Raw genomic sequence first — 57,671 nt, forward strand, 5'->3', positions numbered from 1 at the left:
AAGCATCCACAAGCTTGTTCATTTCTTGTTTTTGTGACACAAGCGATGCTTTTAAGCCTTCAAGCTTCGCTTTATCTTCTTGCTGTTCCGCTAGTTTCTTTTCAACAAGCGCTTTTTCTTTTTCTAATTGCTCTTTGTCATCGGCTTGCTGTTGCAAGATTTTCCGATCCGCATCCATCAGCGTATTTACTGCGGAAAACCGATCGATGAAATCCGCAAAACTATTTGCGCCAAGCAAGACATCTAGATAATTGACTTGTCCACCCTTTACTTGCATGGCAAGAACACGATCACGCAATACTTCATCGCGTTCTTCAATTTTCTTTTCCAAGTCTTCGATAGATGCTCTCAAGTCTTTGATTTCTTTTGTCGTTTGATTGATCTTTGCAGTCACTTGATCAATATTTTGATTCGTCTCACTGATTTTTCCATTAAGCGTCTTAATCTTATCTAGAATACGATCAATCGAAGATTTATTTGTTTTGATTTCAGATTTTTTCTTATTGATGCTCGTATTGAGTTCGTTCAATTTTTGTTCATTCAATCTTTTTTCTTTTTGCAAGTCTTTCAATGGACTCGCAAACACGATCGGCTGCGCCACCGCAGATATCAATAGTAGAAAAGCGATTGCACAGGAAAGTATCCACTTGTACATTTTCAACTTCTCAGTTCCCCTTTCAGATTGTCTCTCTCAGACTCGTAAAAATTTGCGCACAGACATGAAACTACCCCACGCTCCGATAAATACGCCCATAAACAGCAGGAGCCCATTTAGTTGGAAAATGAATGGTGTAGTATCTAGCAACTGGAATAACTCTCCTTGCAATCTAGGTGCCCAGTATACATGCAAATTATAGTAGGCAACGGAAATGACAATCATCGGTATGATCGCTCCGAGTACACCAAGCCAAATACCTTCCAATAAAAACGGTATCCGGACAAAACTATTCGTTGCGCCAACCAGTTTCATAATCTCGATCTCTCTTTTTCTCGCTACAATCGTAATACGAATTGTATTCGAAATGAGGAACATCGCAGTAAACAACAGCGCTAAAATAAGCACAACCCCGACGTTTCGGCTTGTGTTCAATACGTTGAATAGCTTTTCGACTTTTCCTTCCCCATAAACGACTTCATACGTATAATCATATGTATCGATTTTTTTGGCGATGGCGGCTGTCTTTTGCGGTTCTTTCGCTTTTACGTATAATGCATCCCCAAGCGGATTGCTTTGTTTATAGAGGCTTAGTTCATCTCCGAATGACTGGATCATCTTGTTCAATTCATCGTCACGCGACGAATAGACCACTTCGAGAACACCAGCTGTTGAACGGACCTTTTCCTCCAGTTCCTTCACGGCTGCCTCATCTGCTGCCGGATCTGCCACGACTTTAATTTCCACATCGTTTTCAATGTTATCTGCCAGCTGATTTAAATTCATCATAATGACGATGAAAGCACCAACGAGTAGAAGGGTGACGGTTACAGCACTTGTCGATGCAAATGTCATCCAACTGTTGCGACCTAGACTCTTCAAGCTTTCCCGGGCATGCCGGCCAAATGTTCTAGCTTTCATAACTGTATTCACCTTCGTACTCATCCCGTGTGATAAGTCCGCCTTCCACTACAATGACACGGTGTCTTCTCGTGTTTACAATTTCCCTGTTATGGGTGGCCATGACAATCGTCGTGCCACGTGCATTGATTTGTTCGAAAATCCTCATGATCTCCCATGATGTATCAGGGTCCAAGTTTCCTGTCGGCTCATCTGCAATCACCACTTTTGGTGAGTTGACGATTGACCTCGCGATTGAAACGCGCTGCTGTTCACCGCCGGATAACTCATCCGGGAACATCCGCGATTTTTGTGCCAGTCCGACAAGCGCCAACACATCATTTACTTTTTTCCGTATCGTCTTCGGTGATTCCTCGATTACTTCGAGCGCAAACGCCACATTCTCGTAAACATTCAATTTCGGTAATAGTTTAAAGTCTTGAAATACGACACCAATCTGTCTCCGAAGAAAAGGGACTTGACTATTACGCAAATTAGCAAGATTCACGCCGTTAATAACAATTTCCCCACTTGTCGACGTTTCCTCGCGATACATCATTTTGATAAAAGTCGACTTTCCAGCACCGCTCGGTCCAACTACATAGACGAATTCGCCGGGATCGATTTCAATATTGATGCCGTTCGCAGCTACAACGCCGTTCGGGTATTTTTTATAGACATTTTTCATCACAATCATTTTAAAACCACCTGAAAATTTATATTCCTTTTTTTCTCTTTTTCTCTTTTTTATTCAACATGCCCATTATAACATGATTCGCCAATATGCGTATTACAGTTATGTTTCAATTGAAGATTGTCTGGTACCTTAAGGGATTTTTTATCACAAAACGGACAATTTCGTCTAGAAACAGGCCCGTTTAAACTATCTTCCTTAGTCCTTTTCGACTTGGTTAGGTAAAATCCTTCATTTCGGAAAACATTCGATAAAATCGGGCAAACGTCGTCGAAGAAAAGCATTCACCATAAGATTTAGTAGAAAGTCGCAACCTATCCGAGATGCTGCAGCATGAAAAAACCGCTCCGGATCGATTATCCGTTAGCGGTTTTTGTCATTCGCTTATTTTTTTTCAGCAAGCCATTTAGCAACTGCTTCTGCTTCTTCGCCTTTGATCAGACCACCTGGCATACCCGGACGTCCGTTAATGATGACGTCATGGATTTCCTCTTCGGATAGACGTGCCCCAACATCGGCAAGTGCCGGTGCATTCCCCGCACCTTCCAAGTTTTGACCGTGACATGTGATACAGCTTGTATTCACGACTTGTTCTGCATCAACTGATGCAGTACTGCCACCCGTGTCTGTGTTCGCGTTATTGTTGTTTTCGTTTGTTTTGTTGCCGCCGCCACATGCCCCAAGGACAAGCACCGCTCCGAACATGATGGCAAAAAGTTTGTTTTTCATGTTGAACCCTCCTGTTGAATGTTATCCTACAGTACTTAGTATACCAAATCCGCACTTTTTGAACCCTCCGCCAGCGCTTCAATATTCATCAAATCAATGACAAATCTAGCCAATTATTGTTTTCCAATATGGCAATAAGACGCCAAGTAGAGAAATCCGACAAATGTGCTCATATGAATTACTATACACCTAAAACAAACATCCAAAACATGTTACGACAGCAAAAAGAAAAAGCACACCGAAGTGTACTTTTTTTCCGCCTTCCATCACGAAATGCGTGAACGTAAATAGGCATTGATGAATAAATCGATTTCGCCATCCATGACAGCGCCGACGTTTCCTGTTTCCGCATTTGTCCGATGATCTTTCACCATGGAGTACGGATGGAAAACATACGAACGGATCTGGCTTCCCCAACCGATTTCTTTTTGCTCGCCCCGGATTTCAAGAAGACGTGCTTCCTCTTCTTCCACCCGAATCTGATAAATTTTCGCTTTCAATAAATTCAATGCACGCTCACGGTTTTTGATCTGTGAACGTTCCGTCTGACAAGTGACGATGGCGCCTGTCGGAATATGCGTCATCCGTACAGCGGAATCTGTCGTATTGACGTGCTGACCGCCCGCACCGCTTGAGCGGTACGTATCGATTTTGACGTCTTCCATCTTGATTTCCACATCGACATCGCCTTCGAACTCAGGCATGACTTCAATGGATGAGAAAGATGTATGACGGCGACCAGACGAATCGAATGGCGAAATCCGTACAAGACGATGAACGCCTTTTTCCGCTTTCAAATAGCCGTAAGCATTATGACCCTTAATGGAGAGCGTCACTGATTTTACGCCGGCTTCATCGCCCGCTTGGTAATCGAGTGTTTCCACTTTGAATCCATGATGCTCCGCCCAGCGTGTATACATGCGCAATAGCATGGACGCCCAGTCTTGGGATTCCGTACCACCCGCACCGGAATGCAATTCAAGAATGGCATTATTTTTATCGAACTCATCGCTTAACAGCATTTGCAATTCAAATGCTTCCATCTTCGTTTTGAATTCTTTTAATTCATTGCCAAGGTCTTCCTGCATTTCCGCATCGAATTCTTCACGTAACAATTCAAGCGTCATTTCCAGGTTTTCCTGCTCGTCGGTCAATTCCGTATAATCGCCGACCACATCTTTCAGTGCATTCGATTCCGAGATCACTTTTTGCGCATTCTCCTGGTTATCCCAAAATCCCGGCTCCAGCATCACTTCATCGAGCTCTTGAATACGTGCCTCTTTGTTTTCTAAGTCAAAGAGACCCCCTGAAGTCCGCTAATTTCTTAGCTGATTTGTCTAACTCATTACGTACATCGGATAATTCCATCATTGTTAATTCCTCCTGAATTTGGGTTGCCTGGCAGTTTATGCTTTACCATGGCAGTTTTTATATTTCTTCCCACTACCGCAAGGGCATGGATCGTTACGTCCGATGTTGACAGCCCGACGCACTGGTTTCTTCCTCACTTGCTCGCCGTCCTCTTTCGGGTTGACGGCTTGCCCTTTTACAACTTCCTCACGTTCCAGGTTATTACGGATTTCCGCCTTCATCACATATTTCGATGCATCGGCTTCGATGGCCGCAACCATTTCCTCGAACATCGCGAATCCTTCCGATTGGTATTCACGCAATGGATCGGTTTGGCCATATGCACGCAAATGGATACCGCCACGCAGCTGGTCCATCGCATCGATATGATCCGTCCATTTTGAATCAATCGCACGAAGTAAGACGACTTTTTCGAACTCGCGCATGCGCTCTTCGGACATTTCCGCTTCTTTTTCATCGTAACGCGCGATAACAGCGTCTTGGATCATGGCTGTCAGCTCTTCAGCTGTTTTTCCTTCCATATCCGCAACTGTCAAGCGGCCTTCCGGAAGAAGGTTCGCACCTAGATAGTCCTCTAGCCCTTTCAGTTTCCAATCGGCTGGATTCTCTTCTGTCGTATGGATGGCTACAGCATTTTCAATTACATTACGTAGCATATTCTCCAACACTTCACGAATATTATCCGATTCCAGCACTTCGTTCCGCTCTTTGTAGATGATTTCACGCTGTTGACGCAGGACATCATCATATTGCAGCAAACGTTTCCGGGCATCGAAGTTATTCCCCTCTACCCGTTTTTGCGCCGATTCAACCGAACGCGACACCATTTTCGATTGGATCGGTGTTGTATCATCCATGCCAAGTTTGGTCATCATTGACTTCATCTGATCCGACCCGAAACGGCGCATCAATTCATCCTCAAGCGACAAGTAAAATTGCGTCACACCCGGATCTCCTTGACGGCCCGAACGCCCACGGAGCTGATTATCAATCCGGCGCGATTCATGACGTTCCGTACCAAGAACCGCCAGACCGCCGAGTTCTTTAACGCCTTCGCCAAGCTTGATGTCCGTACCACGTCCCGCCATATTCGTCGCGATCGTTACGGCGCCTTGTTGTCCGGCTTCCAAGATGATTTCCGCTTCACGGCCGTGATTTTTAGCGTTCAAGACGTTATGTTTGACGCCATATTTCTTCAAGTAGTTGGAAATGATCTCCGATGTCTCGATGGCAACTGTACCGACAAGGACAGGTTGCCCTTTTGCGTTACGTTCCTTAATATCTTCCGCCACCGCTTTGAACTTGCCTTCCATCGTCGCATAGATCAAATCCGCACGGTCATCCCGCGCAATCGGACGGTTCGTCGGAATCGCAATGACATTCATATTATAAATGTTGCGGAATTCCTCTTCCTCCGTTTTCGCCGTTCCTGTCATACCGGAAAGCTTCTCATACATCCGGAAGAAGTTTTGGAACGTAATCGTCGCAAGCGTCATCGATTCATTCTGGACTTCCAAACCTTCTTTCGCCTCGATCGCCTGATGCAGCCCGTCACTATAGCGACGACCTTTCATCAAACGTCCCGTGAACGAATCGACGATAACGACTTCGCCTTCTTGCACGACATAGTCCACATCGATATGCATACTCGCATGCGCCTTCAACGATTGGTTAATCGCATGATTGAGCGTGACATGCTGAAGGTCGAACAAGTTGTCGATGCCGAACGCCTTTTCCGCCTTCTCGATCCCGGCTTCCGTCAACACGACCCCTTTCGTCGATTCATCATACGAATAATCCTCTTCTTTTTTCAGCGTGATGACAAATCGGTTCGCCAAGCGGTATAATTCCGCCGCTTTTGCAGCTTGACCTGAAATGATGAGCGGTGTTCGCGCCTCATCGATCAAAATGGAGTCCACCTCGTCAATAACCGCATAGAATAGCGGTCTTTGCACTTTATGGTCATCGTAGAGCACCATATTATCACGCAAATAGTCGAAACCGAGTTCGTTATTCGTACTATACGTAATATCCGCATGATACGCTTCCCGCTTCTCTTCTTTCGACATACTGTTCAAGTTCAAACCGACCGTCAAACCGAGAAACTCATGGAGTACTCCCATCTCTGTCGCATCACGGCTCGCCAAATATTCGTTCACCGTCACGACATGCACACCTTTGCCAGCAAGCGCGTTCAAATAAACCGCAAGCGCCGACGTCAACGTCTTCCCTTCACCGGTTTTCATCTCCGCAATATTGCCTTCATGCAACGCCGCCGCACCGATCAGCTGCACGCGAAACGGGTACATTCCTAACACCCGACGTGACGCCTCACGAACAACCGCAAACGCTTCAACTTGAATATCTTCCAACGTTTCACCAGACGCAATACGCCCTTTGAATTCCTCCGTCTTCGCAGTCAACTGTTCATCCGAAAGCTGTTCAATCTCCGTAGCGAGTGCCTCGACTTTATCCGCAATCTTTTCAAGACGCTTCAAATCTCGTTTATTCATATCAAACATTTTATTCAATACGCCAAGCATTCAGGTCACATCCTCGTTAAGTTCACTCCTCATTTTAACACTGTGAAATGCACGGTGCAAATGGTCTAACTGAAAGGCGTGGGGTTAGGGGGTGTGGTGGTATGGGAGATGGGTGGTGTAGTTGGAGTATGAGCGGGTTTGGAGGAGGTATGATCGCTTAGGGTGGCGCTTGAGCGCGTTTGGAGGATGTATGATCACTTGGAATGGAGTATGAGCGCGTTGGAGGGAGTATGATCACTTGGAATGGAGTTTGAGCGCGTTGGAGGGAGTATGATCACTTGATTTGAAGTTTGAGCGTGTTTGAATGATTTATGAGCTCGCGAAACAAAGGATGAGCACTTGGAACCTGGTTTGAGCGCAATGATCGAAATATGAGCGTCTGAAATCGAGTTTGAGCGCGATGTGCGAAATATGAGCGCCTGTAAATGAGTATGAGCATTCTTCATTTAGTTTGATTATCAATCTCCGGATTATGATCATTCATTATTTATTTCTCACGAAACTTTCGCACTGCACGAAAAAAAGCCCCTCAAGTTCAACACTTGAGGAAGCTTTTCAAATTATGATTTAGTTTGTTTCAATCAAGCCGTATCTGCCGTCTTTTCGTTTGTAGACGATATGTGTGCCGTCGGATTCGGCATCAGTGAAAATGAAGAAATTGTGCCCAAGCATATTCATCTGAAGAATGGCTTCGTCTTGGTCCATCGGTTTCAGATCGAATTGCTTTGTACGGACAACGGAGAATTCATGATCTTCATCCAAAGCCGCGTCGTTGTTTTTCTCTTCAGCTCTGTTCACCGAGGCGAAAAACGAAGCGACACCTTCGCGCTCACGGAATTTACGGTTCACTTTTGTTTTATATTTACGGATTTGACGTTCCAATTTATCGACGATTAAATCAATTGCGGCATAAAGATCGTCATGGCGTTCCTCTGCGCGAAGCGTCAAATTTTTCATCGGAATAGTTACTTCCACTTTACTCTGTTTATCGTTATACACTTTCATGTTGACATTGACAGTTGCTGTTTCAAGCGTTTCTTCAGTGAAGTACTTAACGAGCTTCTGAACTTTCTTCTCGACATGTTCGCGAATCGCCGGAGTCACCTCAAGGTTCTCACCGCGTATATTGAAGTTTAGCATATGAACTCCTCCTTTATTTAACCGTTACTTTACACTTCTACATCTTCCCCTGAAAGTCCTTCTAAAAACATTGAAAAAAGTGAAATAATTCGTCGAATTGTGACAAACAATGACGCGAGTGGATTTTGCTCGTCCTTTCTTCACATATTTCAGTTCCAGATGGAGATTTTACCAAAAGACACACCCTCCAATATATGGTTCATGTGGCTTCATTACGCCTCGGATTGCATCGAATGGAATAATATCTTTTCACAGTCAAATGTCCTTCATACACATCTAAAGAAAAACCCGATTGGGAAAATTCTCCAATCGAGTCATTGTTTCGTATCATAGAATGTCCCATCTCTGGCAACATTACTGTAAGGGTTAACGTAGTTTTTCATATGGTCTTTTTTGGATTGGGATTGGGAGATGTCCAAACGAATTCTTTTGGACAATGAGGCAAGCTTTTTTTGGACATCCGCTTCCATCGCAACGAGTTCTTTGCCGAATGCCTCTTCCTCCGGGGTGAAAGGAGCTGCAATATCCACTTGTACTTTTTCCCGTATATCCAAACATTCTTCTATACGCGCAATCGTTTCATCGCGCTTTTCTTCTTCCGTGTATGTCAGTGCCAATAAAGTCTCAGTTGCTTCACGCCAAGCTAATAACGCAGGACGAATCATACTTCATCCACATTGGCATACTGTTTTTGACGATTGATCTGGATCACTTGCTTCCACGTATCACGGAACTCCGTAATAATCGCAGCCGCTTCATCAAACAATGCGCTGTCATTTTTAATGTTCCCATCAACGAGACGGCTATTGGCAAATTCGTAAAGCACTAGCATATTTTCTGAAACTGGAAATGATTTATCCAACGTTAACATTAATTCCGAAATAATCGCTTGCGCTTTTTGGATCGATTTGTTTTTTTCTTCTATATTATCCTCTTCCATTGCCCGCTTCGCCTGCTGAATGAATTTCAAGCAACCGTTGTACAGCATTAGCGTCAACTCACCGGGTGTCGAAGTATTGATAGAGTTATTCTGATACGTCGCATAGGGATTGTTAATAGCCATTTTAAATCTCCTTTTGTAAAGCCTTGTTATCAATCACGCCTTGGCGTGATTGCTTCCAGATTTTGAATTGAGCATAGCTCAATTAACTCCTTTCAAAATCTGTGACATCCGCCGGAGGCATAACTTGATTCCGCCAGGGCTTGAGCCACCCACTAATTAAAATGCATCCTGGTATTCATCCCACAATTTATAGTTGGGGGGCTTCCGCTGAATCGAGTTACATGCCGCCAAATGCATTCATCAAGCTGGCAGATTGTGCGTTTGCACGTTGGATTGCTCTTTCCATAGCCGTGAACTGTCTCCAATAACGATCTTCCATCATTTTCAAGCGATCTTCGAAACGTTCGATTTGTTTGTTCATATCATTTAGGTTGCGTCCCAGTGTAAATGTGTCATTGACAGAACCGACTTTACCGGCCTTGTCCGCAATGATTGTCTGACTGTCATCAACAATCGTACGAAGTCGTCTTGCAAAGCCTTGGTTCTCAGCTTTTTCTCCATCCTTTGCAAAAAGTTCATGCACTTTATTTGGATCGGCACTGATTGCTGCTCTTAACTCATCTTCGTCAATAACCAGTTTACCATGCGCCAAATAGTCTTTTGATGTAGTGATTCCAATAGACTTTAATGTATTGGAGTCACCTTCGATGCCCTCAACCGCCCCCATTAGTGCTGTCCTCATTTGGGTCAATAAACTGGAAATCGTTGAATCATTACGCAGCGTCCCGCTCATCGCCTTTTCTTCCCATAGTTCAATTTCCTTTTCTTTCATTTCCGATTTTTGTTCTGATGAAAGCGGATGGAAATCACGGTATTTCGGCTCGCGGATTTGTTTATTCAAGTCTTCGATCAATTTGTTATACTCATCGACATATTTAACGATGTTGTCGAAGATTTTATCGGTATCGGCGGAAGAATTGAATGTAATCTCTTTCCCTCCATCAATAACTTTTCCTTCTCCATCTATTGGTGCTGTTTCCTCTTTTAATGTAACTTCAAAACCATTGATTTCGAATGTGTTGGAGGGTCGTTGGGTTCTGAGACCATTGAAAGTGAAATCTGCATTTTGACCGTTATCGCTTGATCCATTTATTTTAAGAGAATTTGCAAGAGTCCCATCAACATCTTCAATGAGAATATCCTTAGCACCATTGTCAACTCTACCGCTATGTTTTGCCGTAATTGCAATTTTTCCCGTATGTTCATCGTAAAAAGCTGTCACGCCTGTTTCTTTGTTAATTTTATCAAGTGCGGATTGAAGTGTATGTGTTGCCGTATCAATTTCAACTTCTTTTGATTCTGCAACACCTTTTGCATTAATAGCTGTTACTTTAATTTTTTGTACACCTGTAACTCCAAGTCCTAGGTCTGATAGTTTTTGCGTTAAATCTGTTTCTTTTTCTAAAACCCGTACAGTCTCATCCCCACTACTTTGCAAAGTAGCATTCTTCGCCAATTGATGAATCTGAATAGATCCCGAAAAATCACTAGTAGAACTAACGTTTTTAATCGACACCGCATCCGGCACCGAAACATTCACCGTTTTATGCGAAAACGATTTTGACAAAATCATATTGTCAAACGTATTTTGACTGAAATCAAACAGTTGGCGATTGACAGCGCGGTAGTCATCCAACTGCCATTCCAAGTATTGTTTTTTCTGTGTAATTTTATCGAGTGGTATCCGGTTGGCCTTCATGAGGTCCCGGATGATGGATTCGGTATCCATTCCGGTTGCTAGTCCACTAATTCGCATATGCTTTCACACCTTTTTTAGATTTTCCGGTCGACGAGAAGACCGAGGAATTCCCGCATGGCCGCGTGGATGTCCATCAGTTTTTTGGATGGAATTTCGCGGACGACTTCGTCTGTTTTCATGTCGATGATTGTGACATAATACTCGTTCAGTTTGTCGTGCAATTTGAATCGCAGTTGCGTATTTGCGCTTTCCAGAAATGTATTCATGCTTTCTGTCAATTGCTGTGCCTTCTCCAACGGTAGCTGTTGTTCGGATTTGGTTTGCCGCGCTTTGTTTGCCAATGCTTGTCCTTCCATCACCGTAATGTCCGTATTGGAAGTTACATTGTCCATTGCAATGCTCTTTTGCTGTATAGATCCCCCACCATCCATACGACTGACCATCACCATACCTCCTCAATTTCAGAACGTCTCTTATTCTTTACTATCGGCACGCTAGAACGGAAGTTAAGGAAATGGAAGAGGAAAAATTCATTTGTACTAGCAGGAAAGTTTACAATCTCTTTACCTCATTTCATCTAATTACCATTTAATAATATGCCGATGCAACCGATATTCTATATTTGTAGTATTATTCACAGAAAGTAGGGTTTTACATGTTTGCGTCAATCAGGACCAGGATCATTGTTACAGTCATCATTCTATTCCTCATCGGAATTGCGGCCATGACGGCGATTAGTAGCATACAAGTGAAAAAGAAAACCGAGGAGGGTTTGATCGATCAAAGCATTGTGTTCATCGACGAGCTAGGCTTTACGATTACGAACTTCCTTGGGCAATATGAAAAGGGGATTCATCAACTGATCAATTCCCGTACTTTAACGGAGTTTATTGCTGGAAGAAATGTAGATGAAGCAGCAGCACAAGCTGTGTTAGATAGTGATTTAAATGCATTTTTAGATGTCTATGAAGATGTTTCTTCCGTCTATTTCGCATTGCCTGATAAACATCTGACCATCCTTCCATCTGTAGATTTAGGCGCCGACTTTGACGCGACAAGTCGGGATTGGTATAAACAGGCGATCGAAAATCCGGACGCCATCCAATGGACCAGTCCTTATATTGACGGTGCGACTGGTGAGTTTGTCATCACAGCGACACAAGCCGTTCAAGTGGACGGACAACTTGTCGGGGTCGTCGGATTGGACATTCAACTGGAGGCCTTGACGAATCAAATTGCAGGCAATGAACTGAGCCATGATGGCTACCCGGTCATCCTTGATGCGGAAGGGACCGCGATTGTCCATCCAACGTTACGCGGTGAAAACTTGATGGATCTGGCGTTCATCAAGCAGATGTATACGTCTGGAAATTCGAAAGGCTCCATTCAGTATCAGTATGAAGGGTTGGATAAAGTCATCGTCTTCGCGACACTTCCAGGGGTGGATTGGAAAGTAGGCGCTGTTTACGATCAAAAAAAGATCGATCAACTGGCGGTTGACTTGCGCCAAGCGATGATCATTATCGCACTCGCTACGCTCATCCTCTTTTCCATCGTACTCTTTGTCATGATCAATCGAATGATCAAACCGCTCGGACAATTGAAATCCCTTATGGATTCAGTTTCCAAAGGTGATTTGACGGTTCGTTCCGACATCCAAACGAAGGACGAAATCGGAGAATTGGGCAATCATTTCAATACGATGATTGACAATATGGGCAACATCCTTTCCGTCGTCAACAACTCTGCTTCAAACGTCCGGACAAGTTCCGAAAGTTTGAGCGCGGTCGCAGAAGAAACAAATGCCTCGAGTGCAGAAGTCGCACATGCGGTGAATGAAATTGCACACGGCGCTTCCAGATCGGCAGAAGACGCCGAACTCGTCACAGAGCGTGCAGAACTGCTCGGGCAACAAATCAATGAAATCACAACAAAAGCAAGTGCCATGTCCGCTATCGCAACGAAAGCCGGCGAGATGAACGCAAACGGACAACAACAAATGCAAGCATTGACACATTCCTTCAATGACTGGGAACTCAACTTGCAATCGATGTCCGAAGCGTTCGATACACTGGGCAATAAAGTGACGGCGATCGGCGGCGTCATGGAAACGATCACCGAAATTTCAGCACAGACGAACCTCCTTGCACTGAATGCCAGCATCGAAGCAGCCCGTGCCGGCGAACATGGCAAAGGATTTGCCGTCGTTGCGGAAGAAGTACGCAAGCTCGCGGAACAATCCGCACGTGCAACAGAAGAAGTGAAAGTGACCGTCCAAGAACTGCAAGCAGAATCGAGACTCGTCACAGAACAGATGAATGGCACGCGTGATAACTTCCAACAGCAAGGTATTGTCGTCCATGATACAGAAATGACTTTCAGTGAAATTTCTTCCTTGATGACCGACATGCAAAATTCCATCGCCTCGGTATATGAAGGCATTCAAAAAGTCGCGGCCCATAAAGATGAAGTCACGGAAACGATTCAAACGATGGCCGCAACTTCACAAGAAACCGCCGCCGCTTGCGAAGAAGTGAGCGCTTCAACAGACGAACAGCTTCGCGCCATCCAATCAGTGACCGATGCTGCAGAAACGTTGACAGAGTTAAGTGAGGAATTAAATGAAGTCGTCAATCGATTTTCTGTGTGACCCACTGAACCCATCCCGGCTATCCAATCCGGGGTGGGTTTATTTTTGCATCAATCGAAATGCATTCCCTAGTCACTACCTTGAATATTCTAAATACTACTACTTTATACACAAGTCTAAAGTATTCAATGAAATAGCCGAAAATGATTAGGTATACTACTTTTTTAGAAAGAGAGAGGGTAATGGATTTGTTCAAATCGATCAAAACAAAACTGATCTTCACAGTGATGATACTCTTTCTAATTGGCGTTATCACAATGAACGCCGTTAGCATCATCCAAGTGAAAAATAAAACCGAAGAAACCGTCATCGACCAAAGCACGGTCTTTGTCGAAGAAATGTCCAATTCGATTGAGAACTACCTCGGTCAATTTGACAAAGGGCTTCACCAACTATCAAACTCCCCTACCATTCAAGACTTTATGGAGGCAGGAGGGACGGAAAACACAGAGAACGCCTTTCTTCCAACAGTTGAAAGCGAATTCAACCAGTTCTTAGGCGTCTACGAGGATGCCGTTTTCGTCTACTATGCATTGACAAATAAAGATATGATTCATATCCCTTATGTGGAGTTGGATGCTGATTTTGATCCGACCAGCCGTGAATGGTATCAAGAAGCGGCCAAAAACCCGGAGAAAGTATATTGGACAAATCCTTACGTCGATATCGCCACCGGGGATCACGCAGTAACAGCTGCGAAAGCGGTTCAATCCAACGGCCAAGTTGTAGGTGTCATCGGTTTGAGTATCGAGCTATCTGCACTCACCGAAACCATTTCAGAAATGAAGCTAAGCTTTGATGGTTACTCTACGATTTTAGATTCGGAAGGAGTTGTCATTGCCCACCCGACATTGAGCGGAGACAATGCGATGGAATTACCTTTCATCGCGGAGATGTATGCTTCCGGAAAGGAAAGCGGTGACATCCAATACCACTACGAGGGCGAAGATAAGGCGCTCATGTTCACAACAATCCCTGAACTGGATTGGAAAGTCGCAGCCGTTTTCGATCAAAAGAGCATTAACGAAACGGCGACCAGCTTACAGACGACCATGATACTTGCCGCATTGGCAACACTCGTCCTATTCTTCATTGTCCTCTATGGCATGATCAGCCGGATGATCAAACCGCTTGGACAATTGAATTTGCTGATGGACTCCATTTCACAAGGCGATTTGACGGTACGCTCAGATATCAAATCCAATGATGAAATTGGAGAACTTGGAAAACATTTCAACATCATGATTGAAAATATGAGCAACATCATTTCCGTCGTCCATGACTCGGCTTCGAACGTTCGGACAAACTCTGAAAGTTTAAGCGCGGTCGCGGAAGAAACAAGCGCATCGAGCGCGGAAGTTGCACACGCGGTTGGGGAAATTGCACAGGGTGCATCCCGATCAGCCGAAGACGCGGAACTCGTTACAGAACGTGCCGATCTACTCGGACAACAAATTAACGAAATCACAGTGAAAGCAGATGTTATGTCCGACATCGCGACAAAAGCCGGTGACATGAACACAAACGGACAACGACAAATGCAAACATTGACCCACTCTTTCAATGATTGGGAACGCAACTTGCAGTCAATGGCTGATGCGATTGGAACATTGGAAGGAAAAGTGATAGCCATCGGTGGCGTCATGGAAACCATTACAGAAATCTCGGCGCAGACAAACCTTCTTGCGCTGAACGCAAGCATCGAAGCGGCCCGTGCCGGTGAACATGGCAAAGGCTTCGCCGTCGTCGCCGATGAAGTGCGCAAGCTTGCGGAACAATCTGCACGCGCTACGGAAGAAGTAAAAGTGACCGTCCAAGAATTGCAATCCGAATCAAGACTTGTCACCGAGCAGATGAACGATACGCGTGAAAACTTCCATACCCAAGGCGTCGCCGTCCATGATACAGGAAAGACCTTTAGTGAAATTTCAGCATTAATGACTGCTATGCAAGATTCCATTGATGCGGTGTACGAAGGCATTCAAAAAGTCGCCGCCCATAAAGCGGACGTCTCGGAAACGATCCAAACGATGGCCGCAACCTCACAAGAAACCGCCGCCGCTTGCGAAGAAGTGAGTGCTTCAACAGACGAACAGCTCCGTGCCATCCATTCCGTAACGGATGCTGCAGAGACGTTGACCGAGTTGAGCGAGGAACTGAGTGAGGCCGTGAATCGGTTTAAAGTGTAAAGAATAAAGTTCAACTTTAGAAAGCGTTCAGGACAATTGTCTTGAACGTTTTTCTAATTCTACATTAGATTTCTCAACACTCCCAAAAATCAAAATACGTCAATACTCCTATAAAAAGTTGTGGATTGCTAGTTTAATAGGTATACTTAACTATCGAAAGAAGAGAATGAAACAGTCTTATTTATCATGACTTTACACCTATCCGATAATAATAAACAGTGCAATTTAATGACTTACTGATAGGAAAAAAGTTTATGATGAACAGTTCGCTAACCGGTTATAGCGCCCTCTATTTGACTTATTCATTCAACGATAGATGTCATTTCGGTCATCCTGATAACAGGTTGTCCATTTTCCATTTTTAGGAGGAGGAGCATGAAAAGAATAAAAGTGCGGAACATGTCGCTCAGTATGAAGTTGACAGCCATTATGATTAGTATTTTATTAGTCTTCGGATTAGTCACGACAGGCATTTCCTATTACATTGTAAAAAATAGTAATTTAACAGATATGGATCAATCCCTCCATGATAAAGGGTTGATTTTATCACAGACGATCAATCGCAATACATTGCAATCTGCCTTAGAGTGGCCGAGCGCCGAAAATCCGGATTCCATTCAACTGACGAAAGAAATGGATGCCATTAACGATGAATCAGATATTATTACGAATTTATTCATCATTACAACAGATGGGAAGAATATCAATGCACCGGTTCTTTCCTCAAGTATTTTGGATTTTGGTGCAGTCTATAACCAAGACATGATCGAAATGGGGCTCTCGACAGACTTCCTTGCAAGGATTCAGGAAGTTTTTGAAACGAAGAAAGCGACAGCTACCGAAATTTATAGTGATGAATATGGTAGCTATAAAACGGGGCTTACACCAATTTTTGCGGATGACGGCACCATGCTGGCCGCCTATGCAATCGACTATGATGTGTCGATGGTAACTGCAAAAGCGATGTCGGAATCATTGTGGACTATCTTTGTGACGCTCCTATTCCTCATCGTTTCGTCCATCGTTGTGTATTCGCTTTTGAAACGAAAGCTGACACCTATTCAGCAACTATCCAAACTGTCTAAGAAAGTGGCGGACGGAAATTTGGAACTGGAGCCTCTGCCCGTTAAATTTAACGATGAGATCGGTGTGCTGACAGCTAACTTTAACCGGATGATCGAATCGCTTCGAACTGTCATTCAAAGCGCGACAGCTGTTTCCGAGCGCGTTTCAAATTCTGCGCAAGTCCTGTCATCCAATATGCTCCATGCAACAGATTCTTATAACAGCGTCACTGCATCGATGCAGGAAGTGGCGAGTGGTTCGGAGTTACAAGTGCAAAAAGCCCAACAAACTTCAGCGACAATCGAGGAGATGAGCATCGGTATCCAGCGGATTGCGATGACCTCTAACCAGATTACAGAATCCTCCATCACCGCATCGGAAGAAGCTGAAAAAGGTAATGATTCGACTAACAAATCTGTGTCGCAAATGAATGCCATCAGCAAAGCGGTCAATGATTCAGCTACATCCGTCAAATTATTAGGTGAGCATTCCAATAAAATCGAAGAGATTGTCGGAATCATTACAGGCATCGCTTCCCAGACGAACTTACTCGCCTTGAATGCTGCCATCGAAGCAGCCCGCGCAGGTGAGGCAGGAAAAGGTTTTGCTGTTGTCGCGGACGAGGTGCGAAAACTTGCGGAACAATCCGAGGCATCTGCAAGGGAAATTTCTACACTGATTTCCCATATCCAACGCGATACGAATGAGTCCGTCAAAATGATGACGCATGCTGTAGAGGAAGTGGATCACGGCTTGCTGATGATCAATGAATCCGATAAATCATTCAGTCACATTTTAATGTCCATACAACAGGTTTCTAGTCAAATTCAGGAGTTATCAGCTACCATTGAAGAAATGGCTGCAGGTACGGAAGAAGTGACTGCATCTGTGCAGAACATGGAAGAATTCTCGATCCACTCAAGGGATAATACGAAAACTGTAGCCGAAGTATCCGCTTCCCAGTTACAGTCGGTTCAACAAGTTTCAGAGGAAGCACAGGTCTTGACGGAGCTATCTGATGACTTATTGAAAGTCGTTCATACTTTCATAGTGAAACAATAACAATTGGGTATTCAATGGAATTGATTTTCCATTGAATACTTTTTTTGAGAAAATAGGAGTTGTTAGCATTGAATTCAACAGTACAACAGCAGTCATTCCTTATAGATCGCATGCGATTGTTAACGGATGAGGAAAAGCGTCTGTACCAAACGTTAAACGAGACGAACGCCTTTTATGAGCAAGACAAAACGATACCGGAAATCTTTTATCGCTCGGCAGCAGCATTCGCGGATCGCATCGCTTTATCTTTTGATGAAGGTGAGATGACATATCGCCAGCTCAACGAACAATCCAATCAAATCGCCCATATGCTAAAAGCGAATGGCATGCAGAAAGGTGATTTTGTCGCCATTGTGATGGAGCGCAGCAAGGAAACCGTCGTCAGCCTGCTCGGTATTCTGAAAGCGGGCGGTGTCTATGTGCCGATCGATCCGAGTTATCCGGAAGAACGTTGTCATTACTTATTAAACGACACCGGTGCGCCATTCATCTTGACGAAAGAAGAGCATATGGCATTGTTGGCTGGTTTTCAAAATGGTTCCCGCACCATCCTCACGTTGACTGGAATGGAAGACGCGTTTTCAAGGGAGAATCTGTCGATTGATCTGGTCCCAACCGATCTCGCTTACATCATTTATACGTCCGGCTCCACCGGTAAACCAAAAGGAACGATGATCCAGCACCATTCCGTCATCAATTTAATCGCAGATCACCAACGAATCTATCAAGCATCGGAACAGGACGTCTATTCGCAATTCATTTCCTATAGCTTTGACCCATCCATCACGGAAACATTCACCGCTTTCTTCTCCGGTGCGCGATTACATATGCTGACAAGCATCGAACGGGTATCGATTGAAGCATTCGCCGATCGCATTGGACTGGAAAAAGTGACAGCCGCTACCGTACCGAACGCTTTCTTTACACAACTTGCCACCCACCTTCCTGCCGAGCGCCAGGACGCATTGGCATCGCTCCGGTATTTATCGGTCGGTGGTGAAGCGTTGCTGCCTGCCGTAGTTCAAAAATGGCAGGAGAAGTTTGGAACCGCTACGGAAATCATCAATGTGTATGGACCGACAGAATGTACCGTCGTAGCGTCCTATTATAAAGTGAAAGACGAAGTGAAGGAATGTCAATCAAGTATCCCGATCGGAAAACCGATTGCCAACTATGAAATGTATGTGGTCAATCCGGACGGTCAGCTTTGTCCGGTCAATGAACCGGGCGAATTATGTATTGCCGGCGTTGGATTAGCCGCCGGTTATCTTCATCAACCCGAACAGACGGCGAAAGCCTTTGTTCCCCATCTATTTTCAGACGAGCCCGGAAAAAGAATGTATCGTACAGGTGATATCGTCCGCCTATTGCCAAGCGGTAATATCGAATTTGTCGGCCGTAAAGATTCACAAATCAAAGTGCGAGGTTTCCGAATCGAACTCGGGGAAATTGAAGCCGTATTAGGAAACGAACCAAACATTCAAGAAGCAGTCATTATTGCGAAGAAAATGACGGACGGCAATAATAGCTTATTTGCATACTATACGGTAGCCGAAGGAGTCCAAGTGACCGAAGCAGAAATCAGGGATTATTTAGCAAGCAACCTACCCGACTATATGGTGCCGGAACGCTTCATCGAAGTCGAAGAAATGCCTTTATCCCCTACCGGTAAAATCGATCGGAAACAATTGTCGGAGATGGAAGTTGCACTAACCCAGACAAGCAGTTATACCGCACCGGAAAATGAGGTGCAACAACGATTGGCCGATGCCTGGACATATGTGCTCGGCTTGGAGCGCGTCGGGATTCATGACAATTTCTTCCACATTGGCGGCCATTCATTAAAAGTCTTAGAGATTCTCGTACAAGTGAAAAAGCATCTACCGGCATTAACGATCCAAGATTTCTTCCAATACCCGACCATCGCGGAACTGGACAACTATTTGCAGAACGTGCAAGTGACAGACGAAGACATTACCGAAAGAACTACAGACTTCGAACTGAAGGAATTGAAAGAGCCTGCCCCATTCGCAACAATTCAAACTGCAAAACCTTTGCCGATGCAAGCGGTTCTGTTGACCGGTGCAACCGGCTATTTAGGGAGCCATGTCTTGTATGAACTATTGGTTGAAACGGATGCACACGTCTACTGTCTTATCCGCCCAAGTGCAAATGCGACCCCGGAAGAAAAATTGCTTGATCAGATGCAGTTTTATTTCGGCAAAGCGGTATCAGCCATGATGGAAGACCGGGTTACCGTCATCGAGGGCGATCTAGGAAAACCGGCACTTGGCTTATCTGTGGAAGATGAGCGCGCCTTGGCGCAAAAGATCGATGCCATCATCCATTGCGGTGCGGATGTACGCCACTTCGGTGCAGCCGCCCATTTCCAAGATGTCAATATTGAAGGAACGAGATACTTGTTGGAGCTTGCGAAACGCAAACCGGGGATTCATTTCCATCATGTATCAACCATCGGCATTCCAGAAGAACTTGCCGCGAGTCAATGGTCACACTATGAAACGCATGGCGACTTCGATTATGAAGTGTCATTGGAAAATGTCTATAACAACAGTAAACTGGAAGCGGAAAACCTTGTCCGGAACGCTGGAAAAGAGCAGATCCCCGTCTCCATTTACCGGGTCGGGAATTTATCGTGTCATTCCAAAACAGGAAAATTCCAGCGCAACATCGATGACAATGCATTTTACCGCATGATGAAGTCAATGCTTTGTCTAGGCAAAGCACCGGAAGCGAACTGGCATATCGATTTCACGCCGATTGATTACGCAAGCCAGGCACTTGTCGCACTCGCTCGCCAGTCTGAATCGAAAAACCATATCTTCCATTTATGTAACCCTGCCCCACTGGCCTATGCTGACTTTATTGAGATGATAAAGGAATTTGGCTATCAACTAGAAATAATGGAACCAAATGCATACGAGGATTGGCTCGTAAACGGGGATCATTCACAAGACATGCAGGAGTACTTGGCATTGGCCATCGCCCAACTGGATGGCGACGGTGCTGGCGATTCACCATTCATTTTCAATAGTGATCGAACGCAAGCATTACTGAAACAGACAGCAGTCAAATGTTCAGAACCCGATCCAATTTTTGTCCGAACGATGATTGAATATGGAATGGAAATAGGCTATTTCCCAGAACCGTTACTTGTCGGCGTAAAGTGATGGCAGCTTGCCAATTATTCGTCCTTCCCCTTGGCCCAAAGTGTACGCAATCCGAAATCGCAACGCTCCTCTCCTCCCTCCCAAATGAGGAACAGGAGCGAATTTCGAATTATAAACATTGGCAAGATCGCCAACGGACCTTGCTTGGGAGCGTATTGGTACGATGGATGCTCCATAAATTTACGGACATGCAGCACCTATTCATGAAACGCAACGACAACGGCCGCCCATATATAGCTGACAATATATGTTGGAATGGCGATTTCAATCTTTCCCATTCAGGCAATTGGATTGTTGCTGCACTTACCCATCATGGCCATATCGGGGTCGATGTGGAAAAAATCGGTCCGTTGAATGAAGAACTCCTGACTTATGCCTTGTCAGAAACTGAACTGGAAATGATTCATCAACAATCTCCTGTTAATCAAGTCAAAACATTTTTCGAGCTTTGGACCACGAAAGAAGCAATCTATAAAACAGGATTGGTTCCGGATGCTACACCACAGCCGTTGGACACGATGGAATGGATGGACAAACTCTATACACAGTCGTTGTATATAGATCCGGATCATCCCGTGACAGTTTGCTTGGATCAAAAGCCACCGTCTATGGAACTGACAATTTTAGATAGGAGTCAACTCATTGAATGCAAGCCCATCCGCTAAAATGGATGGGCTTGTTTTTATTTAGTTACGATAATCGGAATTCTTATAAGAAAAAAATCAACTATGAAAAGTAAAAGTTTAGCGTTCATTTAATAGTATATGTAGTAATATTAGAAAAACAGCATCTTTGGAGGTTGTAAATTGAAAGTCCAAAATTATGAATTAGTAAAAAAACTACGGCACGAATTGCATCAGCATCCCGAACTGTCGAACGAAGAAGTTTGGACAAAACAGTATTTAATGGCTTTTTTGCAAGCGAATACAAGTCTGGAAATTGTAGATAAAGGAAATTGGTTCTATGCGATTTACCGGGCTGGGAAGGATCAGTCCAATATTGCTTTCCGTGCGGAGATGGATGCACTCCCGATGGATGAAGTCCTCGAATTGCCATGGGCTTCTACATTCCCTGGAAAAGCCCATAAATGTGGTCATGATGGCCACTCCGCAACGCTGGCAGGTTTGGCACTTGAAATCGATCAAGAAGGTGCAAACAAAAACGTCTTTTTCCTTTTCCAACCTGCCGAAGAAACAGGCGATGGGGCGATTCAATGCGTCGAATTCATCCAGGAGCACAACATTGATGAAATTTATGCCTACCATAATATGAGTGGTTTGCCTTTTAAAGCTGTCGGCATTATCGATGAAACGATTATGTGTGCATCAAAAGGGATGACCATCCACTTGGAAGGCGCACCAGCCCATGCCAGTCAACCAGAAACGGGCATCAACCCTTCGTTCGCCATCGGAAATATTCTTGGCGCGATTCCTGAATTCACCGATCAAGGGAACAATAAAGGGCTTGTCCTCTGCACAGTTGTCCAAATTGATGTAGGTGAAAAAGCGTTTGGCATCGCCGCTTCAAAAGGAGATCTTCGGATGACAATCCGTGCATTTTACGAGGAAGAATTAGATAGACTCCAAGAAAACCTAGAAAACTTTGCAAAAGCCCAAGCGGAAGAATTCGGATTGAAAGTAAGCTTCCAATACAACGATGAATTCCCGGAAACGTTCAACCACAAAGAAAGTGCAGATAAAATCCGCTTAGTGGCCGAAACAAATGGAATAGAGCTAGTGGAATTGAAAGAAGCAATCCGTAGTTCAGAAGACTTCGGACATTTTACTAAATCAACAAAAGGCGCCCTTTGCTTTATTGGAAACGGAGAGGATTATCCACATATTCATACGAATACATATGACTTCCGGGATGAACTTATTGAATCAGGCGTTGAACTATTTAAGGGGCTTATAAAGGGGTAAAGTAATTCTCAACAATATAACTTATCAAAACGCAGCCAGAATCTTTGACTGCGTTTTGTTGTTTTAGCTAATGTAGGTGTTATGTTTTTTTGCTAATTATAGGATATAGAATTACTGCTCAATCGAGTTAATAATCTCATTGATTTTCTCTAAAGGAACCCCTGTAACTTGGACAATATCTTCCATTGAAAAATTTTTCCCATACATTCTTAAGACGATTTCTCTTTTTTCCAACTCGATTCCTTGTTCCAATCCCAGCTCTATTCCTTGTTCTATTCCTTGCTCTATCCCATCTTCTCTTGCATCAAGCTCCCGTTGACGGATATCTTTTAGTTCACGTGCTCTGTATTCTGCAAGTCTTCTCGTCTCTGGATTTTGACTTAACCGTTCAATTTCTTCGTATGCTTCTTTCATGATTGGACTTTCCAATGTCAACTCCTCCTTTGTTTGTTGATCGCCTTTAGATTTCAATCCACGCACTCACAAGGAGTGCGACTATTTTTCGTTCCTGTCATGACATAGGTAGAGTAATTTCAATCCACGCACTCACAAGGAGTGCGACTGCGAAGAGATACTGAATAATCATCCTGAACGGTGTATTTCAGCATTATTCTCTCTTTTCATTCTATCAAATTTGAATGGTTCCGCAAAATACGCCTCTTGTTTTAATAAAAAAGCCGTTTTTTTGGTGCGAATCCCCCGGGATTTTCATGTGTGCTTCGGGTTCGCACCAATCCATAAGAAGATGAGACGTTCAACATATTATCCGTCATTGAATAGCCTCGACGTAAGCCCCAAATATAAAGAAAGCTTACCTTTTCGGTATGCACGACAAATAGCCGTCTTGGACATTTTTTGATGGTATAATGTCTGAAAGAAGGATGGGAATAGGAGTGAAGAATCCATGACAGATGCAAACCGCAAATTAAGACAAAGCTTTGAAAATCTGAAGAAAGCTTTAAACCGTTTGGAAGAAGCGCTCAACGAGGACCAAGGGAATAGTCTAATCGTGGATGGAACGATTCAACGCTTTGAATTTACAATTGAAATCTATTGGAAAATGTTAAAAAGATTATTGCTTAGTGAAGGAATTGAAGCGAAAACTCCTCGTGAAACTTTGAAAGAAGCCTATCAGGTGGGATGGCTTCAAAATGAACAAGCATGGTTGCAAATGCTGAAAGATCGAAACGAGACTTCGCATGCTTATGATGAAGAAATGGCTCGAAAAATCCTACAAAACATCATCCAGTATTATCCGGAAATGAAAAGTACTTTTCATAAGCTCGAAAGAAAATACATGTCGGGAAATGATCAAAATGAATGATGCGCTTATCAACCAAATAATAGGAATAGCTAACAGTTACCCTGAAATCCAATCCGTTCTCTTATTTGGTTCGCGAGCACATGGCGATTTCACAGAACGGTCCGATATTGACCTAGCTGTAAAGGCTCCAGAATTATCCGAAATGAAATGGCTCTTGTTAACAGAACAAGTAGAAAATGAAATCGATACTCTCCTCAAAATAGATGTCGTTTTATATGATCATGCTTCAGAAGCATTACGAGAACAAATCGATGAATGTCATAAAGTGATCTATCAAACGTCGAATTCGAGAAGCTAATAAATTCCGTTAGATTTTTTAAACAAAACGCGACCTGTAATTTTAGGTCGCGTTTTGTTACCATATTAACGCAGATGTTATAGCATGCTTTGTAATGGTTGGTTATCTTAAAGGTAACAAATTTCTCCATCTCACTTGAAGTCCAATGGCTATTAAAATTTTATCGATTCACTAATAACTCCGCTCGCCTACGGTTCGTTGCAATGATATAAATCGCTATACAAGCAATGAGCGCCGCAATGAACGTACCAAGATTGAAGAGCCCTTTATCGGCGTACCACACGATTGAATAGCCAATCGAGCCTGTCAATAACGCGTAGTAGGCAAACGGGAATAAGGTTTTTCGGATAATGGCTCCTTCTTTTCCGACCAATCCTACGACGGCAGAAGCGGCGACAACGTTATGCACACAAATCATATTTCCTGCCGCCCCACCAACTGCTTGAAGCGCCACGATCCATGTCGCGTCAATGCCGATCTGCATACCTACATCATATTGGAACAATGCGAACATCATATTACTGACCGTATTACTCCCCGCAATAAAGGCACCGATTCCCCCAATAAATGTAGCGAAGAATGGCCAAAAATCGCCTGCTAGCGCTGCGGCTCCCTTTGCCAATTCAATAGGCATTTGCTCATATCCTGCTGCCCCACCACCTGAATTCAAGAAAACTTGGACCATTGGAACGGTGAACACAAGGGCTGTAGAGGCGGCGATCATCGTTTTACCCGATTGAGCCCACGCACGCTTGTATGCTTGTTTATTCATTCCATGTAGGAAAAAGGTGATGACGGAAACAACAATAAAGATTGTGCCCGGCGAATACAATGGCTGAAAGCTTGCCGTAATGCCCGAACCGAAAATATCTTTAAGACTTAACGTCCATGATTGCGCCCACTCCATCAATGGCAGCGCTTTCAATCTAGTTAAAACTAAAAGAATTCCGATGATGATATACGGTGCCCACGCACGAACCATGCTCATGCTTCCACTTTTATGGGCAATATCTTTGATTTCCAGCTTGCCGCTCCATTCCGGATCCCACTTCGACTTTTCTTCAAAGTCCCATACTTCATCTTTAGGAGGCATGAGAAACCCTTTTTTGGCTGCAGAGACGACGATAGCTAAACCGACTAATCCACCGATCATGGACGGAAACTCGGGACCTAGAACATTCGCTACGATGACATAGGGAATCGTCATAGCAAAGGCTGCAAACAAAGCGAACTTCCACACTTTAATGCCTTCAGTGAACGATTTATTCTTCCCGAAAAACCGGGTCATGAGCGCCACTACAAAGAGGGGGATCAGTGTCCCTGCGATCATATGCAGGATGGCCACTTGTCCGCCGATCGCGGTGACAAATGCCAGCATATTGTCCGTAATACTTGCATTGGCAGATAAGCCTGTCTGAACCCCGACGAGCATGGGCGTTCCCACCGCACCAAAGGAAACCGGCGTGCTTTGAATGACCATCCCGGCAACAACAGCCGCCATTGCCGGAAACCCTAACCCCACCATTAGCGGTACTGCGACGGCAGCAGGTGTTCCGAATCCGGCAGATCCTTCAATAAAAGAACCAAAGAGCCACGCAACAATAATGACCTGAACGCGTCGGTCCTCTGAAATATCTGTGAAACCCTGCCGTATCGTCCGGATCCCGCCGCTTTCTTGCAGCGTGTTCAACAGCAAAATCGCACCGAAAATAATGAACAACAACGTCCCGGCTACAACAAGTCCATTAATGGACGCTGCTGCAACATTTGCTCCCGGCACCTTCCAAACAAATAGAGCAAGTACAATTGCCACCAAATAAGAAATTGGCATCGCTTTACTTGCAGACCACCTGAGACCGACTAAAAAAATCGCGACCGCTAAAATAGGTAAAAGTGATAAGAATGCTAGCATCCCCGTACTCATATTCATTTCCCTCCCCTATTCAACTTTGATAGTACAGCTTACTCTAGTGATTTTAACAATATGCCGAAAACCCGATTTAATGAAGAACATTAGATGAGAAGTGGGTACCTGCTGAAAAGATCATCGTTGTTATAAAACAACTCGGACGCATGTACTGTTGGATAATCAAAAAACCTGAAAACCTCTTGAAGGTATTCAGGCATAGCGAAAGACTTTCATCACGCGATGTTAATAAGTCAACGTAAATATATAATTTGTTAGCGGATTTCCGATACCACTTTTGCTGTTACAAACGTATTTCGAAGCGTTCCGATCTCGTTAATGGTACACGCAATGACATCTCCATCCCCAACAAACTCCGCACCTACAGGACTTCCTGTTAAGACGACATCGCCTGGCTTCAGGGTCATCACTTCTGTCAAATAAGCAAGCATTTTGCGCATCGGAATAATCATTAACGCCGTTTCGCTGTGTTGTTTTTCGACATCATTCAGTTTCGCTTCGACTCTCACTTGGAAAGGATCAAGTTCCGTTTCAATAACAGGGCCTAGCGGCGTGAACGTGTCAAACGATTTGCCGATTGTCCAATGGCCATCTTGATGGAAAAACTGAGGAGCTGTAACGTCGTTGCCAACGGTATAACCAAATACATAATCCAAAACTTCTGCCTCAGGGACATTTTTTGCTTCTTTTCCAATCACAATTGCCAATTCCGATTCAAATTTCACTTGATCGATGCCGGCTGGGATAACAATGTCTTCTTCCGGACCAATGACGGATGAAGTTGGCTTCAAGAAAAAGACCGGGATTTCCGGTAGCTCACTTGGAAGGTCTGCTTTTTGAGAAACATAGTTTGCACCGATACCAATGATTTGGTTTGGCTCCAATGGCGCTAAAAGTGTCACCTCACTCACTGAAAACGTTTCACCCGTATACGCCCAATCACCAAATAGATCACCTTTTATCACTTTCAACGTATCCTCAGTTCGTACGCCTTGATAAACAGCAGAACCCTTCACCTTAAATCTAGCAAATTTCATTGTAGCGCTCCTCTCACGTTCCGTTTCGTCCCGATTTTTTGCCATTGCAAATATTAGGTGAAAACAAGGCACCTAATCGAATAGAATGCCTTGTCATCTCCTTCATTTTCCACTTGCTGTTAATTATTTCACCGCTATTTCAGCTTTCGCTTCCAGACGTCGGCGATGCAGGATCGGCTCCGTGTATCCGCTCGGCTGATCGTAGCCTTTGAAAACAAGGTCACAGGCTGCCTGGAACGCTACCGAATTGGCATAGTCCTTCGCCATCGGCACATAATTGGCGTCTCTGGCGTTTTGCTCATCCACCACTTTTGCCATACGCTGTAAAGTCTCTAGGACCTGGTCTTTTGTACAAATGCCATGATGGAGCCAGTTAGCCATATGCTGACTCGAAATCCGCAATGTCGCACGGTCTTCCATCAGCCCTACATTGTTAATGTCCGGCACTTTGGAGCAACCGATTCCTTGGTCGATCCAGCGAACGACATAGCCAAGAATCCCCTGTGCATTGTTATCCAATTCTTGCTGAATTTCTTCGGCACTCCACTGTGGATTCTCTTCAACTGGAATTTGCAAAATCGTATCCCGCAAATCTTGCGCTTTTTTCGCAAGCTCATTTTGTACTTGTATCACATCCACTTGATGGTAATGCAGGGCATGTAATGTCGCTGCCGTAGGAGACGGCACCCATGCCGTATTGCCACCAGCCTGTACGTGGCCGATCTTTTGCTCCAACATAGCTGCCATCAAGTCTGGCATTGCCCACATGCCTTTACCAATTTGGGCGCGGCCTTGGAAACCGCTAGCAAGCCCGACGTTCACGTTCGATTTTTCATAACCTTGTAGCCACTGGGAGGATTTCATGTCGCTTTTGCGAATCATCGGCCCTGCTTCCATTGACGTATGCATTTCATCGCCCGTACGATCTAAGAATCCGGTGTTAATGAACACAACCCGGTCCTTTACCGTGCCGATGCAATTTTTCAAGTTCAACGAAGTCCGGCGTTCTTCATCCATGACACCGATTTTAAGTGTATTCCTTTCCAGTCCGAGTAAGTCTTCCACTCGGTCAAATAGCTCGTTGGCAAAAGCCACTTCTTCTGACCCATGCATTTTCGGTTTCACGATATAGATGGAACCTTTAGTAGAATTTTGGATTGTTCCATTTCCTAACAGCGAATGTTTCGCACATAGGCTCGTAACCACGCAATCCAAAATACCTTCTTGGATTTCTTCGCCGTTGTGATCTAAAATCGCGTTATTGGTCATCAAATGTCCGACATTGCGGTTAAACATCATAGACCGTCCTGGTAGTGTCAACTTTTCTCCACTTGGGGAAGTGTAGCTGCGATCCGGATTGAGCTTCCGCGTGAATGATTTACCATTTTTCGTTAATTTGGCAGTCAAATCGCCTCTCATCAGACCGAGCCAGTTGCTGTACACGAGCACCTTATCTTCCGCATCCACCGCCGCTACCGAGTCTTCACAATCCATGATCGTTGACAGGGCCGCCTCCATCAGAATGTCTTTCACACCCGCTTGATCCGTCTTCCCAATTGCATGATTGCGGTCGATCTGTATTTCAAAATGCAGCCCATTGTTTTTCAGCAACACAGCTGTCGGGTTTTCTTGCGGCCCCTGATAGCCAGCTAGTTTTTCCTCGTTTTCCAGTGCGGCTTTATTTCCATTGGAAAGTGTGACGGACAATTTGCCATCGGTGATGCCATACTGCACAGCGTCTTTATGAGAGGCACCTGTTAATGGTGCGGCTTGATCCAGGAAGTTCTTCGCAAATTGAATCACCTTGTCGCCGCGAACCGGATTATAGCCGCCTCCTAAATGAGCGCCTCCTGCTTCACTAATAGCATCCGTTCCATACAGTGCATCATAGAGGCTATTCCAGCGAGCATTGGCTGCATTGATCGCATAACGCGCATTATCTACCGGAACGACTAACTGAGGTCCCGCTTGAACTGCAATTTCATCGTCGACGCCTTCAGACTGGACCTGAAAATCTTCCGTTTCCTGTTCAAGATAGCCGATTTCCTCTAGAAACGCTTTATACTTTCCAAAGTCCAAGTTTTTATTGTCACGATGCCAGGCATTGATTTTATCTTGGTATTCATCGCGTTTCGCTAATAATTCCTTGTTCCTTGGCGTCAGGTCACGGACAAGCTGTGAAAAATCGGACCAGAACTTTTCTTGATCCACACCACTTCCCGGAAGAGCCTCTTTGTTAATAAATTCATAAAGCTCAGATGCCACTTGCAGATTATTCGTTTGAACGTAGTTTGTCATGTTATCATTTCCCCCTTTGAGTTTTTTCGCTTAAGACAGGACCGCTTCTTTCATTTCTTGTTTCACTTCCGCACAACGTCCCGGCGTCGGGAACAATTTTCCGGCATTTAATAGATTGTCAGGGTTGAACACTTCACGGATATTTGTCTGGGCAATGATTTCTTCATCTTTAAAGACAAAACGCATTTCTTCCTTTTTCTCAATCCCTACGCCATGCTCGCCCGTAATCGTGCCACCCGCATCGGCACAGGCTTGCAAACAAGCACTCCCGGCTTCAATGGCCTTTTCGGTTTCACCTGGAATGCGGGCATCGAATAGGACTAGCGGGTGTAGATTACCGTCTCCCGCGTGAAAAATATTAGCAATGCGCAAACCTGATTCCTGACTGATTTCTTCGATCCTGCTTAACACTTCCGGCAGCTTACTTCGTGGAATCACCCCGTCTTGCACTAAGTAATCTGGTGAGATCGCCCCCATCGCGCCAAATCCGGTTTTACGATTTGCCCACCATCTCTCCCTTTCTGCCTCGTCCTTCGCCGCTCTCACTTCTCGCACATTTCTTTTCTTACAAACTTCCAAGATGAGATTGATCTGTTCATCAATCCCCGCGGAAATTCCATCCACTTCGATCAATAAAAACGCAGCAATGTCTTTCGGATGTCCTACAGGAAAGGCGGCTGCTTCTACGCCTTCGATGGCTACTTTATCCATCATTTCCAGCGCTGCCGGTACAATGCCAGCTGATATAATATCCGAAACTGCCTGACTTCCATCTTCAACGCTATCAAAATAAGCAAGCACGGTTTTCTTGCTTTCAGGATTTTTCAAAATACGGACGGTGATTTTCGTCACAATCCCCAATGTCCCTTCCGATCCCGTTAACAAACCGAGCAAATCGTAACCAGGCATATCGGGAATGCCGTCTCCTCCTACTTCAATAATGTCTCCATTTGGCAACACAACCTCGAGGCCAAGGATATGGTTGGTCGTCACTCCATACTTCAGGCAGTGCGCGCCTCCTGCATTCTCGGCCACATTCCCGCCAATCGTGCAACAATATTGGCTTGACGGATCAGGTGCATAGTAATACCCTTTGTCGGAAATGGAGTTTGTCAGCTTCAGATTGATAAAGCCAGGCTCCACAACGGCACGCCTATTTTCCAGATCGACACTGACAAGCTTCTTCATTCTGACTAAACTAATGATCACTTCATTATTGATGGGAATCGCACCACCACTTAGGCCAGTGCCTGCACCGCGGGCAAGGAAAGGTAACTGATGATCAGAACAGTATTTGACAAGCTGGGAAACTTCCTGCGTATTTTTTGGAAAGACAACGGTTCTTGGCAAATGCTTATGCACCGTAAATGCATCGCAATCATACGCCAGCAAATCTTCCTTATGGTAAAGAATGGAACGTGCTCCACCGACAATCTTGGCAAGATTGATAATATGTTTATCCTTTGTGTCAATTCCCTTTACTGTCATTTCTCCCCCTCCTCTTTTTGATAGGCCCAATCTAACAGCTGTACGGTATGCACGATTTTTTGATTTCTCCCATATTTTTGGACGCCGACCGCCATCTGAAGCATACAGCCCGGGTTCCCCATTGAAATCATCTCGACATCGTCCGGGACATTCTCCATTTTGCTTTCAAGAACAGCTCCTGCCATTTCCGGATTGGTAATATTATAAATACCGGCACTTCCACAACAGCGATCCGCGTTGGGCATATGGACCATTTCAACACCTGGTATATCTAGCAAAATATCGCGCGGCTCCTGTCGTACACCTTGCCCATGCGCTAAATGGCAAGCATCATGATACGTAATGCGCTTGTTGAGTTCCGCTTTCGGTTTTTCGTACCCTGTGTCATGCAGGTATTTTGAAATATCCTCTACTTTTGCGGAAAACGCCTCTGCTTTTTCGCGCCATTCCGGTTCGACTTCCCGGAACAATTCCCCGTATTCTTGCAACATACAGCCACACCCGGCAGCGTTCACAATCACTTTTTCCGCATCCTGGAACGCTTCGATATTCTGCTTGGCAAGCTTTCTGCCCGTGTCACGGTCGCCGGCGTGTACATGAAGTGCGCCACAGCAAGTCTGGTTTTTCGGGATACTGACATCATTACCATTCCGTGTTAGAACGTTGATGGTCGATTCATTGATATCGCTGAACATCACATCCATGACACAGCCCGTTAAAAATGCAACCTCGTTCTTGGTTTCTCCCTTTGCTTTGATCACTGTTTCATTGTTAAATTTTTTCCGGACAGGTTGTTGCACTTCCGGCATAACCGCTTCCATCTCCACTAAATGCTGAGGCATGACATTGATCAGCTTCGTTTTTTGGACAACTTTCTGCATGCCGCTTTTTTGGTAAAATCTCAAAAAATTGCCGAACATATTCAATCGATTCTGATGCGGAAACACGCCCTGTAGAAAGAATTTATTGACTGATCTTTTCCAACCCGTCAGAGGAATCGCCTGACGAATTTGACCGCGCGCCTCTTCGATTAAACCACCGACATCCACATCCGCTGGACAAGCTGTCGTACAGGCACGGCAGTCCAAACAAGCAAAAACGGGATCCATGAACTGCTTATTGACTTCCATTCTTCCTTCTGCCACTGACTGTATGAGATAGACACGTCCACGAGGCGAATGTTGCTCCTGTCCAGTCAGCTCATAGGTCGGACAAGATTCCAAACACATGCCGCAATGGACACAATCCGCCCATTTGTTCTCATCCGGATGGTCTCTCAGAAGATAATTGCTGAGGCTTCTCTGCGTTGTACAGGGCGGGACTTTTTTCAACTCCGATTCTTTCACAGTCATGTTTAAATCCCTCCCACAAATCGATTCGGATTCAATATTCTGTTCGGGTCAACCTTTGCTTTAATCCCTTCCAACAGGAAGAAATACGAAGGCTTCTCCCCCCAAACATCCACTTGCTGACGAAGGAATAAAGGCAAATGCTTCACAACGACATAACCGCCAAGCCTCGTAATGCGATTCCGCAAATGTTGAATTGCCGCGACAACATCCTCACTTTTGCCTGTCAGATTGACTTGGCATAATCCATGCCCCAATCCTCCATGCGCTTCAACTTGTAAATGAAAAGCGTTCTTTAACGCTTCACTTGCTTGTATCACAGTAAGCACATCGAGATTCACGACTCCAATTTTCAAGGATGCCTCTATTTCCTGCCCTGTATAGGCCGCTGAACCATTCGGACAACTGGTGTAAAACTGCTGCCAGAAGTTTTGGGCTTCCTCTTGCGACAAAATGTCCATGCTTGTACCCGAAGGCTGGATGCTTTGGATATATTTCTCTTGATAACGAACAGAGCTTTCCACATCCTCAAAAGAAATGGCTAACGTATATGTCAATTGACCACTCAACTGTTGGGATAAAGAAGGATTCAATAATTCAAGTGTGACAGGCTCCAGCATCGAATCCAACAGCGTTTTGGAAAACGTTCGAATCGCATCCAAATTACCTTCCGGGAAACCTACAAGAATCAGACTTTCACATTTTGCGAGCGGACGAAGCTTCACCGTCACCTCTGAAACCACTCCAAGTGTTCCCATCGCACCGATAAACAGCTTGTTCATATCGTACCCCGCCACATTCTTCACCACTTTCCCGCCGGAACGAATGACCGTTCCATCGGGATAAACGTTACGCAGTCCGATCACCACATCACGTGAAGAGCCATACCCGAGACGCTTGGGACCACTTTCATTTGCGACAACAATCCCCCCGATTGTTGCCAATTCAGGCCATGCAGGATCCAATGAAACCCGCTGCTTATATTTCGCCAAGTAGTCTTGCAACTCTTGAAAGGTTGTGCCAGCCTTAACCGTCAGCGTCATATCCCCCACGGTATGCTCGACAATCCCTTTATAATTGGCCAACGACAGCAGGATATCCGCGGACTCGGTCAAACCGCCAAATCCCCTTTTCGTTCCGCCCCCCATCACCGTTATTGTTTTCCCATGATCATTAGCATACTTTAAGACAGCGGCGATTTCCTCTTCCGAAGTCGGAAAAACACTCACCTGTCCGCCATTCCCAAGCGGATGGTGTGAATTTTCTCCTTCTAGGATGCGTTCCTTTGGAATCAATAATTGCAAGTCCCCTACAAGCTTTGTCGCGATCAAATGCATACACCCCCATTGTTTTGTTAAAAGAAATACGGTAATTTTCACAATGACTGTTGTAATATATGGCTTTGCAACAATTCCTCTTCAACAAAATTCAAATGATCGCGCATCATGCTGTGTGCTTTCGTTGAGTCCCTTTTTTTAATAGCCTCGTAAATTTCAAGATGCTGGTTTTCAATTTTTTTAACCGTGTCCGGATATTTCTTGATGTATTGATGAAAATCAATCATCGACTTCTTCGTCGTCTCCGAAATAAACAACATAAACTGGATCAACATTTCATTGCCCGTCGACTCTGCCATGGCCAGATGAAAATGGTAATCAGACTCCCATTCGATGACAGATGGATTGAAAATGCACTCCCCCATCTTCCGTAAGTCTTTTTCCGATCGATGAATGGCAGAGGCTTCAGCAATGCCAGTCTCTAAAATTTTCCTTACTTGAAACAGCTCGATAATATCCTTCGAACTCGGCAGTAACAAATGTTGGTTAAACAACTTAGACGAATCAAACTCACAAATATACGTCCCTTCCCCTTGCTTCACATAAACGATCCCTTTGCCACTCAACGTCGTAAGGGCATCCCGAACCGCAGACCGTCCAACCCCAAACAACTCACACAACTCGCGGACAGACGGCAACTTCTCCCCCGCCTGAAACGTGCCCTTTTCTATCAGGTTTTCAATCTCTTCCGCAACCGTTTCAGACACTTTCTTTGTAGATATTTTTTCAACAAGCACGCCTCTCCAACCTCCCTTATCAGACATCACATATCCGACAAGTCATTTCGTAGTTCCAATTAAAACACCAAAATTCAGAATATTCAATAGTATTTTGGAATCAAATGAATAGTCTGGTTATTATATGAACTATTCTCCTTTTTATGATCAAGCACCTTAGCGATGAGTGATTTTATAAACAAAACGCGACCTGAAATTTTAGGTCGCGTTTTGTTAACTATATTGAATTTCACTTTTTTGCTTGCTGGTTGGTAGCAGGGATTTTCGAATCATTAACCTTGCCTGAAGTTCTTCATTGTTACAGCTTATTCGTCGGCATCACATTAGACCTATTTTGATTCAGTCTAAAACAGAAAAGACCCGTACTAGGCAGGTGATCTATCCAGAGTGCGACAATAAATGCCGAAATCATAAAAACAGATAATAATGATTTCAATCCACGTACTCATATAAAATGCGACTTCGAAAAGTAGAGCAAATTATTATTAAAATGACCTATTCCAGTATAAATTTCTTTTTCACCGTAGATAGAGTCCTATTAAGTGGAATATATCCATTTTTCGTCAGAAAAACACCTTTTTTCAAATGAGAATCCTTCAGAGTTTTCATGTTTGCTTTTTGTTCATGCCAAATCGCAAATAAATTAGTAACACCATTTTCATTCCAAATCTAAAAATAGTCTGGGCATTTATAATTTTCAAGTCGGGTGAAGCCCTCAACTAGCTCATCTCAACAATCGCAAGAATACCTCTGGTTTTGAGTTTGCTCAGACAAGCACTGCCGGTGCCGCTTGGACTAAAATATTCTGTTTTATAAACACCGCCATTTCTATAGCCATATCCTCATCATGGATTAACGCTTCCACTTTTTGCGAACTTTCGGTTGTATTCGCTTCATAGGCATGCTCCAAGCGATTTTACAAAGCACCTAAACCTGAGCGTTGTCCGGAGACTTTTTTAATTGCATTATCGAAAAATGTTACGGACGCTGATGAACTCGCAATTAAATCCACCATGGCAATCCCTAAGGTTGCTGTGTTTATAGAAAGTAATTTCATCTGTATTACCTGGCTGCTATTCCCCCCAATTTGGAACGTTAGGGCATTCATAACCGCAGAACTTTCGGCATATTCCGTTGAAGCTTATCATATAAAATTGAAAAAGCTTGTTTTATCAACAAGGTTAGGTAAATCAGGGACGGTATCCCTATCATTTGCTCCTGGATTTAAAATACTTCCTGTCCCAATTAAAAATTAAGGTATTTGAATAAATGCTTGGCCGTCAGTTTTAAAGTCATTGATAAAAGCTGCCTCATCATAACCCGCAGAGTAAAATTCAGATGTATTTGAAGGTCCATCAATCGCCTCTACTAAGGTATCCATTCCACTGGTTAAAACGTTTGCGGTAATCGAATTTATTTCCTTTTTTTATTTAAGTTAATTCAATCTAGATTTGCAGTTTATCAGACGTAGTATTAATCATTGCCCAACTGAGCCGCTAGCTCCCGATCTCTTTACGATAGCGTATGAAGCTCATTCTCGCGCCTTCTCAATTACCATTTTGTCTCAAATAATTCACTCGGCACTGTTTGCCCCACTCTGGAACCTCATACTTCTAATCATACGCTCGTACATTTCCAATAAATCAATTTTAGAACGCCAGCCTAAACTTTCCAATTTGGCTGTATCTAAATTAATTTTAACCACAGGATTATAACCCAGCTTAGCTGAATCTTCACCAAGATCAAATACAACTTTTATTCCAGTATCAGAATAAGTATTTGTTAATAATTCTGCCATCTCTTTTATTGATATAGCGGTATCCTTATTGGCAACATTGTATGCTTGTCCATTTTCCCCCTTAATAAGAATAAATATTAGGGCCCTTATCGCATCAGCCGTATAACAGTAGCTTCGAACAGTATCTCCTGGAGTATGTAAGACAATATCCTTTTTTTCAATAACACTCCGAGCGAATTGCGCGAAAACTCTGTCGTCATCGTATTTTACCCCTGCTCCAAAAGTTTGTGTCAACCTTGCAACTTTGATAGGAATTCCAAATTGATAAAAATAAGCACTACATAAACATTCAACCATTCTTTTACTTTCCGAATAACTACTCCTGACCTTCAACGGGTCAATAACACCAAAATCCGTTTCCGAAATCAAATTATTAGGGAAATCCATTGCTCCATATACTTCCAATGAGGATAAATAAACCAATCCCTTTACACATTTATCTTTCGCTAAATTAAGTATATTTTCAGTGCCTCTCAATGCGACTTGAATCGTTTCTACGGGATTTGAAATAAAAATTTTAGAACTTGTAACACTTGCTCCATGAACGATATAATCTACAGGCCCTTCTAAATTCAATGGTTGTGTAATATCTTGATATACCATGTTCAAACGCGAGTCTTTCAACAGATGCCTGAAAACTCGTTCAGCTTTATTCACATCCCTTGCAAGAGCAATAACTTTTATATTTGTTTTACAAAGTTTATTAAAACTTATAAGGGACTTGACTAGTTGAGACCCCAATAATCCCGTTGCTCCTGTAACGAAAACGGTTTTGTTTTGAAGTTCACTTAATGGGATATTACTATTTGCTATGCTTTTCAAATCTTCCAAAAGAATTTCGTCGTTTGAAATGTTCGAAAAGGTCATACTTCTATTCATTGTTTTACCTCGAATCCAAATATTTGAGAGTTCTCTCGAGCCTCATAAATTGCTCTAAATATATAATAGTCCGTAGGAGTTGTAATTTTGATATTTTCGGTACCACATTCAACTATGTGTAAGGAAGAGCCATAGTATTTCATTAAAGTTGCTGAATCAGTCATCTCCTTTATCCCATCTCTTATAGCATTTTTGTGCACTTTATAAATGTCTTTCAAATAAAAACTTTGTGGAGCCTTTGCGATTCTTGCGACCGCTCTATCCGCAATCTCATTGATCGTACTTCTTGAATCAACCGAAACAACAGTTTCTTTTACTCTTCCTACCGTGATAGCAGAACCAAATTTTCGCACTGCTTCTATATTATCAGTTATTAACTGTTCAGAAATAAGTGGTCTTACTCCGTCATGTATTAAGACAATCTTATCCTCGGCTTTTTCACAATCATTATAAATAGCTTGCAGGCCGTTGTATATTGATTCTTGTCCTGACTTCCCTCCTTCAACAATCCACCTTACTTTTTTTAAATTAAATTTCTTAATAGACTCTTTTAATTCTTCTATCCAGGATGAGAGGCACACTACTGCGATATCCTGTACTTCTTGATGTCGTTCAAAATACTCTAAAGTATGGATAATAATAGGTTTTCCGTATAATTCCAGAAATTGTTTAGGTTTAGATTTGCTATTCATTCGCGTTCCCGTTCCACCAGCAAATATCAGTGCTGTTGCCATATTTAGTGTTTCCCTTCAGTAAAAATTGGTTCAGTAAGCTTAAAACTAGAACATGGGATATGACTCGTTCTTTCATTTTCAGGTGGCGGAGTCATATAATCTCCATAAATCGATTTCAGATACCAATCAAATTCAGCAAATGCAAAAAAATTATGACCTTCAAATTCATATTCAACAAGCTCAGCAAAGAGTTTCCTTGGAAATCCGTAAACATTCCCTTTAGGATGGGGTGAGCACATATGCCGTATTAAGTCCGATTGTTGATTTAGATTACATTGGTTTGCTAACATATTTCTATATTTGAATACTTTGTTTTTTGGTAATTTAGATATAAGCAAATACCATATTCGTTTTAAATAATTAGGATGTACTTTTTTTCCGACTTCTGACCATAAAGTGCGTCTGATGCAAAAACATAGAAAACGATGAATACGCCGTAGCACATAATTATCTGGAACAGAATCCATCGTGAAAACGTCAATAAAAACCCCGTTTTTTGACTTCATATGCTCGTGACCAGCACGCACATATGAAGTCCCCTTTCGTAATAAACGTGCATATCCCCAGCGATAATGTTCATCTGTCTTATAATCCTGCAAAAAAAATCGATCATGATCCAGTTCCATCTTACATGCTTCAAAAAAGCGGTTGTAATCTTCCCTCATAATGACAATATCGGCATCCGGATCCCAAGGTATAAAACCTTTATGTCTTACCGCTCCTAAAAAAGTACCTCCATCAAGTGAATATGGAATATCATACTTCCTGCAAATTCTATCGAATTCCACCAACATTTCCAGCATAATCTTCTGCATTTTTCTTATTTCTTCAACAGTCGGTTCTATGTTTTTTATACATGCCCTCATTTTATATCGCATAGTATTCCTCTTTTTTTAAAAACTCATTTTATCAAATTAATAAAGCCATTCAAATATTTATCGGTTTCTCTCATTAGCTTTAGTCTTTTAGCATGATCATAATTGGATTTCAGCTCTTTTTGTAATAAATCTACAATATATTTAGCATTAATTTGCTCCACGCTAACATAGTTAGCATTTTTTCCAATTAACTCGCCAAACATTCTTACTTTTTCATTCCATATTAAACCAATTGCTGGGATATCCAATGAGTAGGCAGTAATACATGCATGTAAACGAGCACCGATAATACCATTAAACTGTGCAACTGAATTAACAAATTCAACAGTATTTTCTGGTCTAGCCAAAAGCTTAGATTTATCGATGTTCATTCTCTCCAATAATTCCTCAGCAAACTGATAATCAGACGTAAAACCATTTGAAAATATTTTCCAGCGAATACCTCTATGATCTAGTTCTTCAATAATTTTCTGATATAGATCAAACATTTGTTCTTCGGTAAAATAAATGCCATATCTCAAAAAAATGTCCTTTCTTATAACTCCTATTCCTATAAAACAACTTTCCTTCTTCGTAATATTATAACATTCCGGAATATAGAAAGCCGGATCGCCTGCTAAAGCCGTCACGATTGATTTATTGCTAAGATATTTCTCATTTAATAAATATAAATTATCTCGAGTCGTTATAACCTTCACACAAGATCTATTGATAGCTTTTTTCAGCTTTTGACACCTTGGATCTTCCGAATCATATCCCTCTACACCAACAGCATTTAGCATTACTGGAATACCTTTTTTCTTTGCTATTTTAGTAATCATATCTACTAAATAATTCAATTCTTGTGTTTTAAACTTGATAAAACCTCCCCCAGAAAAAATAATAGCATCAGCATGCTCAAGTTGTTCTTTATAATATTGATATAATTTTATCCACCATGCGAAGTACTGAACATAATAGAATACGGTCTTAGATTTCTTAATGAATTTTAGTGATTCTAGTGTCTTCAGTAAGTTAAAGCATTTTAATCTAGTCGGTAAATGAATTTTACAAAAAGAATCATACGGGGCAATATCCACAAAGAATGTTTCAACAAAACCATCTCCGTTTTTTCGAACTAGATATTGTGTCGTTTCTGCAATGACTTGATCACCCATGTTATTAAAATTATTCAATCCGACCAAAGCAATTTTCTTTTTCATAAAAAAACCTTTCTATAAAAAATCATAATAACGAGAATATATATTCACGCAACAATTAGTTGATAGTGCAAGATAATCCCTTTATGTAAGAATAGATCTTATAACCACAGTCCCCATTAGAATTGACTATCGAATTCTTATAATCTTTTATTCTTTGTTTCTGCATTGGATCTTGTTCATTATTTACCATTTCAATGAATTTACTAATAGATATCCCATCATTAGAGAAGTAGCAAGAGTAAACATCGGAACTCAGTAAAACTTCTTCCTTAACATATTTGGAACTTTCTAAGGAAAGGATTGGCTTCCCAGTCACAATATACGTACGAATTAATGAGCTTCCATCTGATATCATCGCATCTGAAGCTTGTATAGCAGAAGCCGCCTTCTCACTTTCATCCAAGATTGCATTTTCACTATTCAAGATGAAATTTTTCAGAATTTCGAACTCTTCCTCTAACTCTGGTCGCATAGATGAGATTGTTGCATGCATTAACGGGTGAGGACGCCAAATAAGAACATTTTCCCCACCTTCAAGAATTACTTCTATTGTACTTTTTAACTCTTTCATATAATCACGTGTATTTAAGAGCCTTGCTAAGCTACTATTTAACAAAATAATCTTTTTTCCTCTTATTATCTCCTCCCATTCTTTAGGAATTTGATTAATATGCAGCAGATTTAAAATTGCATCTATTTTAGGTGAACCCAAAGCTACTACTTTATCAGGTTTAATTCCATTTTCAATATAAATTTCTTTTAAAACCTCTGATTGAACAATAACTTTAGTTGCATTTAATACTCCATTTGTTACACATTTGGATGCAGCATCCTCAGCCTTTCTATAAGCACCCGCTATAAAATACGGAACATAAACTAACATATCCGTATATTGTTTTAATCTATCTGAGTAAAATTCGGGCGAAACCGAAGTAATGAGATTGTTTCCATCGTACGGATTATGAAAATAGATTACGTCTGGTCTTCGTTTTGCAATATCATACTCCTTATAAGAAACTATGGGTACATTATTGGTTAGAAAATGCTCTCCCTCATAATTAAATTGCTTGAGTAATCCTTGTGAATCACGTTCATAGTAGGGTATAGGCATTACATAACTATTACATTTCGGATCGTCCTCTGCTGACAGCCATATACTTTCCAAGGAGTCCCACATGGAATATTTATAAGGAATGAATAGTACCTCCAATTTAACTTCCGATTCATCTTTCAGCTCTTTTATCAGTGTTTTTAAAGCTTTACAAAACTCTCGAATATCTTTTGAAGGACTTTTTTCATACTTTTTATTCTCAACTGCTGATGTCAACGCATTTTGTGCAGTTATAATGATTGTTTTATAATTTAAGTAGCTTGTCTCTGTCAAACCTTCCTCTAAATTTCGTTTTATAGATTCAAGGGCAGTATGACAATCTTCAGAGACTAGGATAGCATTTGAAGTTTCTGCTTTTTTTATATATTGCCCTCCTTCCTTAATTGTTAAAGCTAACTCTATCATTTGATTACGAATATGATGCCTCATTCAATGACTCCTTTTTCAAATCTATTATCTTCTATATTATATTTTATTAAGTTTATTTCTAGTTTCTTTACTAAGAAATGATTTTCTTCCATTCATTACCGACAGTACTTCTTTTGAATCCAAGACTACAGCCTGCTTAAATACTGAAACAAAAAAATTCTCTTCCAAAATTGTAAGCTTTTTATTTTTTTTCTTAAAAAGCATATTGTATAAGTTTTCTAACGGCTGATCATACTTTATCTTGTAAAGAAACTCTTCAAATACACTATTTTTAGTATTCAAAGTCAAAAGAATAAAATCAACAATACTAAAAATGCCGGTCGCAAGTAGCGAAACGATTTCTTGAGGATTTTTCTTTATAAGCGTATCAATAACTTCTTCACTACATTCATCCAACTGTAAATTTTTCATCAAAAGAGCTTCATTTTCACTAGTTGTAAGCGCTGGATTATCTAAAAAGGAACGACTTAACTTTTGAACATTTATGATTGGAACAGAGAGCAAGATTTTTGATATTCTCACCGGGTTCATAGTTGTTTTATTCACCATATTATTATTCAGAAAGTCAGATAAATCCTTTAGTGAAGAATATTTCCCAAGCAAGGTAATCAATTTTATCCATAGTTTATCATCTGACTCATTTAAGGACAGCGCTTTTGAATAACTTTGAACTGCCTTGTGGAGTTCATTTTCTTTTTCATATATTTCTCCAAGATATCTAAGTGGTGATAATTCTAAAAAGTCAATACTAGTGTCTGAAACCAGATTACCTTTCTGTAATAAAATATCTTCAAATATTTTCTTAGAACGTTTATATTGCTTTTTATCAAAATAGATAGCCCCTTTATAAAACTTAAAATCTACAAGGTTAGGATATATTTTCTCGCAAGATTCTAGTATTTCTAAAGCTTCCTCATCTCTCTTGCTTCTATGTAATGTTTCTGCCAGATATAAAAGAAGCTTTTTTACCCAATCTAAATACATATCCGGTTTTAAAGTATATGCTTTTTGATAGTAAGTAATAGCCTTATCTAATTCTTCCAAGTTTCTATATTCATTTCCAATAAAAAAGTAGTCCATTGGTTCTTTTTCTTTTTTATTTAGCAATAAATTCAAATTTCTTTCAAATTTATTTTTTTCATTCATTACATCTGCCAAGTATCCTGAATGAAAAAGCTGAAAATCAATTGTCCCTTTGTTTTCTTTCGAATCAACATGTGCTAATATTTCATGTACGTTTCTGTAGTAAGAAATATCACCGTTATTTTTATATAACCGTTCGTGATAATTTAATGAAGTATTTTCACCATTTTGTCCAACAAAACTAACAATTTGAACACCGATTATATTGAACTTTGGTGGCTTTTCTACTAATTCAACCTTCAGCTTTTGAAAACTCTCTCTTTCCACAAATTCGTCTGCATCTATAGCAAAAATCCATTCGCCTGTTGCTTTTGAAGCTGCATAGTTCCTAGCTTTTGAAAAATCGTCTACCCATTCAAAGTCATACACATTATTAGTATATCGAAGTGCAATTTCTTTTGATTGGTCGTTGGAACCTGTATCCACTATAATTATTTCATCAGCTATTCCACTTATCGAATCAAGACATCTACTCAGAACTTTTTCTTCATTTTTAACAATCATACATATAGAAAGAATTGGTTTCATATATCTCACTCCCGTAACAATGTAGGTTCATCAAAAAAGTCGTACTGGTTGAGTACGACTTTTTTGATGAACCTACCTCTAAAAAGAGATAGGTTATTTTTTTAACGTAGCAATTGCAGAACGCCTTGCGGTTGCTGATTTGCTTGAGCTAGCATTGCTTGGGCAGCTTGAGTCAAGATGTTGTTCTTAGTGAACTCCATCATTTCCTTAGCCATATCAACGTCACGGATACGTGATTCAGCCGCAGTTAGGTTCTCTGAAGAAGTGCCTAAGTTGTTGATTGTATGCTCAAGTCGGTTTTGCATAGCACCAAGATTAGAACGTTCAGTAGCAACAGTTTTAATCGCTTCATTGATAGTTTCGATAGCCGTATTAGCTGCAGCTTGAGTACTAACATCAATACCTGATCCTGTTTTACTGTCTCCAGTACCAACTGAAAGTGATGTAGCATCCATTTTAGAAATATTCAATGTTACGTCCTGATCTTTGTTAGCCCCGATATGGAATGTTAGTGCCGAACCGCCAGTTGATGCAAATGAACCGTTCATTAATGTTTTTCCATTAAACTGAGTAGTTTCAGAAATACGAGTAATTTCTTTAGCAAGCTGGTCTACTTCTTTTTGAATCGCAGCTCTATCAGTATCATTATCATTTGTATCATTTGCGGATTGTACAGCTAATTCTCTCATCCGTTGAAGAATAGCATGTGTTTCGTTCAATGCACCTTCAGCAGTTTGGATCAAAGAGATACCGTCTTGTGCATTTTTAGAAGCCATATCCAAACCACGGATTTGACCACGCATTTTTTCGGAGATTGCAAGTCCTGCTGCGTCGTCTCCTGCACGGTTGATTTTAAGACCTGAAGATAGTTTTTCTAGGTTTTTAGATGCCTGTGTGTTGTTAGCACCTAGTTGGCGGTGTGTGTTAAGTGCCGCGATGTTGTGGTTAATTCTCATTGTTTGTTTCCTCCTTGAGTGTGTATGTTCGGGTCACGTCCTTGTGAGCCGAATAAGTAGTATTGTTTGCGGAGTCAAGAGCCGGCCGAACTATTGACTGCCGCTTACAGTAATAATATCGGATTGGTTGTTGGGATGTTTAGTAGAAATGGGAAAGTTTTTGTAGAACTTTTTGAAGCTAGGATAATAGCCAGACTCTAAATATCTCTTGTTCTCTAGGTGCTACGTATTGACACATTTCGCTGTAGAATACGGATGGATCTCAGTGCTTGGCACCGCTTGGGGTTTCAGATTCATTCTGTGGTTTTATTTGTCAGTCGTGAAAAGAGTGTAGCGTCGAGTGTTAGGGCTTCTGAGTTTGATTCTGAAATGGAGTGGATGAGTTCACCACGTAAGATATCGACGGATTTTGGTGCTTCGATGCCGATGCGAACGGTGTCACCCTTCACTTCTAGGATACGAATTTCAATGTTGTCACCGATTTTAATTGTTCCGTTTGCTTTTCGAGAAAGTACGAGCATAGGTTAGGCCTTCCCTTCTGTTGCTGTGACTTGATTACCGATTGGGTGGCGCAAAGAGAATTTGTTGTCGTTTAGGATCATTTGTTTTGCTTTTTTAGTGTTAGTTTGGAAAATAAGTGGAGCTTGTAAGTTAATCGTTGATGTTTCGAATGGATCTTTTAGTGAAATGACACCGAGAACAAAGACAACTTCTTCTTTTTCAATGTTTAACAAGTCAATGGTTGGTTCGTCAATATCAAATGAGTAGTTTTCGACGAGGTTATATGGGTTTGCGACGATAAAGGCGACTTCAGGTGTTGTCATGGATTGGAGCACTTGAAATGCGCTGTTACCTTCTATTGAAAGAAGAGCGAATTGGTTTTCATCTTCGAAGCCTGGAATTCCTTTTGGAAAATCCCATAGTTGGTCGGGATGGATTTCAAGTTCACCGTGGAATTTTGTTTGGATGTTCATGCTTGTCGCTCCTTTGATGGGATTTCTAGTAATGGTTTTAACTATTTTCTTATGAAATAGCATAGCATGTTGCTGTTTTCCTGCATAAAAAAAGAACGTATTGGATGACGTTCTTCATAACTTCCAATCAATTTGTATGGAAGGATATTGTTCCATTACACCGGTTACTTTGCCTTGCGTATAGTTGTGAATAGGTTTATTGATTTGGACATTGTTGATGGCCTTTTGGGGTGTTGCATGGATACTGAGTGAGCCCGGTTGGAAAGCCATTTGAATTTTCGTTCGGTCGCCGACAAAACGGATGTCCATTTGTTTTGGTGGTGGTGTGCCATTCTGTTTGGCAATGTCAACGATTGGATTTCCACCGTTTTCGATACGAACAAGTTGTTGACCTTCTTGCGCCCGGCGTGCGATGCCTTCCATGACAATTTGATGTCCGTATTGGGCATTTTCGGCAGAACGTCTTAGCGGACTTTTCAAATCAACGTCCGCACGAACTTCTGTTGTATCTAAAGAAAGTTGAGGTCTCACCGTGGACATTTCCAAGATGGCGGCGGGTTGTTCCTGAGTGAGTGTTGCTTTTGGCTGCTCAATTTCTTGGATTGGTTTGTCGATCTGAAGTCCTAAAATGCCACGTGTTGTTTGAATTTGTAATTGTGGGATGTTCATTGGCTTCACCTTTTAGCAAGGCGCAGGAAAAATATCCAAACGCCTTGAATATTGATTAACGTAAAAAGTCTACAAGTGATGGCTGGATGATCCGTGCGCCTACTGAAAGGGCAGCACGATGAATCGATTCTTGAGTGATCATTTCAGTGATCACTTTTTCATAGTCGATATCCTCATTTTCAGATTGCTGTTTTTTCGCAGCGCCTTCTTGCATTTCAAGACGGTTTTGCATCAGCTCAGCACGGTTGGAGCGGGCTCCAATATCTGCGCGAGCTGTTAGGATCGCATCCATTTGCTCATCAATTTTAGATAACGCCTCACTGAAACCGGCCCCATCATCGCCAATATTATCGATTTCTTCAAATAAGTCGTCGATTTTCTTGAACATTGCCGCAGCATTTGAGTTTACATTCAAACTTACGCCATCAAATACTTCTATCTCAACAGTTTTGTCAAATGCATCTAAAGTTGCTTGATCGGTCGGAAAACCATTTTCTCCATAAACAGGGGTATCTGTTTTCGTTCCACTAAAGATATATTTATCCCCGACTTTTGTATTAGCCAAATCTTTTATTTGCTCACGAAGCTGATCCAATTCGATCTTGATCTTGTCACGATCCCCAGGTGTCATTGCTCCCGTATTCGCCGCATTCGTTACAAGTTCTTTCGCACGATGCAAAACTTGCCCAACGCCGTCAAGCGCGTCATCTGAGCTGTCTAGCCAGTTGTGCACTTCGCCTAGATTTTTCTGGTAAGTGGCGACTTTATCGACTTGCATCCGGTAGCCCATGCCTTTCATGACAACGACGGGATCGTCTGATGGACGGTTCACTTTTTTACCGGTGTTCAGCTGTTCTTGCAGCTTGCCCATTTTATTGTAGCTCGTCGATAAGTTACGGAGCATGTTGTTGGAAAGCATTGATTGTGTTACACGCATTTAATTGGTTCCTCCTTCTTATCTACCTACGGTGCCCATTCCGTTAATGATTTTGTCGAGTGTTTCGTCTACCACAGTGATCATTCTGGCAGAAGCGTTGTATGCTTGCTGAAATCTAATCATATCCGTCATTTCCTCGTCGAGTGAAACGGAACTGATGGAGTCCCGGCGATGGGAGACTGCCCCTAGTAATGTAGCCGTGTTAAATACAAGTTTTTCGGCTTGTTGACCTTCGACACCCAGCTTGCCGATAACGCCGGAGTAATAGGTTTGGATAGTGGAGCCGCCCAAACCAGTTAAAGGTTTGAATTGAGCTTCTGATAAAGCCTGTGCATTTTTACCGTTTCCAGCTTCATTTTCTGCATTTGAAGCATTTATTTTTCCTGGGTCATCGACAATATTGGCATTGACTGTAATCGTTGCTGCATCTGTTCCTTCAAAGAAATCGTCTTCTTTGACTCTAGGAGTCTCTCCTTCAGGAACTGGAAGCGGCTCACCAGCTGCATGTATTTGATTGAACTCATCGATAAAGACAGCAGCCATTTTATTCAATTCAGCAATCATATCAGGATACAGACCTTTCCCGTTTACACTTCCATCATCGTAGCCATACGAATCAATAAGGGATCTAAGTTTTCCTGCAACCTGCATGTTATCCACTGTCAAACTATCACCATCTGCTGGACCGCCTGTAAAAGTGAAGCCTGTCATTGGGCCAGTTGGGTTTCCATCCGCATCAGCACCGTTTACCGATATCTCCGAATAGGATTTCCCGGAGACTACTGTGATAGGGTCACCATTCGTTTTAATTTTCACAGTTACCGTACCTTCTGCAATCGCTAAGGCACGGCCACCTGATTTTTCATACGATGTTTCAATTGGTACGTAAGTCGAGAGTTCATCTAGTAACATATCCCGCGCATCATACAAATCATTCGGCATATAACCATTAGGTTCCACTTCTGAAATTTGACGATTTAGATCTCCAATTTGCTGTAGGATGGAGTTTATCGCTGTTGCAGAAACACCGATTTCCTGGCCTAGATTTGTTTGAATTTCCGATAAAGATTTATGGATATAGTTGAATGAATCAGCTACCGCTTCACCTCGTTGGATAACGACTGCGCGTGCACCACCGTTTTCGGGATTTGTCGCAAGTGTTTGTAAGGATGACCAGAATTCGCTCAGTGATTGTTGCAAGCCATAGGCGGATGGTTCTGCAAGAACATCTTCCATCTGCGAAATCGCTTGTGATCTGGACTCCCAATAGCCAAGCTTATTCGATTCCTGTCTGAACTGCTGGTCGACGAAGGAGTCGCGGATCCGTTGGATAGAGCCGGCTTCGACGCCGGTTCCGAGGAAGCCGGGCATGGTGCCGGCGTTGAGGCCGACGCCTGGGAATCCGGGTGTCGCTTGCATGTTGACGCGTTGGCGTGAGTAGCCGAGTGTGTTGGCGTTAGAGATATTGTGTCCGGTTGTATAGAGCGCGGATTGTTGTGTGAACAGGCCGCGTTTGCTTGTTTCGAGTCCCATGAATGTGGACATTGTTTTACCCCCTAGGCATTTGTATCAAAAGTCGTTCGGGCTTTCGATGCATTGTTTCCGCTAATTTCTGTTTTTGAGTAGTTGACCGATTCCGGGCGTGGCCGGACCATGTCCAGCGATAGATTCACGAACTGAAGGGATTGGTAGGTCAGTTTCTGGTTCAGGTCGTTTTGCCATTTCAATTCATGAATCGCATGCAGGAGACGGTCCCTCGCCTCCTCTAGGCGTTGTTTGTCCGCCTCGGGTGCGGCTTCGAGCAGGTCGGATACGGTCGGTTCCGCAGGCACGGATCTTCCTTGATCGGCCAGGTATTGCGCGACGGCACGCTGTCTTGCGTTGTCCATCTGGACGATGGCGGCCAAATGGGCTTGCTCGTCTTTCAGCATCTGATCGAGCCCTGCCATGTCCCCGCTTTTAATAAGGGCTGTCTTGTCAATGGCAAGACGTAATAAGCTCTTATGCAGTTTTTCGAGGCTGTCGATGGTCGACAGGATCGTTGTGATGGACATGCTCATACACCGCCTTTACTTTTTGAAGTATTTCACAAGATTGGAAGCGAGTTGATCGGCATCCACTTGGTACGTGCCCGATTCGACTTGCTTTTTCAGCTGTTGGACGCGTTCATTGCGCTCTGTAGCGATAGGCGACATTTCCGACAGTTGCTTCGCTTTCGATGAAATTTCGAGTTTGTCGGTTTTCAACTTGTTTTGCTGTTCAGCTTGTTCAGCTTTCAACTGGTTTGCTTTGTAAGGGTTTACGGCCGGCAGATTGATTCGATTGATTTTCATATATCTCACTCCTTTCGATTTTCTTCCATCGGTGTCTAGGCTTCAGGCGCCAGCCGCTCGGAGGCCCACAGGATGTGGGTCACGCAGTCGTTGCCGCAGGACGCGGCGAATTTAGACTGCGTTCCTTAATAGCAATCCAGCTATATGGCAAAAACCGCCACGTCGCTTGATCTACTTATGCCTGTCGCGTCTAAGTAGGCGCCTTACGCTTTTCTAATAGTATACGCTTTCGCTAAGTGTCTACTCTTTATGTCGGTCGAAATTAGTGAACGTTTAGTGTCTTTGGAACGAAAAAACCGGATAGCTCAAAAAGCACCGGTTTTTCCCTTATTCAGGTTTGCGGTCTGCGAGATAGGTCCCTCGATTTTGGGCTTCGAGGTTGTCCCTGAATTCTTTTGCCGCCTCGAATGTGCGCAGTTCATTTTTAATGTCGGCCGTACAACGATCACATAGCTTCCCTTTCGTTGTCAGTTTGCCGCAATTGTCACACGGGTAACCGAGGTTTGGGAATAACGCAGGTTGCAGGCGCCCTTTTCGGACCCATTTATGTAGAAGTGTTTCGGTGACGCCAGTCACTTCGACAATCCGTTCAATTGTCGCTGCACGGTTTTCACGCCTTCTTAAGAAGCGGTACACTTCCTCGTACATTTTCTCTTCGTTCGCCGCACATTTCGCACAGACGTCCCGTATGCCTGTGTAGTTGAAAAAATCCCCACATGTCGGGCAATCTCGTAATTCAGCCATAGTCTTTCCCCTTCCACTTTTATCGTCCGGCACGGATCAGTGTAACCGCCTCGACGCGGATCGCGCCTGCTTGTTTCAAGGCGGTTGCCGCATGGCGGAGCGTTGTGCCGGTTGTGTAAATATCGTCTACTAGTAAATACGTTCCAGGTCGAATGTTAGTTCCCGGTTTTATTGTAAATAACGGTTTCATCGCCAAGCGTTGTTGCTTCGTTTTTTCACCCATCGATCCGGTGTCTGTCTTCTCAAGCAGATGGATGAATGGGATGCGCGCCGCTGTTAACAGTTCATCGATATGCGCAAAAGTCCGTTCACGCTTTTTTTCCGGATGCATCGGAATCGGCACGATTGTGGCGTTGCCGGTTAAGTGGCCGCGCAATTCATCTGCAAAAATAGTAGCGAGTGCGACATCTTGCAGAAATTTGAACTGATGGAGATAGTCCTGCATCGCTTCGTTATACGCGTACAATGATGTGATGCTGTCAAGAACGTCATCCTTATCTTTTATGTCGGCACGTTGGAAGTTTTTTGAACAGTGTTGGCAAATTTCCTTTTCTTTTTCGAGGCCGAGTAATCCTTTCCAAGTTGCCGTGGAAGCGATGGGCTGTTGGCAGAGAAGGCATTCGTTCATGTGAATTCTCCTTTATTCAATCGGATGATTTCGTTTTTCGCGTCATCCATCGCATAGGTGATACCATGATGGAAAAGGACGAAATCACCGGTCGGGTGCTGGATAGCGCGTCCGACACGGCCACCGATTTGGATGAGTGCGCCTTTATTGAAAATCAGTTGTTCCGCCCCGACAACGGCTACTTGGACATTGGGGATCGTGATGCCGCGTTCCAGAATGGTCGTTGTCAGCAGACCAGGCAGTTCTTTATTGCGCAGCGCTTGGACATGTTCTTTCCGGTCTGGATGCGAGGCATGGACGGCTCGGATACGCGCATCGAGTTGTTGGAATAAAGGCTCCGCTTCTTCCATGAGCCCGATGTGATGGAAAAAGATGAGGAAAGGTTCTTGTTGAGCGAGTCGTGCGGTCGTCCAATCGATGAGTTTTTTCGGCAGCTTGCCTTTTTGGATCTGCTTTGCGTAATTCCATAGTGAATCATAGCGCGGCACAGGCAATGGATGGCCATGATAGCGACGATTGATAGTGGAGATCTGCCCTGTCTTTTTGATGTCCGCGATTAGTTTGTCCGATGGTGTGGCGGTCACAAAATGGATGGGAGCTTCCGGTTTTGCCGCTTTCTTGACAGCCCGTCGCAATATTTCGTCTGCCGTATAGGGAAACGCATCGGCTTCGTCGACAAAAATGGCATCGAACGCATGGCGGAATCTGTAAAGCTGGTGAGTAGTGGCTAGGATGAGTTGAGCGGATTGTAGTGTTGGTGTGGCCCCACCGTATAGCGCATCGATCAGCGTTTTCGGGAATGCGGCGCGCAGGCGTGGTTCGAGTTCCAAGATTACGTCGACGCGTGGCGCGGCGATGCAGATCCGTTTCCCTTCCAGTAATAATTTGTGGATCGGTTCAAAAAGGATTTCCGTTTTGCCAGAGCCACAGACGGCATGGATCAGATGTGGAATGCGTTTCGTATTGCTTTCAGTCAATTCGTTGGAAGCTTGCTGTTGGCGTGGTGTCAATGTTCCTTGCCAAGCAAGTGTATGGGTGGTCGGGTAGACGGGTGGTTCCCCTTTCCAGATGATGAGTTCCGTACAACTGGAGACGCGTCCCATTTTCAGGCAATGACGGCAATACGTGCAAATTCCTTGGCATTTTGCACAGTGGAAGGTGGTGAAGCGGGATGGAGTGTCATTTTCACATCGATTGCAGAAGTGGCGAATTTGTCGGGTATAGGTTTTGGTCGATGTGATACCTGGAATGATTTCGATGTGGCGGGCTGCAATTTGTGCGTCGATGGTGTCTATTGGGAAAGGGGTGTGCAGGCGCAACCAAATACGGCCGGCGAGAAAATCCCGCACTGCCGAATCAATTAAAATAGTCATCTGCAACACCTCTTTCTTCTATCATTTATTTGTGGCGGTCGGCGCTTTACACTTTTCTTTTCACCCAACCCAATCCCATGGCTCCCTCGCCTAAATGGGTTCCAATGACGGGACCGAAGTGGCTGATGGTGAAGTGGACGTCCGGCATTTGTTCGGATAATTCGGCACGCCATGCTTCAGCTTCTTCCAGTCGGTTGGCGTGAATGATGGACGCTTCGAGCTTCATCGTAGCCGCGTCTTCAGCAAGCATGTCCGCAATGCGTTTCATCGCTTTTTTTCTTGTTCGGATTTTTTCGTATGGGACGATCACTTTATCTTGGAAATGCAGAAGCGGTTTCACTTGCAATAAGCCGCCAATGAACGCTTGTGCTCCCGACAGTCTGCCGCCCCGCTGTAAATGGGCCAAGTCGTCCACCATGAAATAGGCGCGCATCGTCTGTTTCATTTCTGCAAGTTCGGCTAGGATTTGTTCAGGTGCGGCGCCTTGTTGGGCCATTTCCGCGGCACGGATGGCGTAGAATCCTTGCAAATAGCAGGACAGTTCCGAATCGAATGCGTAAACTTCGATGCCTTCGACCATGCCGCCTGCTTGTACCGCTCCGGCGTATGTGCCGCTAATACCGCTGGAAAGATGGATGGAAATGACTGCATCATACTGTTCTTTGAACGTCTCAAATAATTCGACAAATTTCCCGACAGGCGGCTGTGATGTTTTCGGCAGTGGACCGTTCCCGCGCACTTTATCGTAAAATTCGGTTGCTTGTAAGTCGATTTCCTCTTCGTATGCGACACCGTCCAATGTGACGGTTAATGGAATCATATGAATGTCCAATCGTTCTCGTAATTCGATCGGTAAATAAGCTGTACTATCTGTTACAATTGCTGTTTTCAATTATTCTCAACTCCCGCTCTCTATTCTACCCAAAACGCGTCAGAATGGAAATGCGGAACGAGATTGAATTAGCAATCTATATTCTTATTCAAGTCGTTGCGTCCAGCAATGCGCTTGGAGGGCACACTGGCTCAATTCGTTTATCGTGATATCAAGGGTTTGTGAATAAAATGAGATCCGTTCCCAATCGAATCGCTCGACCGCTTCCGCCAATTGTAAATAGGGGGTGATTTCCGTCCATTCCCCTTTCAATGTTTGTTGGACTTTATCAGAGAGGGATATCAGCGCCCAAATCTCTTCCCAACTCCGCCGCATTAAGACGTTCATGAGCGAAAACATGCCGGCGAGGAAATATTCTTCCGGATTTTTCTTGCCATCCCGTTTTGCAAGGAGCTCGCAAAGTTTCGCACGGGTCAGTGAATAATCAATTAGGACTTGAATATGCCTCGCTTTCGACCTTTCCCCAATTTCCTGTAATGCCAAGACTTGCATCCATTTTCTCGCTTCGCGTAAACCGATTAGGACGAGTGCTTGTTTAATGGAATGGATCTGTTTCGGGACTTCGAATGCAAGTGTATTGATATAGCGTAGCAATTTATAGGATAGCGAGATGTCGCGCATGACCAGCTCTGTGATTTCTTCAACACTCGGTGTCTCCTCATTTAACTTCTGGATGATATGGAATTTCAAACCGACATCTTGGGGAATTTCGACCCCTTGGATAATTTCAGGCTTGGCGAAATAATAGCCTTGGAACAGTTTGTATCCGGCTTTTTTGGCGGCGTTGAACTGCTCTTTCGTTTCGATTTTTTCCGCTAGTAATTGGATGTTTGGATATTTCCCTATGTATGTTTCGAGGATGTTTCGTTCCGCTGCCGTTGTGTTCAAAAAGTCAATTTTAAGGAAATCAACAAGCTTGAATAGCTCTTCGTAGACGACATGTTGCTCTTGTAACATAAAGTCGTCCAAAGCCAGTTTGAAACCGTCCGCTTTTAATGCACGCATTTTCGTCAATAGGGAGGGCGTGATTTCAACATCCTCCAAAATTTCAATGACGACTCTATCAGAATCCAAACTTGAAAACAGATCCTGGGCGAGCAAGGTTCCTGTGAAATTGATAAAAGACAGACTTTTGCCCGCGACTTGATCGACACCAATTGTTAAAAATGTATTGACGAGTAACTCGATTGTCGCTTTGTCCGCATCCACGTCCGGAAAAAAGTTATCTGGGCTGTTTCTATATAGTAGTTCGTATGCATAGATGTCGCCATTTTGTGTCAAAATCGGCTGTCTGCCTACGAAAATATCCATGCTTCGCACTTTCTCACCTCTTAGTACAGTAGTATAGCAAAAAAGAACTAGGATACAAGACGTTATTGGAATCTTAAAACTTTTTACATTAGCATCCTTGTCCGATACATGATATGTTTTAATTGTGGGAAATGGAAGAAACAAGGGGGATTTACAATGGAAAATTTGCGTTATGAACAAAGAGAACATGTGGCATTTGTGACGCTCGACCGTCCGGAAGCGATGAATGCCTTCAATTATGATTTGCTTGTCGAACTGGCACAGATTACGGAGTCGATTCGTATCAATCCGGATATCCGTGTCGTCATCTTTACAGGGGCTGGCGAGCGCGCTTTCAGTGTGGGGGCTGATTTGAAAGAGCGCAAGACGTTGACCGATTTGCAGGTGAAACGCAATATTTATAAAATCGGCGAAGTGTTTTCAGCCGTCGAACAGTTGCCACAACCGACAATTGCGATGATGAACGGCTTCGCTTTCGGTGGAGGCATGGAGCTGGCGCTTGCTTGTGATTTCCGGATTGCCGCCGATACAGCTTTGATGGGCTTGACGGAAACAGGGCTCGGAATCATACCAGGGGCCGGTGGAACACAGCGCTTGCCGAGATTGATCGGCGAAGCAAAAGCATTGGAACTCATTTTGACCGCGCGCAGACTGACCGCGGCGGAAGCACTCAACTACGGCGTCGTGACCAAGATTGCATCCCCGGATGACTTGGCAAAAGAAACGGCCGCGTTTGCGGAGTCCATTCTGGCAAACGGTCCAATCGCTTTGCAACAAGCCAAATTCGCCATCAAACAAGGCATGAATGTGGACTTGCAGACAGGACTTGCCATTGAACGAAAAGCATATGAAATCACCATCCCGACCGAAGACCGCGTCGAAGCGCTGAACGCCTTTGCCGAAAAGCGGAAACCGGTGTTTCAAGGGAAATGATAAAGTGAAACTTCAATCAGTGGGGGGTTCCCATCCCCCACTGATTGTTAGTTGAACCAATCGGGCTTTTACGGGCAGTTGATCTCCCACCTACCCTTATCGTTTTACTTAAGTCTTGAGGTGGGAGTCTTACTGCCCGTTAAAGCGGGATAGATGGGAGAAGGCTGGATGGCCTTCTTCTTTTTTTGTGGTGTTGGTTATGTATTTAAGTCGGTACGTTGTGTTCTCGTACGGATGCGTTGCGTTGCTTCGTTTCATTAAAACGCTACATAGTTAATCTAGATACAACTTAAACCCAGCTGCTTTGAAAATTTTGTTGGCGGCTTTTTTGCTTGGCGATTTCCCAGGCATTTTTCATTTCCTCTAGGTGTCCAATTACCTCTTGTAGCGGTTCGGCCTTTTTCTGTAGGCGAGCTCCGACAAGGCACTGATTTAAGTAAATATAGAAAGTGATGAGCCGCTCCCCTTCTGCTGTCCGTCCATTCACCGTGGCTATTAATTCGAAGAGGAGCTGTTGGGCTTTTGCTGAAGATTCGTACAGGACATCGCGATCATCGGAGGGGATTGCCGTTCGGCAAAATCTGACATGATGCTGGCATTCATCGATCAGTCGAAGGACATATTCGATGCTGGATAGAGTTGTATAATCGTTTTCTTTGTAGCGTCTCGCCACTCGATGAATATCCACTTTTTTCACTCCATCCTCTTTTTCTTTATTATCGGCTCAATTTGTTCAATTGTAAGTAGAAAGACCGATATAGAAAGTGTAAAAAGAATTTCCTTTAGGTTAGGGGTGAAAACATGCGCATCCACAGTCAGGAACAAATCGCAATTTCGACGAATCGTGCCAATCGGAATGCCAATCAAATTGAAAAAAGCATCCAGAAGCTCGCTTCCGGGTTAAAGATTGCGAAAGGTAGCGACAATGCGGCAGGACTTGCCATTTCTGAGACGATGCGGGCGCAAGTGAGGGGCCTTTCCCAAGCGCAGCGCAATATGCAGGACGGCCTTTCGGTGTTGGAAGCGTCCAATGAAGGCTTGAACAATGTCAACGGATTGTTGCAACGCGCACGGGAACTGGCAGTACTGAGCGCCAACGGGACCTTGACGGATCAGGACCGACTTGCGAGTGAAAAAGAGCTCACCCAATTGATGGGAGCCATCGACGATACAGCGGAAAGGCTGGAATTCAACACGATGAAAATCCTTGGGGATGATGCGCCGCTCATCTTGCAAGTCGGCGCAAACCCGACACAGCAAATCACTGTCGACCTTGTTGACGTAGGGACAGCCGCACTAGGTATTCAAGATGCTTCCTTATTGAGCCAAGGTGATGCCGAGTCGCTGATTTCGCGAATGGATGATGCGATTCAAATCGTGAGCAGCCATTTGACGAGAATCGGTTCCGATATGGAAGCGATCGAGCATCATCTGCAAAATGCAATGTTGTTTGAAACGAATTTGACCAAATCGCTCTCCATGCTGGAAGATACGGACATCGCCAAAGAAATGATGACCTTCATCAACCACGACATCCGGCAAAAAGGCGATCATTTGCTTGTCCAACATGTAAATCGTAATTTAAATGAGACTTTAGGGATTTTTAATCGATGAGCTTGTTGAAATTCAATTGCGGAAAAGAGTGTATGAGTAGAGGAAGGCGTTGCTGCCTTCCTCTTTTTGGGGTTGGATAGAGGGAGTTATGATCGGTTGGGGGGAGTTTATGAGCGCTTGATTTAAAGTTTGAGCTCGCGAAGCGATGGAATGAGCTCCTAATTTTGGGATTGAGCGCGTGTGATGAAGTATGACCACTTGAAAGTTGGTTTGAGCGCGAGGAACGAAGTATGAGCACTTGTGAAAAGGTTTGAGCGTGGGAGGCGATGTATGATCACTTAAGAGAATAGTTTGAGCGCGGAGGATGATGTATGAGCACTTGAGACAAAGTTTGAGCGCGCGATTTGGAAGGTTTGCACTTGCTATTTCAAATGAAAGAGGCTACCTCCAAAAGATAGCCCCGTTCCTATGACACTTATTTATTTGCAGCGCGGATTGTCGGACACAAGGCTCGCTGCTTTTGTCACGGTCATCAATACATTGGTCACGCCTTGCCGATCCGCTGTATGCGGGGCTCGTACATAAGGAATATGCGAGTCTTTTGTAATGTAACGGGGTGGCAACTGGTTCAATGCGATAGCTTTAATATCGTCTAGACACCGTTCACATTCGCAAGATAAGTTGAATTGTTGTTTGTAATTGACAAGTACTTCTTGCACGATTTCTTCCATTACATTATGTACAGCCATAAGGTTCCCCTCCAAAGCATTGTTGGTCATGTAATCTTTTCCATTTATTTAAGTATACCATTCTTTCAACTTGTTAAATCTTTTTGGTATTGATTCAAACAAAAAGAGAGCAGCTGAACGAGTCAGCTGCTCCCCCTATTTTCACGCTTGCACAAGTCCTTTTTTCTCCAATAATTCTTTACCGGAGATGCCTGGGTTTGTCATTTCAACTGGATGTAAAATGATGTCCAGTTCTTCTGCTGTTAACA

At 43.3% G+C, this 57,671-nt stretch carries 52 protein-coding genes (2 of these 52 running past the window's edge); 10 read left to right on the forward strand and 42 right to left on the reverse strand.

Translation table 11 applies throughout. The features are described 5' to 3' along the window. The 11 genes from MHZ95_RS03335 to flaG form a co-directional block, all read right to left on the reverse strand. Positions 1–655, reverse strand: the 5' portion of a protein-coding gene (locus MHZ95_RS03335) for a murein hydrolase activator EnvC family protein (protein WP_239389197.1). Its footprint begins 623 nt before the window's first position; 655 of the gene's 1,278 nt are visible here — the first part of the coding sequence; its start codon is at positions 653–655; the stop codon falls past the left edge of the window. A 36-nt stretch (positions 656–691) separates the two neighbouring features. Further along, positions 692–1,576, reverse strand: a complete 885-nt coding sequence (ftsX, locus tag MHZ95_RS03340) for a permease-like cell division protein FtsX (RefSeq protein ID WP_239389069.1) — start codon at positions 1,574–1,576, stop codon at positions 692–694. Then, positions 1,566–2,252: a cell division ATP-binding protein FtsE gene (gene ftsE / locus MHZ95_RS03345; protein ID WP_239389070.1), complete on the reverse strand. Its 687-nt coding sequence runs from the start codon at positions 2,250–2,252 to the stop codon at positions 1,566–1,568. The genes ftsX and ftsE overlap by 11 nt, the downstream gene beginning before the upstream one ends. 381 nt (positions 2,253–2,633) lie before the next feature. Next, entirely contained in the window at positions 2,634–2,978 is a 345-nt protein-coding gene (cccB, locus tag MHZ95_RS03350) for a cytochrome c551 (protein ID WP_239389071.1), read from the reverse strand. 266 nt (positions 2,979–3,244) lie between these two features. Continuing rightward, positions 3,245–4,346 (reverse strand): peptide chain release factor 2 gene (prfB, locus tag MHZ95_RS03355; RefSeq protein ID WP_239389198.1). Its coding sequence is split into 2 segments (ribosomal slippage): positions 3,245–4,273 and positions 4,275–4,346, totalling 1,101 coding nucleotides; the frame shifts between segments, so codons are not numbered across the junction. A 38-nt stretch (positions 4,347–4,384) separates the two neighbouring features. Then, positions 4,385–6,892, reverse strand: a complete 2,508-nt coding sequence (gene secA, locus MHZ95_RS03360; protein WP_239389072.1) for a preprotein translocase subunit SecA — start codon at positions 6,890–6,892, stop codon at positions 4,385–4,387. 567 nt (positions 6,893–7,459) lie between these two features. Beyond that, the gene (hpf, locus tag MHZ95_RS03365; protein WP_239389073.1) at positions 7,460–8,032 is read right to left on the reverse strand and encodes a ribosome hibernation-promoting factor, HPF/YfiA family; all 573 of its coding nucleotides are present in this window, start codon (positions 8,030–8,032) and stop codon (positions 7,460–7,462) included. Positions 8,033–8,346: 314 nt separating this feature from the next. Next, positions 8,347–8,697 (reverse strand): flagellar protein FliT, encoded by a 351-nt coding sequence (gene fliT / locus MHZ95_RS03370; protein ID WP_239389074.1) that lies wholly within the window; start codon positions 8,695–8,697, stop codon positions 8,347–8,349. Continuing rightward, positions 8,694–9,095: a flagellar export chaperone FliS gene (gene fliS, locus MHZ95_RS03375; RefSeq protein ID WP_239389075.1), complete on the reverse strand. Its 402-nt coding sequence runs from the start codon at positions 9,093–9,095 to the stop codon at positions 8,694–8,696. The genes fliT and fliS overlap by 4 nt, the downstream gene beginning before the upstream one ends. Before the next feature lie 217 nt (positions 9,096–9,312). Beyond that, a complete protein-coding gene (locus MHZ95_RS03380) occupies positions 9,313–10,851 on the reverse strand; it encodes a flagellar hook-associated protein 2 (RefSeq protein ID WP_239389076.1) in 1,539 nt (512 codons plus the stop codon). 17 nt (positions 10,852–10,868) lie between these two features. Then, entirely contained in the window at positions 10,869–11,237 is a 369-nt protein-coding gene (gene flaG / locus MHZ95_RS03385; protein ID WP_239389077.1) for a flagellar protein FlaG, read from the reverse strand. Between the two features lie 212 nt (positions 11,238–11,449). On the opposite strand from flaG, the gene MHZ95_RS03390 reads away from it, so the two are divergent. From MHZ95_RS03390 to MHZ95_RS03415, 6 genes are all read left to right on the forward strand, one after another. Next, on the forward strand, positions 11,450–13,444 hold the full coding sequence (locus tag MHZ95_RS03390; RefSeq protein ID WP_239389078.1) for a methyl-accepting chemotaxis protein: 1,995 nt from the start codon (positions 11,450–11,452) through the stop codon (positions 13,442–13,444). Between the two features lie 182 nt (positions 13,445–13,626). Further along, positions 13,627–15,633 (forward strand): methyl-accepting chemotaxis protein, encoded by a 2,007-nt coding sequence (locus tag MHZ95_RS03395; protein ID WP_239389079.1) that lies wholly within the window; start codon positions 13,627–13,629, stop codon positions 15,631–15,633. Positions 15,634–16,008: 375 nt separating this feature from the next. Next, positions 16,009–17,760 (forward strand): methyl-accepting chemotaxis protein, encoded by a 1,752-nt coding sequence (locus MHZ95_RS03400; RefSeq protein WP_239389080.1) that lies wholly within the window; start codon positions 16,009–16,011, stop codon positions 17,758–17,760. 68 nt (positions 17,761–17,828) lie between these two features. Continuing rightward, positions 17,829–20,951, forward strand: a complete 3,123-nt coding sequence (locus MHZ95_RS03405) for a non-ribosomal peptide synthetase family protein (protein WP_239389081.1) — start codon at positions 17,829–17,831, stop codon at positions 20,949–20,951. Continuing rightward, on the forward strand, positions 20,951–21,616 hold the full coding sequence (locus tag MHZ95_RS03410) for a 4'-phosphopantetheinyl transferase family protein (protein ID WP_239389082.1): 666 nt from the start codon (positions 20,951–20,953) through the stop codon (positions 21,614–21,616). Before MHZ95_RS03405 ends, MHZ95_RS03410 begins: the two co-directional genes overlap by 1 nt. Positions 21,617–21,757: 141 nt before the next feature. Beyond that, the gene (locus tag MHZ95_RS03415) at positions 21,758–22,873 is read left to right on the forward strand and encodes a M20 metallopeptidase family protein (protein ID WP_239389083.1); all 1,116 of its coding nucleotides are present in this window, start codon (positions 21,758–21,760) and stop codon (positions 22,871–22,873) included. A gap of 111 nt (positions 22,874–22,984) precedes the next feature. Here MHZ95_RS03415 and MHZ95_RS03420 read toward each other — a convergent pair whose 3' ends face one another. Next, positions 22,985–23,302, reverse strand: a complete 318-nt coding sequence (locus MHZ95_RS03420; RefSeq protein ID WP_239389084.1) for an RpnC/YadD family protein — start codon at positions 23,300–23,302, stop codon at positions 22,985–22,987. Positions 23,303–23,777: 475 nt separating this feature from the next. Between MHZ95_RS03420 and MHZ95_RS03425 the strand changes: the two genes are divergently transcribed. After that, the gene (locus MHZ95_RS03425; RefSeq protein ID WP_239389085.1) at positions 23,778–24,197 is read left to right on the forward strand and encodes a nucleotidyltransferase substrate binding protein; all 420 of its coding nucleotides are present in this window, start codon (positions 23,778–23,780) and stop codon (positions 24,195–24,197) included. After that, a complete protein-coding gene (gene mntA, locus MHZ95_RS03430) occupies positions 24,190–24,495 on the forward strand; it encodes a type VII toxin-antitoxin system MntA family adenylyltransferase antitoxin (RefSeq protein ID WP_239389086.1) in 306 nt (101 codons plus the stop codon). Before MHZ95_RS03425 ends, mntA begins: the two co-directional genes overlap by 8 nt. 160 nt (positions 24,496–24,655) lie before the next feature. Here mntA and MHZ95_RS03435 read toward each other — a convergent pair whose 3' ends face one another. The 27 genes from MHZ95_RS03435 to MHZ95_RS03565 all read right to left on the reverse strand — a co-directional run bounded on the left by MHZ95_RS03435 (position 24,656) and on the right by MHZ95_RS03565 (position 54,187). Beyond that, entirely contained in the window at positions 24,656–26,419 is a 1,764-nt protein-coding gene (locus MHZ95_RS03435; RefSeq protein WP_239389087.1) for an L-lactate permease, read from the reverse strand. Positions 26,420–26,676: 257 nt separating this feature from the next. Beyond that, the gene (locus tag MHZ95_RS03440; protein ID WP_239389088.1) at positions 26,677–27,459 is read right to left on the reverse strand and encodes a fumarylacetoacetate hydrolase family protein; all 783 of its coding nucleotides are present in this window, start codon (positions 27,457–27,459) and stop codon (positions 26,677–26,679) included. A gap of 123 nt (positions 27,460–27,582) precedes the next feature. Further along, the gene (locus MHZ95_RS03445; RefSeq protein ID WP_239389089.1) at positions 27,583–29,757 is read right to left on the reverse strand and encodes a malate synthase G; all 2,175 of its coding nucleotides are present in this window, start codon (positions 29,755–29,757) and stop codon (positions 27,583–27,585) included. Between the two features lie 30 nt (positions 29,758–29,787). After that, the gene (locus MHZ95_RS03450) at positions 29,788–31,245 is read right to left on the reverse strand and encodes an FAD-linked oxidase C-terminal domain-containing protein (RefSeq protein WP_239389090.1); all 1,458 of its coding nucleotides are present in this window, start codon (positions 31,243–31,245) and stop codon (positions 29,788–29,790) included. Then, a complete protein-coding gene (locus MHZ95_RS03455) occupies positions 31,242–32,597 on the reverse strand; it encodes a (Fe-S)-binding protein (RefSeq protein ID WP_239389091.1) in 1,356 nt (451 codons plus the stop codon). The genes MHZ95_RS03450 and MHZ95_RS03455 overlap by 4 nt, the downstream gene beginning before the upstream one ends. A gap of 2 nt (positions 32,598–32,599) precedes the next feature. Further along, positions 32,600–33,925 carry an FAD-binding oxidoreductase gene (locus MHZ95_RS03460; protein WP_370642880.1) on the reverse strand — a complete coding sequence of 442 codons (1,326 nt, stop codon included), beginning with the start codon at positions 33,923–33,925 and terminating at the stop codon, positions 32,600–32,602. A 44-nt stretch (positions 33,926–33,969) separates the two neighbouring features. Beyond that, positions 33,970–34,668 (reverse strand): FadR/GntR family transcriptional regulator, encoded by a 699-nt coding sequence (locus tag MHZ95_RS03465; protein WP_239389093.1) that lies wholly within the window; start codon positions 34,666–34,668, stop codon positions 33,970–33,972. Between the two features lie 766 nt (positions 34,669–35,434). Further along, positions 35,435–35,578: a hypothetical protein gene (locus MHZ95_RS03470; protein ID WP_239389094.1), complete on the reverse strand. Its 144-nt coding sequence runs from the start codon at positions 35,576–35,578 to the stop codon at positions 35,435–35,437. Between the two features lie 663 nt (positions 35,579–36,241). Further along, the gene (locus tag MHZ95_RS03475; RefSeq protein ID WP_239389095.1) at positions 36,242–37,345 is read right to left on the reverse strand and encodes an NAD-dependent epimerase/dehydratase family protein; all 1,104 of its coding nucleotides are present in this window, start codon (positions 37,343–37,345) and stop codon (positions 36,242–36,244) included. Further along, positions 37,342–38,079: an IspD/TarI family cytidylyltransferase gene (locus tag MHZ95_RS03480; RefSeq protein ID WP_239389096.1), complete on the reverse strand. Its 738-nt coding sequence runs from the start codon at positions 38,077–38,079 to the stop codon at positions 37,342–37,344. The genes MHZ95_RS03475 and MHZ95_RS03480 overlap by 4 nt, the downstream gene beginning before the upstream one ends. Before the next feature lie 2 nt (positions 38,080–38,081). Next, positions 38,082–38,957 carry a LicD family protein gene (locus tag MHZ95_RS03485; RefSeq protein ID WP_239389097.1) on the reverse strand — a complete coding sequence of 292 codons (876 nt, stop codon included), beginning with the start codon at positions 38,955–38,957 and terminating at the stop codon, positions 38,082–38,084. A 23-nt stretch (positions 38,958–38,980) separates the two neighbouring features. Continuing rightward, complete coding sequence (locus MHZ95_RS03490; protein WP_239389098.1) at positions 38,981–40,159, reverse strand: polysaccharide pyruvyl transferase family protein; 1,179 nt, start codon at positions 40,157–40,159, stop codon at positions 38,981–38,983. A gap of 55 nt (positions 40,160–40,214) precedes the next feature. Beyond that, the gene (locus MHZ95_RS03495; RefSeq protein WP_239389099.1) at positions 40,215–41,699 is read right to left on the reverse strand and encodes a CDP-glycerol glycerophosphotransferase family protein; all 1,485 of its coding nucleotides are present in this window, start codon (positions 41,697–41,699) and stop codon (positions 40,215–40,217) included. Between the two features lie 36 nt (positions 41,700–41,735). Next, a complete protein-coding gene (locus MHZ95_RS03500) occupies positions 41,736–43,370 on the reverse strand; it encodes a glycosyltransferase (protein WP_239389100.1) in 1,635 nt (544 codons plus the stop codon). Positions 43,371–43,471: 101 nt separating this feature from the next. Beyond that, positions 43,472–44,326: a flagellin Hag gene (gene hag / locus MHZ95_RS03505; protein ID WP_239389101.1), complete on the reverse strand. Its 855-nt coding sequence runs from the start codon at positions 44,324–44,326 to the stop codon at positions 43,472–43,474. Between the two features lie 293 nt (positions 44,327–44,619). Further along, positions 44,620–44,847: a carbon storage regulator CsrA gene (csrA, locus tag MHZ95_RS03510; RefSeq protein WP_239389102.1), complete on the reverse strand. Its 228-nt coding sequence runs from the start codon at positions 44,845–44,847 to the stop codon at positions 44,620–44,622. Between the two features lie 3 nt (positions 44,848–44,850). Then, positions 44,851–45,300, reverse strand: a complete 450-nt coding sequence (fliW, locus tag MHZ95_RS03515; protein WP_239389103.1) for a flagellar assembly protein FliW — start codon at positions 45,298–45,300, stop codon at positions 44,851–44,853. Positions 45,301–45,414: 114 nt separating this feature from the next. Further along, positions 45,415–45,969, reverse strand: a complete 555-nt coding sequence (locus MHZ95_RS03520) for a DUF6470 family protein (protein WP_239389104.1) — start codon at positions 45,967–45,969, stop codon at positions 45,415–45,417. Positions 45,970–46,024: 55 nt separating this feature from the next. Next, complete coding sequence (gene flgL / locus MHZ95_RS03525; RefSeq protein WP_239389105.1) at positions 46,025–46,906, reverse strand: flagellar hook-associated protein FlgL; 882 nt, start codon at positions 46,904–46,906, stop codon at positions 46,025–46,027. A gap of 18 nt (positions 46,907–46,924) precedes the next feature. Continuing rightward, a complete protein-coding gene (gene flgK, locus MHZ95_RS03530) occupies positions 46,925–48,451 on the reverse strand; it encodes a flagellar hook-associated protein FlgK (RefSeq protein WP_239389106.1) in 1,527 nt (508 codons plus the stop codon). 11 nt (positions 48,452–48,462) lie between these two features. Continuing rightward, positions 48,463–48,960 carry a flagellar protein FlgN gene (locus MHZ95_RS03535; protein WP_239389107.1) on the reverse strand — a complete coding sequence of 166 codons (498 nt, stop codon included), beginning with the start codon at positions 48,958–48,960 and terminating at the stop codon, positions 48,463–48,465. A gap of 15 nt (positions 48,961–48,975) precedes the next feature. Further along, on the reverse strand, positions 48,976–49,239 hold the full coding sequence (gene flgM, locus MHZ95_RS03540) for a flagellar biosynthesis anti-sigma factor FlgM (protein WP_239389108.1): 264 nt from the start codon (positions 49,237–49,239) through the stop codon (positions 48,976–48,978). A 327-nt stretch (positions 49,240–49,566) separates the two neighbouring features. Further along, a complete protein-coding gene (locus MHZ95_RS03545) occupies positions 49,567–49,983 on the reverse strand; it encodes a TIGR03826 family flagellar region protein (protein ID WP_239389109.1) in 417 nt (138 codons plus the stop codon). A 19-nt stretch (positions 49,984–50,002) separates the two neighbouring features. After that, positions 50,003–50,611, reverse strand: coding sequence for a ComF family protein (locus MHZ95_RS03550; protein ID WP_239389110.1), 609 nt, complete (start codon positions 50,609–50,611; stop codon positions 50,003–50,005). Beyond that, a complete protein-coding gene (locus MHZ95_RS03555) occupies positions 50,608–51,984 on the reverse strand; it encodes an ATP-dependent helicase ComFA (RefSeq protein WP_239389111.1) in 1,377 nt (458 codons plus the stop codon). Before MHZ95_RS03555 ends, MHZ95_RS03550 begins: the two co-directional genes overlap by 4 nt. Positions 51,985–52,030: 46 nt before the next feature. Continuing rightward, on the reverse strand, positions 52,031–52,876 hold the full coding sequence (locus MHZ95_RS03560; protein ID WP_239389112.1) for a DegV family protein: 846 nt from the start codon (positions 52,874–52,876) through the stop codon (positions 52,031–52,033). Positions 52,877–52,960: 84 nt separating this feature from the next. Further along, positions 52,961–54,187: an EAL and HDOD domain-containing protein gene (locus tag MHZ95_RS03565; RefSeq protein WP_239389199.1), complete on the reverse strand. Its 1,227-nt coding sequence runs from the start codon at positions 54,185–54,187 to the stop codon at positions 52,961–52,963. Between the two features lie 156 nt (positions 54,188–54,343). Here MHZ95_RS03565 and MHZ95_RS03570 point away from each other — a divergent pair, with 156 nt between their 5' ends. Continuing rightward, complete coding sequence (locus MHZ95_RS03570) at positions 54,344–55,120, forward strand: enoyl-CoA hydratase-related protein (RefSeq protein ID WP_239389113.1); 777 nt, start codon at positions 54,344–54,346, stop codon at positions 55,118–55,120. A 289-nt stretch (positions 55,121–55,409) separates the two neighbouring features. On the opposite strand, the gene MHZ95_RS03575 is transcribed toward MHZ95_RS03570, so the two are convergent. Further along, positions 55,410–55,808 carry a flagellar export chaperone FliS gene (locus MHZ95_RS03575; protein ID WP_239389114.1) on the reverse strand — a complete coding sequence of 133 codons (399 nt, stop codon included), beginning with the start codon at positions 55,806–55,808 and terminating at the stop codon, positions 55,410–55,412. A 113-nt stretch (positions 55,809–55,921) separates the two neighbouring features. Between MHZ95_RS03575 and MHZ95_RS03580 the strand changes: the two genes are divergently transcribed. Continuing rightward, positions 55,922–56,734 (forward strand): flagellin, encoded by an 813-nt coding sequence (locus MHZ95_RS03580; protein WP_239389115.1) that lies wholly within the window; start codon positions 55,922–55,924, stop codon positions 56,732–56,734. A 419-nt stretch (positions 56,735–57,153) separates the two neighbouring features. Here MHZ95_RS03580 and MHZ95_RS03585 read toward each other — a convergent pair whose 3' ends face one another. Both MHZ95_RS03585 and aspA read right to left on the reverse strand, forming a co-directional pair. Continuing rightward, entirely contained in the window at positions 57,154–57,423 is a 270-nt protein-coding gene (locus MHZ95_RS03585; RefSeq protein ID WP_239389116.1) for a late competence development ComFB family protein, read from the reverse strand. 141 nt (positions 57,424–57,564) lie between these two features. After that, positions 57,565–57,671, reverse strand: the final stretch of a protein-coding gene (gene aspA, locus MHZ95_RS03590) for an aspartate ammonia-lyase (protein WP_239389117.1). The gene runs 1,336 nt beyond the window's last position; the window shows 107 of its 1,443 coding nt (coding positions 1,337–1,443); the start codon falls outside the window, past its right edge; it ends in the stop codon at positions 57,565–57,567.

The organism is Sporosarcina sp. ACRSM, assembly GCF_022346545.1.
In the GTDB taxonomy this organism is placed as follows: Bacteria; Bacillota; Bacilli; order Bacillales_A; family Planococcaceae; genus Sporosarcina.

Excerpts from the sequence above, each read along its gene's own strand:
- ftsX (WP_239389069.1), bottom strand. The coding sequence starts at position 1,576 with ATGAAAGCTAGAACATTTGGCCGGCATGCCCGGGAAAGCTTGAAGAGT.
- ftsE (WP_239389070.1), bottom strand. The coding sequence starts at position 2,252 with ATGATTGTGATGAAAAATGTCTATAAAAAATACCCGAACGGCGTTGTA.
- cccB (WP_239389071.1), bottom strand. The coding sequence starts at position 2,978 with ATGAAAAACAAACTTTTTGCCATCATGTTCGGAGCGGTGCTTGTCCTT.
- secA (WP_239389072.1), bottom strand. The coding sequence starts at position 6,892 with ATGCTTGGCGTATTGAATAAAATGTTTGATATGAATAAACGAGATTTG.
- hpf (WP_239389073.1), bottom strand. The coding sequence starts at position 8,032 with ATGCTAAACTTCAATATACGCGGTGAGAACCTTGAGGTGACTCCGGCG.
- fliT (WP_239389074.1), bottom strand. The coding sequence starts at position 8,697 with ATGATTCGTCCTGCGTTATTAGCTTGGCGTGAAGCAACTGAGACTTTA.
- fliS (WP_239389075.1), bottom strand. The coding sequence starts at position 9,095 with ATGGCTATTAACAATCCCTATGCGACGTATCAGAATAACTCTATCAAT.
- MHZ95_RS03380 (WP_239389076.1), bottom strand. The coding sequence starts at position 10,851 with ATGCGAATTAGTGGACTAGCAACCGGAATGGATACCGAATCCATCATC.
- flaG (WP_239389077.1), bottom strand. The coding sequence starts at position 11,237 with ATGGTCAGTCGTATGGATGGTGGGGGATCTATACAGCAAAAGAGCATT.
- MHZ95_RS03390 (WP_239389078.1), top strand. The coding sequence starts at position 11,450 with ATGTTTGCGTCAATCAGGACCAGGATCATTGTTACAGTCATCATTCTA.
- MHZ95_RS03395 (WP_239389079.1), top strand. The coding sequence starts at position 13,627 with ATGGATTTGTTCAAATCGATCAAAACAAAACTGATCTTCACAGTGATG.
- MHZ95_RS03400 (WP_239389080.1), top strand. The coding sequence starts at position 16,009 with ATGAAAAGAATAAAAGTGCGGAACATGTCGCTCAGTATGAAGTTGACA.
- MHZ95_RS03410 (WP_239389082.1), top strand. The coding sequence starts at position 20,951 with ATGGCAGCTTGCCAATTATTCGTCCTTCCCCTTGGCCCAAAGTGTACG.
- MHZ95_RS03425 (WP_239389085.1), top strand. The coding sequence starts at position 23,778 with ATGACAGATGCAAACCGCAAATTAAGACAAAGCTTTGAAAATCTGAAG.
- mntA (WP_239389086.1), top strand. The coding sequence starts at position 24,190 with ATGAATGATGCGCTTATCAACCAAATAATAGGAATAGCTAACAGTTAC.
- MHZ95_RS03435 (WP_239389087.1), bottom strand. The coding sequence starts at position 26,419 with ATGAGTACGGGGATGCTAGCATTCTTATCACTTTTACCTATTTTAGCG.
- MHZ95_RS03440 (WP_239389088.1), bottom strand. The coding sequence starts at position 27,459 with ATGAAATTTGCTAGATTTAAGGTGAAGGGTTCTGCTGTTTATCAAGGC.
- MHZ95_RS03445 (WP_239389089.1), bottom strand. The coding sequence starts at position 29,757 with ATGACAAACTACGTTCAAACGAATAATCTGCAAGTGGCATCTGAGCTT.
- MHZ95_RS03450 (WP_239389090.1), bottom strand. The coding sequence starts at position 31,245 with ATGACAGTAAAGGGAATTGACACAAAGGATAAACATATTATCAATCTT.
- MHZ95_RS03455 (WP_239389091.1), bottom strand. The coding sequence starts at position 32,597 with ATGACTGTGAAAGAATCGGAGTTGAAAAAAGTCCCGCCCTGTACAACG.
- MHZ95_RS03475 (WP_239389095.1), bottom strand. The coding sequence starts at position 37,345 with ATGAATAGAAGTATGACCTTTTCGAACATTTCAAACGACGAAATTCTT.
- MHZ95_RS03480 (WP_239389096.1), bottom strand. The coding sequence starts at position 38,079 with ATGGCAACAGCACTGATATTTGCTGGTGGAACGGGAACGCGAATGAAT.
- MHZ95_RS03485 (WP_239389097.1), bottom strand. The coding sequence starts at position 38,957 with ATGCGATATAAAATGAGGGCATGTATAAAAAACATAGAACCGACTGTT.
- MHZ95_RS03490 (WP_239389098.1), bottom strand. The coding sequence starts at position 40,159 with ATGAAAAAGAAAATTGCTTTGGTCGGATTGAATAATTTTAATAACATG.
- MHZ95_RS03495 (WP_239389099.1), bottom strand. The coding sequence starts at position 41,699 with ATGAGGCATCATATTCGTAATCAAATGATAGAGTTAGCTTTAACAATT.
- MHZ95_RS03500 (WP_239389100.1), bottom strand. The coding sequence starts at position 43,370 with ATGAAACCAATTCTTTCTATATGTATGATTGTTAAAAATGAAGAAAAA.
- hag (WP_239389101.1), bottom strand. The coding sequence starts at position 44,326 with ATGAGAATTAACCACAACATCGCGGCACTTAACACACACCGCCAACTA.
- csrA (WP_239389102.1), bottom strand. The coding sequence starts at position 44,847 with ATGCTCGTACTTTCTCGAAAAGCAAACGGAACAATTAAAATCGGTGAC.
- fliW (WP_239389103.1), bottom strand. The coding sequence starts at position 45,300 with ATGAACATCCAAACAAAATTCCACGGTGAACTTGAAATCCATCCCGAC.
- MHZ95_RS03520 (WP_239389104.1), bottom strand. The coding sequence starts at position 45,969 with ATGAACATCCCACAATTACAAATTCAAACAACACGTGGCATTTTAGGA.
- flgL (WP_239389105.1), bottom strand. The coding sequence starts at position 46,906 with ATGCGTGTAACACAATCAATGCTTTCCAACAACATGCTCCGTAACTTA.
- flgK (WP_239389106.1), bottom strand. The coding sequence starts at position 48,451 with ATGTCCACATTCATGGGACTCGAAACAAGCAAACGCGGCCTGTTCACA.
- MHZ95_RS03535 (WP_239389107.1), bottom strand. The coding sequence starts at position 48,960 with ATGTCCATCACAACGATCCTGTCGACCATCGACAGCCTCGAAAAACTG.
- flgM (WP_239389108.1), bottom strand. The coding sequence starts at position 49,239 with ATGAAAATCAATCGAATCAATCTGCCGGCCGTAAACCCTTACAAAGCA.
- MHZ95_RS03545 (WP_239389109.1), bottom strand. The coding sequence starts at position 49,983 with ATGGCTGAATTACGAGATTGCCCGACATGTGGGGATTTTTTCAACTAC.
- MHZ95_RS03550 (WP_239389110.1), bottom strand. The coding sequence starts at position 50,611 with ATGAACGAATGCCTTCTCTGCCAACAGCCCATCGCTTCCACGGCAACT.
- MHZ95_RS03555 (WP_239389111.1), bottom strand. The coding sequence starts at position 51,984 with ATGACTATTTTAATTGATTCGGCAGTGCGGGATTTTCTCGCCGGCCGT.
- MHZ95_RS03565 (WP_239389199.1), bottom strand. The coding sequence starts at position 54,187 with ATGGATATTTTCGTAGGCAGACAGCCGATTTTGACACAAAATGGCGAC.
- MHZ95_RS03570 (WP_239389113.1), top strand. The coding sequence starts at position 54,344 with ATGGAAAATTTGCGTTATGAACAAAGAGAACATGTGGCATTTGTGACG.
- MHZ95_RS03580 (WP_239389115.1), top strand. The coding sequence starts at position 55,922 with ATGCGCATCCACAGTCAGGAACAAATCGCAATTTCGACGAATCGTGCC.
- MHZ95_RS03585 (WP_239389116.1), bottom strand. The coding sequence starts at position 57,423 with ATGGCTGTACATAATGTAATGGAAGAAATCGTGCAAGAAGTACTTGTC.